We start from the raw sequence: 53,773 nt of genomic DNA, 5'->3' as shown, positions 1-53,773 counted from the left end.
CGCCCAGGCAGACGTCATCAAGATAGAAGACGGCGGATTGGCCTGGCGTGACGGCAGCCACCGGCTCGTCGAAACGCACCTCAATGCGGTCCTCGTCCAGCGCCGTGACGGTGCAAGGGATATCCTGCTGGCGGTAGCGGGTCTTCACCGTACAGCGCAGCGTGCCGTTGACCGGCTCGCGATCGACCCAGTGCAGCTGTTGGGCAATCAGCCCGACTGACATCAGGCGCGGGTGATCGTGGCCCTGGGCGACGATCAGGATATTGTTTTCGACATCTTTGTCGACCACATACCACGGATCTTCGCTGCCCTCTTTGGTGCCGCCGATACCTAAGCCTTTGCGCTGGCCCAATGTGTGGTACATCAGACCCTGGTGTTCCCCGATGGCTTCACCCTCAACGGTAACGATTTTGCCCGGCTGCGCAGGCAGATAGCGGCCGAGGAACTCGCGGAATTTGCGCTCGCCGATAAAGCAGATACCGGTCGAGTCTTTCTTCTTCGCGGTGGCAAGGCCCAGCTCTTCGGCGATTTTACGCACCTGAGGCTTCTCCAGTTCGCCGACCGGGAAGAGGCTCTGGGCGATCTGTTCATGGCCCAGCGTATAGAGGAAGTAACTTTGATCCTTATTGCCATCGAGACCGCGCAGCAGGCGGCTTTTGCCGTCGACATCGGCGCGGCGCACATAGTGGCCGGTGGCAATATAATCCGCGCCAAGATCTTCGGCAGCGAACTCAAGGAAGGCTTTAAATTTGATCTCTTTGTTGCAGAGAATATCGGGATTTGGCGTGCGCCCGGCTTTGTACTCCGCCAGAAAGTGCTCAAAGACGTTATCCCAGTACTCAGCGGCAAAATTGACGGTGTGAAGCTCAATGCCGAGCTTGTCGCAGACGGCCTGCGCGTCGGCCAGATCCGCCGCCGCGGTGCAGTATTCCTCGCCGTCATCCTCTTCCCAGTTCTTCATGAACAGGCCTTCCACCTTGTAACCTTGCTGCTGCAACAAGTAGGCGGAAACGGAAGAGTCGACACCGCCGGACATGCCGACGATCACTTTTTTTGGGCTATCAGACATAGAATACTCACAACGAAGAACTTCAGGGCGGCGTATTCTAGCACGCACTGCTCGCTCAGGCATCCCCTGTAAACGGCCAGTTAAATTCAGCGATGGTTTTAAGCGGCAGACGCTGACCGCTCTGGTAGCTGCGAATACTCTCGGCAACCAGCGGCGAGCGCAGGTTTGAGGCGGTAAGGATCTCCTCAGCCGTGACCCAAAGACAGCGGTCAATATCGCTGTCGTGCGGCTCAGTGGCGCACATTTCGTTAAGCTCAATGGCAAACAGGAAGCGCAAAAAGGGGGTGCTGTCGGGCGCGATCCACTGGTGCATACGGATAAAGTGCTGCGGCGCGGCATCGATGCCGGTCTCTTCCCACAGCTCGCGCTTCGCGGCCTGCACTAATGTTTCGTCCGCTTCAAGATGACCTGCAGGCTGGTTCCACAACACGTTGTCACGGATCGTCTCTTCGACAACGAGGAACTTTCCCTGCGCATGAACCACACAGGCTACGGTGACATGGGGTTTAAACATCGATTTCTCCCTGGCAGTTAAGCGTCACGCCATTCGCCGTTGGCGAGGTTTTCCAGCGTGTAGTTTCCCATAGCGTAGCGGATGAGGCGCAAAGTGGGAAAGCCGACGTGGGCCGTCATCCGTCGTACCTGGCGATTGCGTCCCTCATGAAGGGTGATTTTCAGCCAGCTGGCCGGGATCGATTTACGCTCGCGAATCGGCGGATTACGCGGCCAGAGCCAGGCGGGCTCCTCGACGCGCTCAACCTCAGCGGGCAGGGTAGGGCCATCGTTAAGCGTCACGCCAGCGCGCAGTAGCGCAAGGGCTTCCTCGGTGGGTTCGCCCTCGACCTGCACATAGTAGATTTTCCCGGTGCGTTTACCCGGCTGGGTTAAGCGGGCCTGCAGGGAACCGTCGTTGGTTAATACCAGCAAGCCTTCGCTGTCGCGATCGAGACGGCCTGCGGCATAAACGCCGGGAACGGGGATATAGTCTTTGAGCGTGCTGCGCCCGGCTTCATCGGTGAACTGGGGTAAAACATCGTAGGGTTTATTAAACAAAATGACGCGCGTTGGCGCGCTTTTTTCCGGCGAGCGGGCGGTTTGTCGTGAGCTGAATCGCTCAAGCTTGTGATTTCTATAAGAAGTTTTCTTCATGGTATTTTCACAGGTTATCAATTGCCGCATTATAACGGAATCATGATTGCCTTTCATGGCGTCGAACTATCGGTTAGTATTGACGGGCTCATTACAATTCATTAACAAAAAACGGTTTGCTCTGTGTGATTCACGTAACAGGTGAGCGGACGCAGTCTGAGCGCCCCGGCATGAAGTCAGCGAGCAAAACAACCAGAAGCGCTCGAAGGAGAGGTGAATGGAAAGCAAAGTAGTTGTTCCGGCGGAAGGTAGTAAGATCACCCTGCAAAATGGCAAGCTCAACGTTCCTGTTAACCCGATTATCCCGTTCATTGAAGGCGATGGTATCGGCGTTGACGTGACCCCGGCAATGCTGAAAGTGGTCGATGCCGCTGTGGAAAAAGCCTACAAAGGTGAGCGTAAAATTTCCTGGATGGAGATTTACACGGGCGAGAAATCGACCCAGGTTTATGGCCAGGATGTCTGGCTGCCGCCTGAAACACTGGATCTGATTCGTGATTACCGCGTAGCGATTAAAGGCCCTCTGACCACCCCGGTTGGCGGCGGTATCCGTTCTCTGAACGTTGCCCTGCGCCAGGAGCTGGATCTCTACGTCTGCCTGCGCCCGGTGCGCTACTACCAGGGCACCCCGAGCCCGGTGAAACAGCCTGAGCTGACCGATATGGTCATCTTCCGTGAAAACTCCGAAGACATCTACGCCGGCATCGAGTGGAAAGCTGACTCTGCCGACGCGGAAAAAGTGATCAAATTCCTGCGCGAAGAGATGGGTGTGAAGAAAATTCGCTTCCCGGAACATTGCGGTATCGGCATCAAGCCGTGCTCCGAAGAGGGCACCAAACGCCTGGTTCGCGCAGCGATCGAATACGCCATCACCAACGACCGTGACTCCGTGACGCTGGTGCACAAAGGCAACATTATGAAGTTCACCGAAGGCGCGTTCAAAGATTGGGGTTACCAGCTGGCTCAGCAAGAGTTCGGCGGTGAGCTGATCGACGGCGGCCCGTGGCAGAAAATCAAGAACCCGAAAACCGGCAAAGAGATCATCATTAAAGATGTGATCGCCGATGCGTTCCTGCAGCAGATCCTGCTGCGTCCGGCAGAGTATGACGTTATCGCCTGTATGAACCTGAACGGCGACTACATCTCCGACGCCCTGGCAGCGCAGGTTGGCGGTATCGGTATTGCGCCTGGCGCGAACATCGGCGACGAGTGCGCACTGTTCGAAGCTACCCACGGCACCGCACCGAAATACGCAGGCCAGGATAAAGTGAACCCGGGCTCTATTATTCTCTCTGCTGAGATGATGCTGCGTCATATGGAGTGGTTCGAAGCCGCAGACCTGATCGTTAAAGGTATGGAAGGCGCAATCGCTGCCAAAACCGTGACCTACGATTTTGAACGTCTGATGGATGGCGCTAAACTGCTGAAATGTTCAGAGTTTGGCGACGCGATTATCGCGAACATGTAATCCGCGCTGCGGGTTGCACAAGAACGGGAACCGGTTGGTTCCCGTTTTTTTATGGGCGTTTGCGTTCTTCCTCAAAACTTTCCTCAAAATCACGCCGGGTAACTTGATAGCCATCCTGCAACTGCACTGCCTGAAATGGCTAACTATCACGACAATAATGCAATGCTTATGGAACTCTTGTTCACCTGAAGGCGAAAGATGGGCACGGCACGTTGTATTTTGCCGGGGCAGATGAAGCGTGAAAGGCTGTCGCCGCGCTATACAACACGCCTTTCAGGCCTCTTAGTTTTCAGGTGAAGAGGAAGCAAGGCTATTGAATGGATACACCCCCTGTCAGAGTCAGAATGTCCGCTTTGCGCAAGAGATGAGGGTTGCCTACACCACCACAGTGTTAATTAAGCGGCGGCAGGTCGGTGAGGCGTTTTACGAAGCGCTTTCTTACTTCTTTATATCCGTTATTTTCATAAAATTTGTGCGCTTTAATTCGTTTTTCACTGCTTGATAGCTCAATCTGAGAACATTTCTTGCTAGCCGCGATGCGTTCAGAGGCGATGAGGAGTTGCTGACCCACCCCCTGCCCACGTGAAGACTCATCTATTACCAGCGCTGAAATTAATGCCCATAAGTTATTTTCATGAACCGGCGTAATGAAGTTTATGACAATAACGCCACAAACGTCTTTCTCTGACTCGGCAACTAACGTACAGAGCGTGTCATGCTGTTCACGGATACGTTGTTCTAAGCTCGCGCTCTCTGTCTTGTAGCCCAACTGCAGGAAGAGCCGTTTTAACGATGGAATGTCTTTGAGTTCAGCAGCCCTGATTGAAATCATTGTGATCGCTTCCTTATTTTGATTTCAATAAAGATATTCAGATTTGACTAATCAGTTCAACGAAATTTCTGAGATAAGCACGCATTCTGTGCGCTGGCGCGGACCATCGCGTGTGAACATCACCACCGGGGGTTTTTAAGTGATCCGATTACTGCCAGCGCACAAAAAAACGAAAGCAAGCATAGGTCAACAGCCCGATGTTCCGTCTAGTGACACGCATTATGTATGTCTGCTCCTGGCACAAAGCGGACCCTCAGCTAAGCAAGCTTCTCAGCTTTGTGCCAGAAGCGGGCACGCAAAGTTAACGCCCGAATTAATCTTCAGGCGCTGCAATAAAGATAAATCTGCATTGCCGCAAAATGATTCATCCCATCCGTGGGAAAATTGCGGCAGCCCGAGAGGATCTACTTTCTGTTGAGGGCAAAATTATTTTTGGCCCAGGATCTAAAAGATGTTGGTTGAAATTCTGCGACGCTATTTGCAAGTGTAATGGCAGCTTTGTGCGAACCCGGACCAAGGTAGGTATATTTTTCGTAGTAAGCCAGCGTATCGCCCAGCGCTTCAGCACCCGGAAAAAAAACGGCATAGACATCGCGTGGAACCTGTTTAAAGGTTACAGGATGTCCAGACTGATTTAGTGTTTCAACTATCTCACTGAAGCTGAGGAAATCGCCGACAAGCGGCAGGTAGGCGCCTTTACCCGCGTTAGCAGGATGTGCAAACGCGCCGGCCACAATCTTTCCCAGCTCGTTTATGTCGCCCATGTGAATGCAGCGAACGTCGGGGTTAATCGGTAGCACCCATCCATAACTCCCGTCCTGCTGTTTTTGCGGGCCAAAGGGTCCTGTGAAGTTCTGATAATAAGCCGGTGGCACGACATAGGTGTAATAAGTAAAGTCAGCCGCTTTTACCAGGCTGTCTATTCTGGCTTTATGGGTAAATTGCGGGAGCCTGAACTCACCCTCACTAACAGATTCAACATCAGGAAGCGTGGACCAGATAAAATGTTTCACCTCAGCCGATTTTGCGGCTTCGATCGCGAATGTCGCCTGCTTCTTCTCATCTGTGCCCTGTTGCCAGTAATCTGTGACCAGAAACACACCGTATACCCCCTTCAGTGCCTCATTGAGCGTTTCAGGCTTTTCAAGATCCGCATACAGGACTTCATCAGCCTCTCCGGTATAGCACTTCGGGTTACGGGACAAGGCCCGAACCTGGAACTGACCGGCAGTTTTTAGCGCTTGTACCACGCCTTTACCCTGGTGGCCGGTTGCGCCAAACACCGCAATAAGTCTCTTTTCCTCTGCCATTTCACACCCTCTGGATAACGTTCTGGATAAGTGACCAGGCAACTGCTTTTGCCCGCATGTCGTCAGGGAAAGCTTGCCGCTGAGCGAAATCCGTGACAATACTCTTTAAACTGTCATCACCTGACCGAAAATGATCCATATTGCGCTTGCAGAGACCTCCGAACTCATTGCGTTTACGAAAACTGTCGATGCGAAATCGCTTTCCCGGGCCGCAGCTGAACTGGGCATTCCCCGCGCAACCCTGAGTCGGAGGATTGCACAACTCGAAAAAAAACTGGAGGCACGTCTGCTCCACCGGACAACCCGGAGTCTGGTTCTGACGGATCTGGGCATCATCTTTTATAAAGAGGCCATCATCGCGCTTGAGGCGATAAGGCAGGCTGAGCAGAGCGTCTCCAGAAGTGGAGGGGGTTTGCGGGGAGACTTACGCGTATCGCTTCCTCCGGGTATGAAAAAAAACTTCCGGACGATGCTGTGTGAATTTATTGCTCAGCATCCTTTGCTGCGCGTCCATATTCACACCTCCAGCCATCATATCGATTTCCGCAGCGGAGGATATGATGTTGCACTGAGAGCCAGTAGTCACATGCAACCCGGGTTGATTGCCCGTACGCTTTTTCGCGACCCGGTTATTGCCGTTGCTTCGCCGGGCTATCTCTCAGGCAGGGGGCTTCCTCTCACCCAGCACGATCTTAAAGATCATCAATGCCTGGTGGGGTTCGCCCGTGGAGAGTTACCCGATATGTACTGGCCTTTAATTTCCGGAGACCGGGTAAAGGTCGAGGGTTCGTTTTTCTCTGACGATATTTCCCTGCTTTGCGAGGCCGCCATAAACAGTCGTGGCATTGCCCTTTTGCCTGAAGAGTTGATCCGGGAACACCTGCAGCAGGGCGCTCTTGTCCCGGTACTGAGAGATATCATCGGCACTGAAATGCAGATTGCAGTGGTATACCCGGATCGTCACTTTTTATTGCCTCAGGTGCGGGCTTTTATCGATGCAGTAGTCAGCTGGGTTGCTTCAGAGATGGCGGAGAAAAAGGGGCGTAGGCGTTAGTTACATGTTTAGGTTAAACAGTTTCTCTCCTGTGCAAAAGTAGCCATAAGCCTGACTGGCGAGCGCCCGCTTTCACTCAAAGCGGAAGGTTGAGTGCCTCGTTTTAAGAGCCTGTAGAGGAAGACAAAACAGTGGCGCAGCTCAGGCTGGGCAGGGGGAACACGGTATGACGATGCTGCACGAGGAAGCCATTCATATGAAGAATAAACTCAGACATCTTTATAAATGGTAAAAGCGCTGCCAGAGCAGCGCTTTTTTAATAACGAATTATTGTGTGCAAAAATCAGAAACTTTCCCAGTCTGTATTACTGGCTGCACTGCCGCCCGATGCGGGTTTTGTTTGCAGCTGCTGGGTTCTGCCGATTGGCCTGCTTGCCGTTTTTCCAACATACCCGGTGTTGTCGTTAAGGGTAAAAGTAGAGACCAGGCTCGACAAGGTTTCAGCTTGCTCCTGCAGGGATTTCGATGCCGAAGAGGCTTCTTCAACCAGTGAGGCGTTCTGCTGCGTCACTTCGTCCATTTGCCCGATGGCCTGGTGAACCTGCTCAATTCCTTTGCTCTGTTCAGTGGTAGCAGCAGCAATTTCGTTAACCAGATCCGCGACCTGCCGGACAGCATTGCTCACATTTTCTGTGTTACTTCCCACATTCGCCGCCTGGTTAAGACCCTGCTCAACCTGGGAAACAGAGAGTGAAATGAGATCTTTGATTTCGCGGGCAGCAGAGGATGAGCGCTGCGCCAGAGTGCGCACTTCAGACGCAACCACCGCAAAACCTCTGCCATGCTCGTCGGCACGTGCAGCCTCTACCGCCGCGTTAAGCGCCAGAATATTGGTCTGGAAGGCGATACCTTCAATAATGCCGGTAATATCGGAGATTTTTTCTGAGCTTCCGCGAATCTCTGACATCGTTTCCAGCATCTGGCTGACTGCGCCCGCGTTCAGGCTCGATAAATTGTTAGCGTTATTCGCCAGCTCGCTTGCCTGCACTGCGCCATCAGCATTCTGGCGAACGGTTTCACTCAGGGTGGCCATACTGGCAGAGGTCTGCTCCAGAGAGGCGGCCTGCTCTTCCGTACGGGAGGAGAGATCTTCATTTCCGGCTGCGATCTGAGCGGAACCTGTGCTGACCGATAGCGCAGCGTGGTTCACCGATAACAGCGTTGTTGAAACCTTTTCCAGCAGACCGTTAAAAGCGGATGCGGTCTGGCCTATTTCATCGTTTCTGTAGACAGTGGCAACTTGCGTCAGGTCGAGATTGTTACTGACCTCTGTCATCGTGCTCTTCATGCTATTAAGGCTACGTTTAATGCCCTTAATAATATTGATGGAAAACAGACCAAGCAGAAGAATCACTACCACTGCGGCGCTGGTCATCATCCACCACGTTTGTGAATAAATTTTCTTATTTTGTTCTCTCAGGCCATCGCCGATTTTTATATTTAATTCGATCTGGTTTGTGAAGTCCGTTTCCATTTTACGTGATGCGGCACCTACACCATCTTCACTTTTAAGAAGAGATAAGGATAACGCATTGTCGTGGTTTCTTGAGGCCGCTAAAAAGGCGGGTAGCGCCGCACGAACCGCTTCGATATTGCGGTATGCCTGTTCGGTCATCGCTTTATCTTCATCGTTGGAAATATCATTTGCCATATAGTAATCAGTCAACGATTTTAGCTTGTTCAGCAGGTTGTTTATTCTCTCTTCAGCCGCAGCCTGACCTGCACTGTCTAAAGCTGTCTGATGGCGATAAAACGCGATGCCCAACTGACTGGTTGTACTGATTGATTTGTTCAAATCCTTGATACTGGGTATGGCATTGGCCTGCACATACTCAAAGCGCGACTGGAAACCCGAAATCACGGTAAGTGAGACGGCAACTGTCGCGAAAAGTGATAAAGCCAGCATAGAAAATGCCAGCGACAAACGCTGTGTGATAGTCATATGAACCCTGGTGTTATAAGTAAGTGGAGCAAAAAAGGGTTATCGACGGCGCTCTGAGAGGCTTTAACAATATTTAATGAATATATTTTTTTGAAAAATTGGCTACTTCCTGAATTTATGCTAACCAGATCTTATCCATCAAAATTAATGTGGTTAAATTCTGGTGGCTTAAATAACTTAATTAATTACAGTAACGAATGTGATTGATGCATAAGAAAAATATCAAACAAAAAAATTAGAATCACAATCGATATAAATTTTGACCTGACACTTGGCATGGTTGTTCAGGAGGGCTAAAAATCTTGTTTAGCCCAGCGATCGAACGCGCTTAAGGTGAATAGATTGTCCGGCAACCAGTTCGTTTCATTCGCCCGCCGCTTCAATCGCTGCAGTCTCATCAACGTTAACGTCTGGCTGCCAGGCAAGTCGTGAACTTTACCCCAGAGCAGCAGGCTCATTACTGCCATCAAATCTGCTCTGCTTTTTTTTCAAAGAAGGCTCTTTTTGTCAGGCAAGTTTGAAAATCGCAGCAGAGCGGTTGAGATGAGCCGCCTGATCTTCAAGCGATGCGGCAGCAGCAGCGGCCTGTTGGACCAGTGCGGCGTTTTGCTGCGTCACTTCATCCATTTGGGTGATAGCGATGCTGACATGCTCAATACCGTTAACCTGCTCACCAGAGGCGGTGTAGATTTCGGCCATAATGGCTGAAACGTTGTTAATCGCCGTGACTATCCCGGTCATGGTTTTGCCCGCCTGGGCGACCAGGTCGGTGCCTTCCGATATGCGGCTGTTCGAGGCTTCAATCAGCGCTTTAATCTCTTTTGCCGCTGTCGCGCTGCGCTGTGCAAGCGCGCGCACTTCGCTTGCCACGACGGCGAATCCGCGGCCTTGCTCGCCGGCACGAGCCGCTTCCACCGCAGCATTAAGCGCCAGGATATTGGTCTGGAAAGCGATGCTTTCAATGGTGCTGATGATATCGCCGACGCTTTTCGAGCTGTCAAAAATAGCAGCCATGGTGGTGACGACTTTATCCACAACTTTTCCGCCCTGCTGTGCGACGTCGGAAGCATCCGACGCAAGGCTACTGGCGTTTTGCGCATTAGAGGCATTTTGCCTCACAGTCGCCGTTAGTTGCTCCATGCTGGCTGAGGTCTCCTCCAGCGAGGCGGCCTGCTGTTCCGTTCGTGAAGAGAGATCGGTATTGCCCATCGCCACCTCTTTAGAGGCGCTGTCGATAGAGGTTGCGGCGGTCTGAATATCAGAGACCACTTTTTTGAGCTGCTCCTGCATGGCGATGAGGGTGACGATCAAAATACCGGCTTCATCGTTTGAACGAGCGACCAGGCGGGTGGAGAGATCGCCTGCGGCAATCGCCTTAGCGGCGTTGACTGCTTCCCCGAGCGGAAGGGTGATGGAACGGGCAAGGGCATAGCCTAAAGCAGAAGCGATGAAAACACCTAACAGCGCGCCAATAAACAAGGCTAGCCGGGTCTGCGTTTCAACGGAGTCGACAGAGTTCTGGCGCTGGCTGAGCAGTTTTTTTTCATCATGGACAATGTCATCAATGGTTTTGCGCATTTGATCCATCTGCTGCTTGCCCGTGTTGGCTTCGAATGCGGCGGTGAAATCAACCTGGGTCATCGATCCGGCATTGAGCGCACGACGATGTTCCAGCAATGGAGTAACAAACTTATCTCCCCACGCTTTCTCCTGCTGAAGCAAATTATTCAGGCGATCCTGCTGAGCAGGGTTATCTGAAGTTAGCGCTTTCGTTTCCTGCAAAACTTTGACAAATTCCTCTTTGCCTGAACTCCACGGAGCCAGCATCTCCTCTTTGCCATTAATAGCATAGCCGCGTAAACCGGTTTCCATATTCACCAGGCTTTGGGTCAAGGCGCGACTTTTATCAATGACGCGCCAGCTATGTATGTTCCATGCGTTGGTACTGACGATGCTGGAAAAATTAGTGTAGAAAGTTGCGCACAGTAACAGTAATAAAACTAAAACGGCGCCAAAGGCAAAAAAGAACTTTTTCTTGATGGGTAAATTTCTGAACATTTGAACCTCGTTCTACAGAGAATGAGAGCAGCTCCATGAGCCCTTAAACAGATAACTTATCGGCATCGATTAATCTCTCTTTAACTAAAACTCGCCAGGATAAGAATAAGAAAGAATATATCCGCTATGATTCTTTCCTATGCGCCTGATTTTAAGGGGATAGCGCAGAGCAAACGTAAACGGTGAAGCAAGAATATATCGTTTGTGCTGGTGGTGCGGCGCAATCAGTGAAGTGCGCAGCTTAATAATCCAGAACAATCAAAAGATTAAACCCTCATCAGTCAGCACAAGTCATCTGTCTGGCAGCAGGGGAGCGGCGGGCGTGGGCAATGTCGTGGAGTGTGCACTAGTTTTTAAAAATAAAAGTAAGGGAAGGGTTATTTATGCGGAAAATAGTAGTGGTGCCATCTGCTGTAAATACGCTGCATGGTTTAGCGCTGAGATTATTAAGATATTTAAAGTCAGCGTAGCTATTACGTGCAGGCGATTTATTTGATCCAGATACCCCATATTCAGGCAGAAATACTGCCTCTTATATACACAAAATTTCCTCGTTTTAACTCTCATTAACATGCGATAAGAGGGGCAAATAACATTTTCTGACATAAAGAAGATTCAGGGAGCCATACGCATGCATTCTGGTTATTAGTGATAGATACTGGCTTTGTTAATAAATATTGGCTCGCTGACCACACTTCGAGCGTTGTCCATGCACGCGCTTCGCCTAAATTTGTAGCCAGCCTCAGGCGCCACTTAAAGGGCGTTTGCATCCCGGGCGATCATGGCTGAAAAGTTAATTGCCTTAACCTCAGCCTACTCCCGGCAGCGGATGCTGAGCATGCCGAAAATGGACAGAGGCCGTGTCAATCAGCCTGATGCTTCCCGGCTCTCCTCTTTCACAAGGATTTCATAGAGTTTTTTTAATACTTCATTCATTCCCCTGCTGACGATCCGGTCCTCGCGCATGACAGTGCCGAGTGTCCGCTGAAGCGGAGGTGCCAGGGGGTATACGCTAAGCCCTTCACACTCTTCAGGGGCGGCAACGGCGATGCGCGGAACGATGCTGTAACCCAGACCCGATCGCACCATCCTTTTGATCGCTTCGATACTGCCAAGCTCCATCACCGGGCTGGCAGGATGGCCTGCGTGCCGGAACCATTCATCAATCAGCGCACGCGTCCCGCTGCCTGACTCAAAGATAATCAGCGGCAGCGGCAGGAGGTCATCAGGAGCGCGCGCCTTCATGCTCCGCCCGGATACATCCTCCTCCATGATGACCACAAACTCATCCCTGTAGAGGGGATTGACGCTCACGCTTTTGCCCACGGCGGGCAGCGTGACCAGACCGATATCGATCCGGTTATCCTCCACGCCGCGAACAATCTCTGAGGTGTTGCCGGTGCGCACATTCACTTTCAGCAGCGGATGCGCCTGCCGCAGCTGCTGCAATAAGGGCGGCAAAAGATGAATACAGGCCGTTGCGCCTGTGCCGACGGTCACGGTGCCGGCGATCTCATCGGAATGCAGAGAGACCGATGCCACCGCGGTTGCTACCACTGCCTCTATTTTCAGGCAGTGCCCGGAAAGGGTCACGCCAGCGGCGGTGGGCTTGATCCCCCGACCGGTTCGCTCAATAAGCCGCACCTGTAATGTCTGCTCCAGCTGTCTTATCTGCAGGCTGACAGCGGGCTGCGACAGGCCAAGTTCCTCTGCCGCTTTGGAGAAGCTGCCCCGGCTGATGACCAGTCTGAAGGTAGCGAGATGATCGAGGTTGAGGTTTGTCATGCCAAAGTTTTCCTTATGCTGCTGATAAGCCCGGCAGCCTGTCTGAAATGTTCGCCAGGGGATAGTCTCGGTACAGACGCAATAAGGAGCCGTACCGATGGAAATAATTCAGGCAGAAGAACGACATATCCCGGCTATACAACAAATTTATGCATACCACGTATTGCATGGCTGCGCCACGTTTGAAACCCAACCACCCGATGAAGCAGAGATGGGGTTTCGTCTGAAGAGGTTGCAGGCTTCAGGGCTGCCCTGGTTTGTCGCCGTGGTCGATGGGAGTGTGCGCGGTTACTGCTATCTTTCGCATTATCGTACAAGGCATGCCTACCGGTTTACCCTCGAAGATTCGGTCTATATCGATACCGCCAGTCAGGGGCAGGGCATCGGCAAAAAACTGCTCTCGCGTGCGGTGGCGTGGGCGGAAACCAGCGGTTTTCGCCAGCTCGTTGCCGTGGTGGGTAACAGCGAAAATGCGGCCTCACTTGCCCTGCATCGCTCGGCGGGCTTCACGCTTACCGGCACACTCAACTCGGTGGGATTTAAGCACGGTCGCTGGCTCGATACCGTTATCCTGCAACGCTCGCTTGGGCAGGGTGAGAGCACGCTGCCGGAGGTGGCAACAGCTACCAATTTTGCAGATTAAACCTTACGTTCCGCTCGCTTACCCAAGCGGCTATTTACTCAGAAGAGGTGTTGCTGCTGCAATGTTAATTTATTGTGGGGAGCGCGTAATAGATGATACGTTAGCCAGATGTTAAAACCCGAATAAGAGACAACCGTGGCTCACCAGCAGGCACCTCACATTGAAACAGACCGACTGATTTTAAAACAGTTTACCCTCGCTGATTTTCCGGCACTCAAGGCCTGCTGGTCGACCGCTGAAATGGCAAAAATAAGCGGTGGCGAGATACCCACGGCAGAGATGGTCTGGGCTCGCTTATTACGTTACATCGGCCACTGGCAGGCCTTAGGGTATGGCTACTGGGCGGTATTTGAAAAAGCCACCAACCAGTATGCCGGTGCGTTTGGCTTTCAGGATGCGCACCGCGATACCACGCCGAAGCTGGAGTACCCCGAAGCAGGATGGACACTGATTCCGCCAATGCGTGGCAAAGGCTATGCCGCAGAAGCGCTGGCAGCAATTTTACAATGGGTCGATGAGACGTTCGCTTCGCCTGTCTGCTGCATCATTGCTGAGGAGAATAAACGCTCAAACTCTTTAGCCGGGCGTTTTGGCTTCGAGTTTCAACAATATGTGAGTTATCGGGGTAAGCCGGTGCGGCTGCTTATTCGCGGCTAAATTCTTAAAGCTTATTTATAAAACGTGATCGAAATAACATTTTTTCCTGAAAAAATATTTTGTCAGAATAAATGTAGTTCGACATGAAATAGTGGCGCAGGGTGAATTAAAGCATTTCAACGAAATGTCGATATTAGATCGAATAACCACCCAAACGAGCGCCACTAATATGACATGGAAAAATACCCAGGGCCGAATAGGCCTGCTGCTTATAAGCTTTTTCGTTATTTTATTGATCGTTACCTATATTGTTATCAAGCAATTCGTCTCCCCGCAGATTATTGAAACCGAAACCAAAAATATTCAGGCGACAGTTCAATTACAGAGTAACGCGATTAAAGAGCAGATGAACCGTGTTAAGGCTCAGCAACGCTCCATCACTGAGCTGGTTGTCGGTCTGCAAAGCGAGCAAATCGACCTCTTATTACCGCGCCTGGTTAACCAGTATGGGGATCGCAACGTATTCGGCGGCGGGATCTGGCCGCTGCCCGGTCAGCGCGATCCGGCCCGGGATAAATTCAGCACCTTCTATGCCCGCGACGGCGGGGGCAATCTGCAAGTTAACACCGTGTGGAACCAGCCGGAATCGGCAAAATACTGGGAGCAACCCTGGTATAAAGATGGCATGAATGCGCCGAAAGGTGAGTGTGCGTGGGCGAAAGCCTATCAGGATGCGGCCAGCCCGCAGCCGCGCACGAACTGTGCGATGGCGATCTGGAAAGAGGGCAAACTCTGGGGCGTGGCGACCATCGACGTAACGCTGGGCTTCTTTAATCAGCTGGCTCTCGACATGGGCAAAGCGGTGAACGGCAGCGTGCTGATTGTTGAGGCAGACGGCAAAATCGTCGGTAACGGCTCTTCCGTACAGGATAAACCTGCGCTGTCAAACGTCCGCGATCTCGGTATTCCGGCGGCGGCACCGTTAATGAGCCTGTTAGGCCAGGGTAAAACAACGGAAGTGCGCGGCAGTTATGAGGGTGAAGATGGCGCGCACTCCCTGTTCGTTCTGCCTGTCAGCGGCAGCCCGTGGTTTATGGCGGTTGATATTCCGAGCAGCCAGCTGGTGAGTATCTCTGACGCGATTCTGACCAAACTCACCATCGTACAGGCGATTATCGGACTTCTTATCGTCGTGATCATGATGATTATCGTGCGCAATATTTTCCATAACGTGACGCTGCTCAACCGCAATATTGAAGCGCTATCCAGCGGCGGCGCGGATTTAACGCAGCGCCTTGCGCAGAGCAAGAGCCCGGAATTTAACGCCATCATCAATAACTTCAATAAGTTTATTGCCTTCCTGAATGAGCTGATGCAGCAGGTCGGGAGCAGCACGCTGGCTATTTCATCGGCCTCGCGCCAGATTGCCAGCGGTAACCTTAACCTCTCTTCGCGCACCGAAGATCAATCGGCCTCGATCGTGGAAACGGCAGCGTCCATGGAAGAGCTGACCAGCACCGTGCGCCTTAACGCAGAGAACGCGTTGCAGGCTAACAAGCTGGCGGAAGAGGTGTCGGCGGCGGCAAAAGAGGGTGCCATTGTGGTTAACAAAGTGGTCTCCACGATGAATAACATCAATAACTCCTCCGCTAAAGTGGTGGACATCATCAGTGTGATTGATGGCATCGCCTTCCAGACCAATATCCTGGCGCTTAACGCCGCTGTAGAGGCGGCAAGGGCGGGAGAGCATGGCCGTGGGTTCGCGGTGGTAGCCAGTGAAGTGCGCTCCCTGGCGCAGCGCAGCGCCCGCTCGGCGCAGGAGATCAAAAAACTGATTGAAGAGTCGGTGAGCAGCATTGAGCAGGGCAGCGGACAGGTTCGTCAGGCGGGAACCACGATGGACGGCCTGATGGAAAAAGTGGAGAGCGTGGGCGTGCTGATCTCAGAGATTAGCTCATCCAGCGATGAACAGAGTCGCGGGATTGCCCAGATCAATATCGCCATCAACCAGCTCGATAGCGCCACGCAGCAGAATGCGGCACTGGTGGAAGAGGTGGCAGCGGCCGCGCAATCGATGGAAGAGCAGACCGTTCAGCTCGAAAACGTGGTTGGCAGCTTTAAGCTCTGATCGAAACGAAAGCCGACTCTACAGGGTCGGCTTTTTTCTCGCTTGCCTCTGTTACTTGTGCTCTCCAGCGATGCCCGCCTCTTTACCTTTGATCTAAAAGTCTTTTCTCGATCTCCCTCCGCATTAAGCAAAAAAAAGTCAAAGTCATCGCTTGACCGAGGTAGAACGATCGTTCTACCATCAACCCATGAACAAAAACATACCCAATACCCGAGAAAAAATTCTCGCCACCGCTGAAGAGCTTATCTATCAGAACGGTATTCATGCCACCGGGATGGCGCTACTGGTGAAGAGGTCAGGCGTGGCGCGAAAAAGTATCTATCACCATTTCACCAATAAGGATGAGGTGGCTGCCGCGGCGCTTAATGCGCGTGATGTACGCTGGATGGCGTGGTTCAGGCGCGAGTGCAACAAAGCACAGACGCCGCGCGAGCGCATCCTCAATATCTTTACCGTGCTGAAAAGCTGGTTTGAGTCGGAAGGCTATCGCGGTTGCGCATTTATCAACACGGCGGGCGAAGTGGGGGACCCGGACGATCCGGTTCGTCACATCGCCAGGCTGCACAAACAGAAACTGCTCGACTACCTGCTTGAGCTTACCGGGGCGTTAAACAGGGAGCAGGCATTACCGCTGGCGAGGCAGTTACTGATACTGATTGAAGGCGCCATCACCATGTCGCGCGTGATGGGTGACTACCGCGCCGCCGATGAGGCAAAAGAGGTCGCTCAGCTATTACTGAAACAGATCCCGTAGCCAGGATCTGTGCTCCAAAAGCCACACTCACGTATCCACCTATCCTGGAGGCACCACCATGTCCGATTCACCCATCCGCCCGCCACTGCCGCCGTTCACCCGCGAGTCAGCCCTTGAGAAAGTCAGGCTTGCGGAAGATGGCTGGAACACCCGCGATGCCGAAAAAGTGTCGCTTGCTTACTCGCTGGACACCAAATGGCGCAACCGTGCGGAGTTTGCCAATAACCGTGAAGAGGCGAGGGCCTTCCTCGAGCGTAAGTGGAAAAAAGAGCTGGAGTACCGTCTTATCAAGGAGCTGTGGGCATTTGATGGCGATCGCATCGCTGTTCGCTATGCCTATGAGTGGCGCGATGACGCCGGGAACTGGTTCCGCTCTTACGGCAATGAAAACTGGGAGTTTGGGGAAGACGGGCTAATGCACCATCGCTACGCCTGTATCAATGATATGCCGATCAAAGAGAGCGAGCGCAAGTTCCACTGGCCGCTGGGGCGTCGTCCGGATGATCATCCGGGATTATCCGCGCTGGGTCTGTAAATGGACGGGCATCCTTCACCGGATGCCCATCCATTATCTGCGGGAAGACGCCGCTCAGGCGCCAGGCCTGAGGGATCAGAAGGGTTTGGTAGGAAGGTACTTCCCATCCAGCGTGATCACGGCGCGATGGCCGCCGTCCGGATCGTCGACCTTTTTGATATCCAGCCTGAAGTTGATGGCGCTAATCACGCCATCGCCAAATTTCTCATGAACCAGAGCCTTCAGGGTCGGCCCGTAGACCGACATCATTTCGTAAAAACGGTAGAGGGTCGGATCGCCTGGTACGGCACCCCCAAAGCTTCCGCGAACCGGCACCGTCTGTAGTAACGCAATCTCATCAGCATTCAGATCGAGTTTCTCGCCAACGACGCGTGCGGCACTCTCCGGGAGAGGGTGTTGGCCAAGCAATGCGGCAACGACAAACGCTTCGGACAGCCCTGTGCCGTCCACAATCTCCGCATAGGAGAGGTTTTTGCGTGCCTTCGCCAAAATGATCGTTTCAGTAAGTAACTGGCGGGCACGCTGGGTAACTTGAGTCTGGATCATAATTTTATCTCCTGGTTGATAGGTGTTTCAGGCAACATGCCTGCGGTGTTGGGAAACGGCATGAACATCCGGGTTCTCCGCAAGGGAGACGAATGTCCGGCCATTGAAGGCCTCAATGCCTCCGCTGCCGATGTCATATACCCAGCCATGCAGCGTGACGCGACCCTCGTCAAGGGCGAGGCGCACAGAGGGGTGCGTCTGAATATTGGCCAACTGGGCAATCACATTTTCACGCACCATCGCCGCGACTTTTGCGGGCCGATCCGTATGCGGCCTGGACTCATTCACCACTTTTGCTGAATCAGCGTATCGCAGCCAGCTGGCGACGGCGGGCATATGGTCCAGACACTGACAGGTGGCAATTGCCGTCATCGCGCCGCAGTCGGAGTGACCGCAGATCACAATATCGGCGACCCGGAGGGCGGAAACGGCGTACTCCACGGAGGCGGTAACACCGCCCGGCTCGGGGCCATACGACGGCACAATGTTGCCGGCGTTGCGGATCACAAACAGATCGCCGGGTTCGCGCTGCGTCACCAGCTCCGGCACCAGCCGGCTGTCAGAACAGGAAATAAAGAGCGCCCTCGGGCTCTGCTGGGTGGCGAGATCCCGAAACAGCGTGACGCGATCGGGAAAAGCCTCCTTCTGGAATTTCAAAAAACCGTCGATGATCTCTTTCATCATGCTCTCTCACTGTCACTGGGTGTGAGCAGAGAGTAAGCCGCGCGTTGTATAAGGTAAAAGTCTCATTTATTATTAGGTCTATTAGATAATCTAATGGAGAGGATGATGCTCGCCCGGCATATTCACTATTTTCTTGCAGTCGCAGAACACCTCAGCTTTACGAAAGCGGCAGCGGAGCTGCACGTATCTCAGCCTGCACTTTCGCAGCAGGTCAGGTTGCTGGAGGAGAGCCTGGGCGCTCAGCTGTTTGATCGTTCGGGGCGCACCACGCGTCTGACGGACACCGGCAGGATCTATCTGCAATATGCCCGTCGTGCTTCCCAGGAGCTGCGTGAAGCCACCCGCGCTATTCATGACGTAAGCAATCTCAGCCGCGGATCGCTCCGCGTGGCGGTGACGCCAACCTTTACCACCTATCTTCTGGGGCCGCTGGTTGAAGCCTTTCACGCTCGCTATCCAAAAATTACTCTCAGCGTGCAGGAGATCTCCCAGGAGCATATCGAGGAGCTGCTTCTGGCCGGGGAGCTGGACGTGGGCATCGCTTTTGCGCAGGTGAGCAGTGTCGATATCGAATCGGTCCCGTTGCTGGATGAGACGCTTGCGCTGGTCGTCAGCCCCAGACACCCACTGTCGAAAGAGACAAAAGTGGAGTTGCAGAGGCTTGGCGAGGAGCCCCTTGTTTTACTCAGTACGGAGTTCGCGACCCGCGAGCAGATCGATCATTACTTTCGCAAGCATCACATCACCCCGCAGGTGCTGATGGAGGCCAACGCCCTTGGTGCGGTGATTGAGATTGTCCGCTGGACGCCGCTATCAACCTTATTGCCTGCGAAGACGGCATTTGCCCAGGATGATCTGGTTGCCATTGCGCTTGAACCTGAGCGTCTGCAGCGTACGGCTGTTTTAATGCGGCGAAGGGAGGGTTATCAAAGCTTCTCTGCGCGCGCCTTTACTGAAGTGGCAACAGAGGTTGCCGCCAGGCTAACCGGCTGAACCCAGCCCGTTTAGCGCAAGCCCGGCGGATCGAATCTCTCTACCTGTGAGGCAGTCAAGCGCAAACCGCCGGGGGAATACGCATCAGAAGCGATAGGTCACTTTCAGGCTCCCGGTGGGGGAGGCTTTGCGTTGCACGATGGGGCTGTTACGTGCATCTCCCGTCAGCTGCGTATAGCCCGCATCGGCGATGACGCTCCAGCGGTCGCTGATGTTGTGCGTCCAGTTAAGATTCAGTGAATAAGCATAGATTCCCGAACCTGCGTTATAGGGTTTAAACCCCGATGCGGCCGACTGCGTGGCGCTCACCCCGTAGTATGTCTGCATATAGTCATCTGTCCCCCAACTGCTGGTCAGCGCCATCGTCACGCTATTTTTCGGCGAGTGATAAAACGGGCTGACGATACCGAAATGCAGCGCCGCGCCATTGTCGCGCCGGGAAAGGGGCACGTCTGCCTGCAGTTGCGCACTCAGCCAGTTGGTCAACTTATACCCGAGACCCACAACGCCAAGCGCCGAGCCTTTTACATTGCCCATCCCGCGTAAGTGGTCGCTGCCGTCGCTCATGGCATCGCTGTCCACATCATGATCCTTACGACCAGTGCGGTAGCTCAGCGCCGCGCTGTAGTCGAGATCGCCAAGGCTGTTGCCATAACCGAGCCCGCGCGTAGAGCTGGCGAAGAAGCCATTACGCATTGAGTAATCGAGCAAAAGCGCCGTTGAGACGCGATTTTCACCGGAGCCTGAATAGCGCGGTGCGACATCCACGCCGCCTCCTACGGTTAAGGTGGTACCCTGTGGCGGTTCTGCCGCCAGTGTTGGGGTCGCGAGCAACGCCAGCAGCGCGCCGGGCACGATTTTTTTCAGCGGGCTTGCCGGAAATGAGGGGCGGAGCTTACGACGCAGTTCGGTGTTTCTCATTAAATAAGTCCTTATGGAGTCATCTGATTACGAGTCACCCCTAGTGTGAACACCGACCCTAAAGTTCTCATGAGCCGAAAATGAAGAAAGCCTGAAGCGCGTAACGGTGACGCAAAGCTGATAAATTTCCAGCTCGCCGCTTTTTCTTCAGATGTTCTTCATTCACGCCTGGTAACGTAACGATTGTGAAAATTTTACTTATCGAAGATGACCTCGATCTCGGCAACGGCGTACGTATTGCGCTGGCCGATCAGGGGTTAGAGGTCATATGGGTTCGCCGCAAAGCGGATGCGCTGCATCAGCTCGATCTCTGCGTGCCTGAGCTGGTGTTGCTCGATCTCGGGCTGCCCGACGGCGATGGCATGAGCCTGATGGCCTGTTTGCGCCAGCGGCTCAACAGGATCCCGGTCATCATTCTGACCGCGCGAGGTACGCTGCAGGATCGCCTGGGCGGGCTGGACGCCGGAGCCGACGACTATCTTGTCAAACCCTTTGTGCTCGCCGAACTGTTGGCGCGGGTGAGAGCCCTTGCGCGCCGCAGTTACGGTTTTGAAAACGAGGTGATCGACATTCGTGGGTTGTCACTTCATGTGCCGACGCGGCGCGTGACGGTGAGCGCGCGGACGATTGAGTTGACGGCAAGCGAATATGCGCTGCTTGAGACGTTACTGCTGCGTCCCGATCGCGTGGTGACGCGCCGCTTTCTGGAAGAGCGGGTCTTCGGCGCAAAAGAGAATATGAGCAACACCCTCGATGTGCATATGGGCAATCTGCGGCGCAAAATTGGCGAAGGTTATGTGCGTACGGTGCGCGGCGTGGGGTATGTCATTGATACCGTGCCGATCGAGAAGAGGGAAGGGTGATGGGACATTTCTGGCGTAGCCTGAAAGCGCCGACGCTGGTACGGCGGATCATCATTGCCCAGATGCTGCTGCTTACGCTGCTGTGGTGCCTTTTTCTCACCTTCATTTTGTGGGAGGACTTGCGTAGCCCGCCGATCCTTACAGGCAGTGAGACCTACGAAACCGTGCTAAGCGTGGTTGAACGTATGGACGATCGCCCGCAGGCGAGAAACGCCGTGCTGGAATCCTTCAGCCGGGCACTGCGGGAGGGGTATGGCGGCGGTGACGATCCGGCGCTCGCCATCAGCCTTATCGTGCGTAAGGATCATGCGATCATCTTCGCCTCGGAAGGCGCGCCAACAGGGGTGACAAACAGCCGCGTTGGCAAGCTGCAGAAGAGCGAGAGCGCAGGGCGCAGCTGGACGAGCCGTACCCTGACATCGGCGGACGGCGACACGGAGGTGACGCTCGTCACGCCTGCCGGCAGCTGGAACTTTTTTATCTACCTCAACTCGCGTGGCTATTACATCTTGCCGCTGCTGGTCTGCATCCCGTTTCTGTTATTTCCCGCCTGGCTGTCGATCCGTATCGCCATGCGCCCCTGGAACCGGGTGGTCAACGAGATTGCTTCGCGTACGCCGGAGGATCTCTCTCCCTTAAACGCCGTGCCGAAGCAGCGAGAGCTTCGGCAGATGGTGGATGCAATCAATGACTTTCTGGCGCGATTGCGGGAAAGCACGGAGAGGGAGCGGGTGTTTATTGCCGATGCCGCGCACGAGTTGCGCACCCCGCTGGCAGCGATGCGCATCAATGTTGAGGCGTTGCAGGGCTACGTCAGCAGCGAGCGCCAGCAGGCGTTGCTGGCAGGGATTATTCGTAGCAACAGCCGTGCAGCCCGTCTCGTCAATCAGTTGCTGTTGCTGATGCACAGCGAAGCGCGCATCGACACGGTGATGGCCTCTGTGCCGCTGACTTCGCTCATTCAGGATCGCATGGCGGCGCTGTCACCGCTGGCGGCTGAGCGGCGCATTGAACTGGAGTTTTACGCGGATGATGAGTTCTGGATCGAGGGTGTCAGGGAGCGCCTGATGTCGCTTATCGACAACCTCATTGAAAATGCTATCAAATATAGCCCTGAGGGCGGGCGGGTTGAGGTTGCGGTGCGAATCTCTGAGGGAACCACGCAGCTTCGCGTTGCCGATGCCGGGCCCGGCATCCCCGTTGCACTGCGCGAGCGCGTGTTCGACCGGTTTTTCCGCGACCCTCATCAGATGCAGAGCGGCAGTGGGCTGGGGCTCTCTATTGTCAGGGCGGTGGCTCAGCAACACAACAGCCGCGTCGGTTTGAGCACCTCTGCGGAGGGGGGATTAGTGGTCACCGTTGATTTCCCCACCCATAGCGCTGCCTGAAAAAAGGATCAACTTTGCGACGCGTATCGGCTTCTTGAGCAGCTTCACCCGCCGGGAGAAAAGGGACGCTGTAGAGGACAGTTCACCCGCGTGTTGTGTCATAAGTGATTGTCATCAAGTTGGGTTTTTGGTGTAGATATCAGGCCGGCTGATGGACCATGTGTAATTTTGCTGATTCACCGGCTGATAGCCAAACTTTTCATAAAGCCAGGGCGCGGTGGTTGTGAACAACACGATCGTACGAAGCTTTTCAACTACCGGGTGACAATGAACGCACTCCATAAGCCATCTTCCCAACCCTTCGCCCTGGTGCTCCTCCAGGACATAGACATCACACAGGTAAGCGAAAGTCGCGTGATCCGTTACCAGGCGCGCAAAGCCTATCTGGGTTTCATGGTGATAAACGCCAAAGTTAAGGCTGTTTGCCACTGAAACGGTGACGGTTTGCAGATCGATACCTTTTGCCCATTTGGATCGCGTCAAATAGCGGTGCACAGCCTGGATGTCGAGTTTTTCTTTGTCTGTGCTAATCAGAAAATCATTCCTGCGCCATTCATCTATCGCCGAAGTACTCACGCTCACACCTGCCAAAATGATGTCGGGAAACTGCACCATAGCACGCTTTGCACGAAATTCACCCCACTGGATCTGGCTGGCTTTTGTGAAGATGAAATGGCACGAACGGAAAGATGTCACTTTGCCGCCTCATGTATATCTCCCTTCTCAGAGACGGTTTAAAAAGAGGAGATGACGATGCTGAAAGGTAAAAGAGCGGTTATTACCGGCGGGGGCGGAGGGTTTGGCCAGGCGCTCTGCGTGTGGCTGGCGCGCGAGGGTGTGGAGGTCGATTTTTCCGCGCGGCGGGCCGAGGACATTGAGAAAACCTGCGGCATCATCACAGCGGAGGGCGGCATCGCCAGAGGATATTTGTGTGATTTAGCCCAGCCCGAAACCCTCTCGCACTTTTCTGCCACGCTTTTAGCCTCAGGCAAGCCGGTCGATATTTTGATTCTCAACGCTGCGCAGTGGTTGTCAGGCACCTTAGAGGAGCAGCCTGCGACAGAAATTATCACTACCATCAACTCTGGCGTGACAGGGTCGATTCTGCTGACGCAGGCACTGCTGCCAGGGCTCCGGCGTTCAGAGAGCGCAGATATCGTCGCCATCATCTCCTCATGCGCCATCCCGCATTTTACAGACTCTATTGCCCATCCGGCGTTTTTCGCCAGTAAACATGGGCTGAGCGGGTTTATCACTAAACTGTCACAGCAGCTCAGTGAAGAAAATATTCGGGTTAGCGGCCTCTATCCGCCGGATTTTGACGTGACAGGATTAGATGCGCTTGCCGGGAGCCAGCCGGGAATGGGGCAGGGGCTGCTGAACGGGCGTTCGGTCTGGGAGACGGTTCGTTTTGTGCTGACGCAACCGCGGAGTTGCCATATTAGCCATATTTACTTCCAGGGCCCAACCCGCGAAGCGCTGCCCTTTGTTGTGCTTTAGCGCCAACTTTGCCACGATGAGCCTCCACACATCTGATGTTGTAACGCGCTGAGCGGCAATGACGACCTGTTCTGCTAAGAGGATCCAGTATGGCCACTTTTCATCAACTTACCGCCACCAGCCTTGGTGGGCAGCCTCTTTCGATGGCCGACTACGAGGGGAAGGTGGTACTGGTCGTCAATACCGCCAGCCATTGCGGCTTCACGCCACAATACGCTGGCCTGGAGAGTCTCTACCAGAAATACGCCGACCAGGGGCTGGTGGTGCTCGGTTTTCCCTGCAACCAGTTTGGTAAACAGGAGCCCGGCAGCGCGGACGATATCGCGCAAACCTGCCACGTTAACTACGGCGTCAGCTTTCCGATGTTTGAGAAAACCGAGGTCAACGGTGCCGCCGCTCATCCGCTGTTTCGTTACCTGAAAAAGGCGTTGCCTGGCGTGCTGGGGGAGCGAATCAAGTGGAACTTCACCAAGTTCCTGATCGGCCGCGACGGCAAACCAATCAAGCGTTTCGCGCCGTTTACCACGCCGCAAAAGATGGAAGCCGCCATTATCGCTGCGCTAAAAAGCTAAATTCAGCCTCTGGCCGAACGAGCGAGTTAATCGAAGAGGCTGGGTTCGCAAAATCTTAAAAGGTCCGTCATGAAACCGATAAGTCTGCAAAATATGTATCGCAGTGCAAACGAGAGCACCGCCGCGATATGGGCGAAAAATGCAGGAATCGGGGAAATAAAACAGGGAAGCTACTACGATCCGGTAAAACTCGCTCTTGCAGCAGGCATACAACCCTCTGTGCCCTGTAAAGTTTCACGTCTTATTAGTGAATTACAACACCTCACAAAAGAGGATCCGCTGGCCGACATTCTGCCCGTACAGGGTTTCCATTTTACGTTTTTACCGCTGACTCTGCCGCTCTATGCGCTAAACGAGCCCTTACCGGAAAAAGTGGATGAACTGACGACAATCTGGCAGGCGTTCGATGCAAAAAGAATTGTTATCAGGGATCTTCAGTTAGTTGCCTTGCCCAGCCAGGTGTTGATTGCAGGAATCCCGGAAAGCCCTGCAATAGATTTGCGTCACGCATTCTGCGAAAAGGTCCTGAATTCACGCTGGAAAAGTGAGTTGCTGATGCGTCATACCGGCAGCCCTTTACCGGCACCCTTCTGGCACAGCACGCTTCTTCGCTACCACGCTGCTTTTTTACCCGCGACCCTGCGTCATTTTATTTTTGAACGTCAGTCCATTAACTTTGGCGATGTTGCTGGAGAGTTGACACTCGCAAAAATCAACTACAACTGGACTGCATGTTATCCAGTGATGAATTAACTGAGGCGAGGCGATGCCCTGTTAATTAACGGTTCAGCTATTCCCCTGCCTGAAGTTGCTTAAATCTCTTCATGCCGGATGAATTCGCCTTCACTCTCCGCTTCGTGCCTGAAGCGGAGAGTGAAGGCAAATCATATCAGCCATTAACGGCACGCTTCGGAAACGGCATAGCTATCCTCAAACATGCGAAAGCGGGTAATCAGACCGTTTTCAATCACCATATCGAGGACAAATTCTGTTTCGATCAGCTTTTCGGTTTTCTTAACGCGGGATGCAAGCTCACCTATTGCTACCAGCCGCTTATCTTTGACGAGGATATCGTTGATTTCAAACCGTTCTGGCGTGAGATGGCTGCGGATTTGTGCATAAAATTCGGCCACACCTCTTCTGCCCACTTTGCGACCAATCCACGGAACCAGCCGGGTATTTCCCGCCACCAGCCAGTCAACGTCTTCACTCACCAGCGCCGCGATCTCATTCACATCTTCTGCGGTGGCGATACGGTGAAAAAAGGTTTCTGCTACTGCCTGTGGTGTTTGATTGGTCATGGCATGTTACTCCCGATAAGCGTCGTTAAGAGTTATCAGACTAGAAGGACGTATTAAAAATCGCCTTAGCCAACGGTGCGGTTTGAGAGATAACTGACATTATTCAGTGCATCTGCCTGAACGAAAGATGCCAACTTATACGCATAAAAAAGTTAATAATGTGCTGCGGAATGGAAAGAAATTAACGAAAAGAGATGCGATATTGTATGTATATACATTTATTTACAAATGGATAATATTTATCGGGCTGAGAGTAGAGCGTTAGGCCATTTTTTAAGATTCCCCCTATTTTTCTTAATAAGGGCAGGTTTACCATCTGAGCGTTTATTACCCATTAGATCAAGAAGATATGTCTAAAATACTCTTTAATGGTTCTACACACCAAATAACGTTAGTAGATGGTAGCGGCAACAGTGTTAGTTCCTGGCCTGCCTATAATAATGTTGATAGCCATGCGACGCTCACACATATCCAAAACGGAACCTACCCGTTTCAGGATAGAGTTCATCCGCACCGTCACCATTCCGCAACGGCCGATACGACTGATGGCCCTTATGGTATGTACGGTATTTTTCGCTTCTCTGTTCCTCGTCATCCGGGAATTGGTCTGCACTCCGGTCGCGCGCATGCTCGCCATGCTCCGGGGCCTCAGCATGCAACAATGGGGTGCATAAGAACGACTGATGAAGCAATCGCAGCAGTTATAAAAATGGCCAGTGTTTCACCCTTGACCACTATTGAGGTGATTGGAAATACGGGGCGTGCAGCCCATGCTGCGACAAAAAGAAATCACAAACATTCGCTTCACCACCGCCATTACGGATAAATATTCCCTATGAAAAAATTAATATTACTGATGCTTGGCGGGCTGCTGACAGCCAATGTCGCACTGGCCAAAACATGTACCCCTGCGGATGCTGAATCTGCCGATATGGCTGTCGACTCTTTAAATTCATGGAGCGCGGTTAACCAGAATCGCCTTAAGTTTGGTCATTGCGATGAGGGTGATATTGCAGAAGGCGTTTCAGAGGCGGTTGCGCGGCTTTTGGCCGATCGCTGGGATACATTGTCGGATTTAGCCATTGAGATCCGTAAAAACCCTCCACTGAAGAAATATGTTCTGCGACACATCGACTCCACCCTTGATACCAAAGATCTCGATAAAATCGGCAATCAGGCCGCTCACTCTTGTCCGGCTAAGCAGGAAAAACTGTGTGGCGAAATTAAAGTCGCCGCAGGAAAAGCAGCCGAGGAGTAATTCCCGCGATAAGTGAACGTCCGCTAAGCGGACGTTTTCCCGAAACGCACCGGGTTAAATATCCTCCCTCACGGCTCGCCTTCCCAGTAATCGACGCCTTTGCCCCTGAAATCGACCACCCTGAAACCATCATCTTTCTGATTCGTTGATTTCACTAAATATTTATCCGAATCCGGGTATTCGCACACTTCGGGCAACTCCATGGTGCTGACAGACATGTACATCAGCGGCAGGGAGGAGGTGTTGATAATCTGATGCGGCCACGCTTTCCCGGGCGGAATAGTGATAACGTCTCCCTCTTCGATGGCAATCATCCGTTCGGCGATCCGCAGCGTGCCGTTCCCCTTCAGAATGATAAACATCTCCTCCTGAACATGATGGAAATGGAAGGGGGTCGATCTTTTCCCCGGAGGAAGCGTATCCACAGAAGCACCAAGCTTTTGGGCCAGCGTGCCGGAGGTGAGCGAACCTCCCTCTGAGGCATAGAGTGGCTCTCGCTCAAAACGTACGTCATTTACTTTATTGAAGTTTTTTATGGTGAATGTATCGCTCATAACGTCACTCCATAGTTATCTGAGTTCAGGCTCAGTTTTTTAATGACAATGCCACCTTACCCGATCCGTTAGCATTTTCGCCTTGTCCACTTACCTTCTGCGAACAGCACGTTGAGGGTTGCAGCCGCCGTCGCCGGTCTGGGCGATGCCGCCACAAGGGATCGCGATCTGCTTTGCGCAACATCGCCATATGCCTGGCGCATTGCGGCTCTTGGTCGACACCGTAAAGGCGTTGTAGTAACAGACTTGACGTTTACACTTTACCGCCCGCCGTCACCCGCTGGCGGTGGCAATCCGCCGGCTCCACTTTTTTCCCCTCTGCGGAGCAGACACGTAACGGCTGCAAAGGCTGACCGCTGGTGTTATCCACCAGCACAGAGTGAACCTCTCCCTCGTTAAAGAGATAGCGCTCACCCCATTGCCGCATCGCCACCACAATGGGAAACACCGCGCGGCCTTTGTCGGTGAGGACATATTCACTGTAGGCGCTGCCATCGGAAGCCGGGCAGATCTCAAAGATGCCGTGCTCAACTAGCAGTTTGAGGCGAGCGGCGAGGATGTTTTTTGCCAGCCCCAGATTTTTTTGAAACTCACTGAACCTGCGCACATCGTCAAACGCTTCACGGATAATCATCAAACACCAGCGCTCGCCAATCGACTCGAGGGTTCGGGCCACGGGGCATTCACTGGTTCTGAGGGATTCCTGTTTCGCCATTTCTGCACTCCCGGCATCTCTTTTCAGGAAGATGAGTATAAGTTCCGCGCAAACTGGTTGCAAAAGAAAACCTCGAATGCTATCTCTGTCGCTCTTGTGGTTTTAAAAAGCAACCAGAATGGGCAGGCACGATGAGGAATAAATTGAGTGTAGAGGCGGGTATCACGCAGGATGCAGGATCTGGCGATGCCTTGGTGCTAAAACCCGGCATTGTCTTTCTGTTTTCGCTGGTAAGCGCGCTGTCGGTGGCAAATGTTTACGCGTCACAGCCTTTACTGGAATCCATCGCGCTGACGCTCAATATTCCCCAAGGGGTAATTGGCAGCGTAGTAACAGCCACCCAGGCGGGCTATGCGCTCGGGTTGATTTTTCTTGTGCCGCTCGGGGATGGGATCAACCGAAAAACCCTCACTATCACGCTGCTGTCGCTCTCGACTACGGCACTGCTGGCGGCGGGATTAGCGCCCAATTTTGTCACTCTGCTGTGTGCGCTGTTCTTTACTGGCCTGCTGGCGGTGGTGGTACAGCTGGTGGTGGCCTGGGCCGCCATCCTGGCGGCACCGGAGCAACGCGGAAGAATTGTCGGCACGGTGACCAGCGGCATTGTGTTGGGTATTTTGCTCTCCCGCGTTGTCGCTGGCAGCCTGGCGGATATTGCTGGCTGGCGGGCGGTTTACCTGACCTCCGCCTGCCTGCTAGTGGTGATGGCCTGTGTGGTGGCGAAAGCGGCGCCCGCGCCATCCGTTGAGAAGCGCACCGCGCCTTATCTCTCTCTGCTGCGCTCGGTTTTCAGGCTCTTTATCACCGAGCCGCAGTTGCGAAGAAGCGGTGCGTTCGCGCTGCTTATCTTCGCTGCGTTCAGCATGTTGTGGAGCGCAATGGTGTTGCCGCTCACTGCGCTGTCGTTATCCCATACTGAGATTGGCTTGTTTGGCCTGGCAGGCGTGGCCGGTGCGCTGGCGGCAGCGAAGGCGGGTGCCTGGGCTGACAGAGGCTGGGGACGCAGCGCCTGCGGGGCCGCGCTGCTCGTGCTGACCTTCTCATGGTTGCCCATCGCTGGCACCGAATCTTCTCTTCTGTGGCTGGTTGTTGGCATTATTATGCTGGACTTCGCCGTGCAGACGGTGCACGTAATCAACCAGAGCACACTCATCGCTGCCAGGCCAGAGGCCGCAAGCCGGCTGGTGGGCGCGTATATGTGTTTTTACTCGGCGGGCAGTGCAACGGGCGCAATTATTGCCACCCAGCTCTACGCTCACTTTGGCTGGAGCACGGTCTGCATAGCCGGGGCAGGCGTCAGCGCCTGCGCGTTTCTGCTCTGGTGCATAAAGAGATAGTTTCATCCGCGCGCGTGAAAAATCGCCGCAAGTTTCAACACAGCGGACTCAATTTCCCGCTCGTTGTAGGCGGCAAAGCCCATCAGAAAACCCGTTGAGGCAGGTTGGCCTGCATATAACGCGGTCAGCCCGAGCATATCGACATTCGCGCGGCGGGCGGCGAGGGCGATCTCAGCTTCTGCGATCCCCGCTTTGAGGTGGCAGGGCATCTGCATGCCACCCGCTGGCGTCATCCAGGTGACGAAATCAGCGAGGTGCTGCTCGATCAGGCTGGCCAGTTTGTCACGCCGCGCAACATAGACGCCGCGCATCATCCGCACATAGGCACCAAAGTGCCCGCCCTCGATAAATTTAGCCAGCGTCAGCTGGGGAATGGAGGCGGTATGACCATCCATTAACGTGCGCGCCACCGTCAGCGGTTCTACCAGCTCATCGGGAACGATCAGATAGGCGAGGCGCAGCCCCGGAAACAGTGACTTCGTGAAGGTGCCGATATAGATCGTCCGATCAGATCCATCCAGCCCCTGTACGCAGGCCATCGGTTTGCCTTCATAGTGAAATTCACTGTCGTAATCATCCTCAATGATCCACGCCTGGTGCCGGTTTGCCCAGTCGATCACCGCCAGCCGCCGATCGAGTGAGAGCGTGGCGCCGGTAGGGTACTGATGAGAAGGGGTGAGATAGATCGCCTTTGCCGGTTCGCTCAGGGCGTTAAGCTGCTCAATCGACAGGCCGTTATCATCCAGCGCAACCGGCAGGGTGTTCAGCCCGGCCGCTTTGAAGGCTTTATGCGCTCCCTGATAGGCGGGATCTTCAATCACTACGCCATCATTGTTGTCCATCAGCACGTTTGCACAGAGTGTGAGTGCCTGCTGGGAGCTGGTGACAATGATGATGCGCTCTGCCGTGGCGTGTGCGCCGCGTTCCAGATTAACGTACTCAGCAATCGCCCGCCGTAACCGCTCCATACCCTGGGGCGGGCTTTGTTCGAGGGCCTGGTGGCGATACTCTTTCAGCACCTGACGCTGCAGGCGCTCCCAGGTAGGGATCGGGAATAAACGTGTTTCAGGAATACCCGGTGCCAGTGGGCTAGGGCGGGAAAATTCGCGCACCCCTCCGCTTTGATAGATGACCTCTCCCCGGGCGCTGAGCGCGGGTTTGCGTACTCCAGCGCTTGAACGGCGCTGCCTGGCCTGCGATTTCAGCAGCCGGGTACGGAGCGAGACGAAGCTCCCTTTTCCGGTGTGCCGTTCAATAAACCCTTCTGCATGCAGGCGGCTGTAGGCGGCTTCAATGGTATCCCGCGAGACCGTAAGCGATGCTGCCAGCGCGCGGGAGGCGGGAAGCGCTTTCCCCTCAGACAAGATCCCGTCGAGGATAAGTGTGCGTATCGCCCGCTGGATCCTCTCATGCAGCGGCAATGATCCGTTGGCAGGATCGATCATCCACGCTTTCACCGTTTCCAGTTGTGCATGCTTAAACATTGGCTCTCCCCGCCATGACGTATCTTAACCGCCAGTCTAAAGCAACAGGGGCGAATACCGAATCTAAATTGGTCTGCTCTGTGCGCCAAAATTGGTGGGGCTAAACGTGCCATTGCCTGCTTATAATCTTTTCGCAAGCGTAATGAACTATTTCCATGCAATGGGTGGGAAATTACCGCCGGGATCTATTTCGGTGCAGCTTATTTACGCCTGGCGGGCACGTAACAGATATAAAAAAGAGAGGTCATGACTATGAGTAATACTATTTTTACTATTGAAGCGGTCATCGAGAGTGATTATGAGGGCTGGTTGCCGCTGTGGGAGAAATATCAGGATTTTTACAAAGTGGATATTCCCGATGCGGTGACTCAACGCACGTGGCAACGATTTTTCAGCCCGGTTGAGCCAGTATTTTGCGTGGTGGCGAAATATAACGGCAAGGTGGTGGGATTTGCTCATTATCTCTTTCACCGCTCAACCTGGGCGGAGAGCGATTATTGCTATCTTGAAGATCTCTATGTTTGCGAATCCGTTCGCGGCCAGCAGGCGGGCAAGCAGCTGATTGAATATGTGCAGCGCGAGAGCAGAAAGCGTCACGCCAGCCATCTCTACTGGCATACCCACGAAACCAATTATCGTGGGCAGCGTTTATATGACTGGGTAGCGAAGAAAAGCGGCATGATCGAATATCGCATGCAGGTGAGATAGCGATATTTTTTGCACGATTGATACCCTTTGAAAATAAAAAGCAGGACTTCGCAGCAAGCGACGCGTCGCGGCCGTTTTAACCTGAACAGGATGGATAAAATAGTGAAGAAGGTACTTTTGTGTGGCCTGATACTGGCCTCTGCGTCATGCGCTGATTTCCAGAAAAGTATGAGTGATCAAATGAATGCGGTGCATGCAGCGCTCACGCCAGAAGAGGCAAACGTCCGGCAGAGCGCCCCGGCGAGAAAGGTGGGCACCCTCACCAATGAGCAGTGCAAAACCAGCATCGGCAAGAGCCGCAGCTATTTCGAACAGCTTATTGGCTTCAGGCTGAATGAGTCCAACTCCTCCAGCTATACCTCTTTTTCGCAGACCTACAATTTGAAAATATCCGACAGGAAAGACCGTCTTGGCGGTAACTATGCCATCTGCGTCATTGCCATCGATCCGCAAACGGATAAAGTCACAACATTCTCTATGCCGGTTTAATACCGTGCCTCACTCTGTTTTACGGAGAAAAATAGGGGAGCCAGAGGGTTCCCCTATTTTTGCCATAATCCAGCGTGGTGAAAGAGGAGTAATGTTGCTTACTAAGGCTATTCTCATATTGTTGAATTATCACGGCTGGAAACGATAATAAATTTAACTTTAGTCGAACATATTTTATAAATTACACGGCTGCTATGTTGGTAAAATGCTAACGGTATGTTGAAGGGCTATGGCGAAAAATGTAGGATAGCGGCTCCATTTATGTACAAGGAAAATAACTTATACCTGAGCACAGTGAGGGTGTTCACCTTTGGCTTATTTGCCGTCGCGAACGTTGTTCGCTTTTTAAGAAAGGGTATAAAAAATGAGTACAGAAGATGAGCTGGTAAGGATCCGCGAAGAATTAAGCAGTATCAGGCGCCGTGTTATTGGTGGTGGTGGAAGCGACTACTGGTTTGTCTATGCGGTGCTGATCCTCCACGGGCTGGTAGCGGGTGGCGTAACGGGTTACTTTTTAACCTCCCAGGAGGGCTGGAAAACGCTTCCTGCCTATGGGCTGGTCTTTATTGTCTCTGCGCTGCTATTTTTAGTTGGCTTTAAAAGACCGGTTCTGCACCTGATCTATGTTGCGCATGCTTGTTTCTATTGGGGCGTGATTGCCTGGGGTAGCGCTCATCAATTAGGCCCTGTTGTGAGCTGGGGATGCGGGATCGCTGCGTTTATATTATCCTTTATAACCCTCTGTTATCCTTTAGAAGTCTTTCCAAGGTTAAAACAGAAGAAATAAACGCACCCTTTGAGGTCGTTAATTTCAGCGCGTAGTACGCTGACAAGCGCGCAAATAAAACGGGAACCCTAAGGTTCCCGTTTTGCGTACAATGCCAGCCGCCTGAATCGGAGGCGAAGCGCAACTTACTGTGTCGACGTGGTCGTCGTCGTTGTGGTGCCGGTATTCGAACCATTATTGCCGCCGGCCGCCATTAGTGCGATGCCGGTTACGGCTGTTGCAACGGTCACGCCGGCAATGGCGGACGATCCCACAGCAAATTCCGAGGCGCTTGCTCCGGCCGCTTCACCGCTGTTTAGCTCCAGGGCGGAGCCCGGCGCAGCTACAGCGTTACCCGCCGTTATCATCAAAACCAGGGCAGCAATTGTCATTTTCATCTTTCTTTTCTCCATTTAGTGTTACTTCCATCAGGGCAATGACACCCACCTATACACTATTTTTATTGTTGCCAAAGCGGGATTTATAACTGTATCTTTTTGTTAAATATGGATTTTTATCCATATCCTGGCTATCAAGTGACTGATTTACCGGCGCCTCGTTTTTAATCTCAGTGAGTATTTTCAGACGATCCGCATTCATGCCTGCGTGCTGCTGGCGCTTTTAGCGGCGCGGCCTACGCTTAAAAGGTGCGACGTCGCGGCCGGAAAGAGGGCGCATGCTATAGCTGTCGTGAATGGAAAAAATGACAAAGGAGCAAGAATGAACATTGCCTGTCTTGGATGGGGATCGCTCATCTGGAAAGCGGACGGTTTGCCGCTGGCCAGCCGCTGGCATGCCGATGGTCCACGTTTACCCATTGAATTTTCCCGCGTCGGTGATGGGGGCGAGCTGGCAACGGCGATCTGCATCAATGCGCCGGCGGTTCCGGTTCACTGGGCGTTTCTCAATACCGGCGATCTTGAGCTTGCGACCGCGGCCCTGCGCAAGCGCGAGCAGATCCCGGATTCACGGGAGGATGGCGTTGGCTCGCTGGTACTGGCGGGCAATATGGAGGGTACTCTCGCCACATGGGCGGCGGCGAAACAGCTTGATGCGGTGATCTGGACCGCATTACCACCGCGTTTTAACGGCATTGAAGGGCGCATACCCTGCGTCGATGATGCGCTCGCTTACCTGCGCTCGTTAACCGGAGAAACGCTCAGCCACGCGCAGGACTACCTCTGCCAGGTTCCCGCCGTGTTCGATACTCCCTATCGCAGAGCGATTCGCCAGGCGCTCGGCTGGGCCTGCTAACTGATCCAGTCGCCTAACTAATCACATTTTTGTAACACTTTCATCGCACCCTGGTAGCGCTTCGCCAGGGTAGACTCTGCCTGCTCATTCAATGTGGAAAAAAGAGAACCTTAAGATGCCATTACGTTCGATTCAGGCGTTGTGTTTGCTCAGCTTCTTTATGGCGGATGTGCGGGATGGTCTTGGCCCCTTTCTGGGGATCTTCCTGATTCACTATCACTGGAGTGCGGAAGCAATCGGTTATGCGATGACCGCAGGAGGTATCGCCGGGCTACTGGCGACGCTGCCCTCCGGCATTGTGGTGGATGCCTCGGCGCGCAAACGGGCGATTATCGCCGTGGCGGCGCTGCTGATCATGGCGGGCACGCTGCTGCTGTGGTTCTTCCCCGGCTCGTTAATGGTCTATGCAAGCCAGGTGGCAACGGGCATTTCGGCGGCATTTATCGGCCCGGCAATGGCAGGCCTGACGCTGGGGCTGGTGGGGCAGCAACGCTTTGCCCATCAGCTGGGGCGCAATGAAGCTTACAACCACGGCGGCAATATGCTTTCGGCGCTGCTGGCCGGTGTTGCCAGCTGGTACTGGGGCATCGGCGCGGTCTTCCTGCTGATGCTGGTAATGGCCTTTGGCGCGCTGATGGCGGTGCTGGCGATCCGCGAAAAGGATATCGATCACCGCGTTGCGCGCGGGCTCAATCCCGAAGAGACTCGCGGCGAGATCCCCTCGCTCTTTACGCTGCTGAAAATTCCGGCGCTCACGATCACCGGGCTGACCCTGATGCTGTTCCATCTGTCGAATGCGGCGCAGCTGCCGATGCTGAGTATGCAGGTGGCCTCAGGCCATAACGCCGGGCTGTTTAACCCCGGCGCCTATGCCGCAATGACGGTAGTGATCGCCCAGGGGGTGATGATCCCGGTCGCGCTGATGGTCTCGCGCTACGCCCAGCAATACGGCTATGAAAAACTGATTTTGATCGCGCTGATTATCCTGCCGGTTCGCGCAATGACCGCCGCGCTATGGCCCTCACCGTGGGCGGCGATCCCGGTGCAGATTTTCGATGGGATGAGTGCCGGGATTCTCGGCGTGGCGGTGCCCGGCTTTATCGCCTCGCTGTTGAACGGCACGGGGCACGTCAATGCCGGGCAGGCGCTGGTGATGCTGATGCAGGGCTTTGGTGCCGCCATCAGCCCCTCTCTTGCCGGAACGGTGGCGACGCACTATTCGTGGCGCACGGCTTTTATCACGCTGGCGAGCATTGCGCTCACGGCGCTGATTATCTGGCTCGGCTTCGCCAAAAAAGGGGCGACGCAACGCTTACGCGCGTGACGTTTCGTGCGGCTGATGCGTCTTTAGCGGTTCCCGGCGCATCAGATCCCGGCAGACGTAAAAGAGCCCAATCATAAAGGGGAACTCATACAGCTCTTCAATCAGATCCTGATAGGCGCGCTTGTGCAGGAAGAAGTGGGCGATGGCGCGGTGGTGCTCCACGCTGTCGGAGATCAGGAAGGTGACCACAACCAGTGCGAAACTCCAGATAAGCAGGGTTTCATGACGCAGGCGGTTAGCGATCTGCTGGCGAAGCGCATAAGAAAAGAGGGGAAACAGCACCAGTGCGCCAATCAGTAACACCGAAATGGCACGGAAGAGCAGGCGCGGCTCGTGTGGAAAATAGTCGCGGCCCCAGCTGACGCTGCGCCCGAGCAACACCAGCCACCACATCGCCGCCCAGATCCAGAAGTGTTTGCGCTCTGGCATCAGCGGAGTAGTCAGCGCGAAGCGTAAAGTAAAAACAAAAGCAAAAAGTAGCCAAAGTGCCTGGACATTTTCAATCACCGTTACCGAAAGCCCGTGATAAAGCGGCAGAGAAAAGTCGGCGAAAAAAGGAATGATGCAGGAGAAAACCGCCAGAATCACGGTGGTGGGAGTCAGGCGTTTGTCGAATTTCATAATATTGCCACATTGATAATAATTAGCGGGCTAACATAGCGGATGAGGGTTTGTGCTGCTTTGCGATTAGTGGCGTATTGACTTATCAGGGTGGGAAACGCACCGGCAAAGAAGCCGGATGCGTTATTTTCAGGCGGCCTGAACGGTATTGATAATCTTATGGATACGTTGCTTGAAGCGCTTAATCGATCTGTCTATTTTCCGGCGATGAAGAAAGCGGAACCAGGATGAGAGCGGTACAAACTCGGCTTCGCCAATATTATCGATAACGACCAACTCATACGCTTGCGGCGCGGTTTTGCGCACCAGCACATTGTACTCTTTCAGCGTCATGGTCGAGATGCCGTACTCAACGAGATCGCTTTGCAGTTCGGCGAGTTTCTCCTCCAGCAGCGGCAGAGAAAGACGCTTGTTCTTCAGGTAGAACTCCAGGCTTTTGGAGATGTTGCCATCGTAATCGGTGACCAGTTCGAACACATGGCCGGTGCCAAAATTGGTCTGGATTTTACCGTAGTAGTTGGGAATGGCCTGGCATGCCTGAATTGAACCTGATTTTTTGCGGTAGTAACGCGTTTCGCGCTTCACCTCTTTTAACCCGCCATCGTCGGGGTTATAGAGGGTTTTGACACATTTTTGACTATCAAATGGGTGCTGGTAACACCGGCGGTGGCGGCCGCTACCTATGTTCTCTTTTAGTATCAGCATGGTTAACTCTCCTTGCCGACTACTATGAGAATGCGCGGTTAAATATTCCCTAAACGGAGGAAATGCTTTGATACATTTAGCGCGGAGGCAGGCAATAAGCGCACCACATGTTAAATTTGGTCGCCCGGCGGGGGTAAAGAGCGACCCTCATACGACGCGCTGTACGTATCACGCCATTGGCGTTTACTCCTGAACCATCCACATATCTGCCTCTTCAAACATCTCTTCCAGCATGCGGTTCAGCTTTTCGCGATCGCTTTTGCTCGCATCGCTGTTCAGGCCGTTAGCCTGCATCGGTTTCACCCGCACATCGGCGTCCGGAAAGATGCGGTGTACGCGCTTTGTCAGTTCAGTGAGGATAATCTCGCGCGCGCCGGGTAAACCTTCAACGTTACGCTTGTCGTAAACCAGTTCAACAAACACAGGGTCGTCCTATTTAATCTGAATTTTCGTGCAGCATTTATACTGGATAAAAAATCAGTATTCAAGGCTAAAGCGTGTAAGCGAGGTGCAATCTGCGTACAAACGCATAAACAGAACCTGTCGGGCAGAGCAGGAGGGGGATTGTTGTAACCAGGGAACAAATAAAGGATGGCAGTTTCGACATCAAAACTGCCAGCGAAGAGAGTACAAATTGTTAAAGCGTATATCCGTCACTTGCGCACTTTATAACCCGGCGGCCAAAAGTGTACAAACGCAAATTTTTCGCTGGAGGGATTTATAAAATTGATGATCAGTGTATTAATCATCAGCCTTTGTAATCCCCCTGACGAAAGTGTGCTTATGCCGGGTCGCGCTGGAGTTTGAAGATGCGAACCATCTCCACCAGCTGTTCTGCCTGCTGTTGCATGGCCTGCGCGGCAGCGGAGGACTCCTGCGACAGCGTTGCATTCTGCTGTGTTGCGGCATCCATATGTGTGATGGCCACATGCACCTGATCGATACCGACGCTCTGCTCACTGCTGGCCAGCGAAATGGTGTCGACAAGATGGCTTACGCGCTCAACGCTCTGCATGATTTCATCCATCGCGCTGCCGGCGTTTTTCACCAGTTTGTTGCCTTCATCGATGCGATTCACCGAGCGCTGGATCAGCTCGCTTATCTCCTTCGCCGCCGTGGCAGAGCGCTGGGCGAGGGCACGCACTTCCGATGCCACCACGGCAAAACCGCGGCCCTGCGTGCCGGCACGCGCTGCTTCTACCGCGGCATTCAGCGCCAGGATATTGGTCTGAAACGCAATGCTGTCAATCACGCCGATAATGCTGCTGATCTCGGTCGAGAGGTGATTAATCTCACTCATGGTAGTGACCACGCGCTCCACGACTTCGCCGCCGTGATTAGCCACGCGCGTGGCTTCGCGGGTGATATCACTGGCGAGACGTGAATTGTCGGCGTTGTTTTTCACCACCGAGGTCAGCTCCTCCATGGAGGCGGCGGTCTGCTCAATCGCGCTGGCCTGCGCTTCATTGCGTGCGGAGAGTTCGCGGCTACCGCTGGCAATCTGTTGCGAGGCGCCGGCAATCGTTTCTGTCCCGGAGCGAACCCCGGAGACGACGCGCGTCAGATTACTGTTCATCTCCTGCAAGGCGCGCATCAGTTCGGCGGTCTCATCGCGCCCGGAAATTACGAAGGAAGATTGCAGATCGCCTGCGGCGACGGTGCGGGCAATGGAGACGGCCTGTGCCAGTGGGCGCGTAATACTGCGAATTAACCACCAGGTAATCAGCATGCCGACAATCAGCGTAAAAGCCATCACCAGCGTCAGCATCAGACGCGTCTGGACAAACAGGGAGTGATTATACGCCTCGGTTTGCTGGCGGATGTGCGCCGCTTGTTGCAGCGTGCTCGCCACCACCGAATCGATCATTCTGGTCGGCTCCCGATCGATGCCGGTTACCCTATGGTCAACGCGCTGTGCACTGCTGGCATCCGCAATGTCATAGTGCTGTAAGGCATCCAGATACTCTCTTTCCAGCTTTGCATGCAAGGCGATAGTTTTGACCACCTCGGTGTTCGCGACCCCAATCTGCGGAAGCAGCACGCTCAGTTTTTTTAACAGCGTTTCTGTTTTCTGACTCTGTTCAACAAAGGCATTTTTATATTTAACGAAAGTTTCCTGATTTTGCGTCCCGCGCAGCAGCGTGTTTTTCCACTCCTGCACCTGAATTTTGAACTGCACTTGCGCATTACGCGCCGTGTCGATGCTCTGCGCAACTTCGCCTTCTGTCGCCATAATCTGTTTATTTTGCGCAAGCGCGTCGGCGTTAATAGCGAGGCCGCGAATGCCCATAAACAGCGTTGCCAGTAACAATAACGTCGCCAACAAACCCAGACGCTGCCCGATAGTAAGATGGTTGATTCTCATGCTGTGTCACTTCCCCTGGTGATGAGGCGCAAATGGCGCGCACGCCAGCACTATCGACGTATTTAAGCAGGGCTTTAATGTCGGGGTGAGCAGAAACCGAACGCTTTTAACGTAATTAATTGATTTAAAGATGGATGACAGTTTTGTGACGTTTTCGTGACGCTGTATAACTGCCCAACTTACCGTGGGCGCACGGGGGAAACGTTAACCGCCCAAAGGGTGCCCGGGCTCGCCATGGATCTTCGCCAGCATGCTCCAGGGGGGGCTGTCGAGTAGCCAGGCGGGAATGTCCGCTGCCAGAAGCGGGCGGGCAAAAAGGTAACCTTGCGCTTCATCGCAGCCAAACTCTTCGAGCATGCGCGCGGTTTCCCGATCTTCCACCCCCTCCGCCAGCACCCTGTAATTCAACTCCTTGAGCATCATAATCACATTGCGCGCGATGATGCGGCTGTCGTTATCGGTGGCGATTTGGCTCACCAGCGAGCGGTCGAGCTTGATCATGTCAATGGGGATGCGCCGCAGGTAGCTGATATTGCTGTAGCCCGCGCCGAAATCATCAAGCAGGATGGTGAAACCGAGCGCGTCGAGGCGGTTAAGCTCCTGCAGGGCGGCATCGCTCTCCAGCACTTTTTCCGTTTCCAGACACTCAATGTGAATATCGGCAGGGATAAGCCCGGCGTCGATAATGTGCTGCGCCAGTGCATCAGCAAAGCCGCTGCGCGAAAAATCACTCACCGTGACGTTAATGGAGACGGGAAGATCGATGCCGAGCGCCTTCCACGCTTTGACCTGGGCAATAACCGTTTTAATCACCCAGCGGGTGATATCTGCCATCAGGGTCGTTTTTTCCGCCAGCGTAACGATCAGCGCAGGCGAAACCGGGCCAAACTCGGGATGCGTCCAGCGCAGCAGCGCCTCTACCCCCTCTGTCTTTCCCGAGCGCAGAGAGACTTTAGGTTGATAGGCCATATGGAGCTCATTCGATTTGATCGCCTGGCTCAGATCGTAAAGCAGGCGGAAATCGGTATTACGCTGTTCATCAAGGACCGGGTTGAAGTGCAGTACCGGGATATTTTCACGGATCGCCTCATGCAGGGCGCTGATCGCCTGACGCACCACCTCCTGCACATTGTCTGTTTGCGGCGCAAAGGGGGCAAAACCCGCGTGAATGGAGAGATTGATATCGATATTTTGACCAATCGTCGCCTGGAAGCCTTGCATTCGCCGGACCCGCTTAGCCAGCCTGAGCGCCGCGTTACGCTCGGTCAGCACCGCAAAGCGCCCCGTGGCGAAGGCGTAAAGTGTGGTGGCCTTGTTAAGCCGCAGGCGCGTCTGCAACAGCGGGGCAAAACTGCGCAGCAGCCTCTCCAGCGACTCAACGCCGAGGTAGCGGCTTAACTCATAAGCACGTGGAATATCAATGCAGTCGAAAATAATCAGCGCATAGTCGCCGGACGCGTTTTGCTTCAGCCGTGTCATCTCCTTGATTAAACAGGGGCGGTTCGGCAAGCCTGTCAGCGCATCGACAAGGCCGATGTTATAGCAGGATTCAAGATAGAGCGTGGCGAGCGCCGCGATGCGCTCAAGGTTAGCTGTTTGCCGGGCACTGGGGAGACAGGTTTCGGGATGGGTGACGCACAGCGTGCCGAGGACCGTTCCCTCCTTGGCGATCATGGGCACCGAGGCGTAAAAGCGGATATCGCCGCTCTTGACCAGCGGCTGATGAGAAAAGCGTTCGTCGAGGCGGGTATCGGGACAAATTATCGTCTGCCGCTCAGCCAGCGCATACTGGCACATGGTGCGATCGATGGCGATTTTATCGTGCTCAATTGGCACCCTCTCGACAAACTTGATGTACTGAAATTGATCGTCAAAGGTCGTAATAAAACTGCCCGATACGCCCACCAGCTCACGGGCGAGACGTGCAAATTCCGCCAGCGCCGCATCGCGGGTCGTGTCTGCCTTACTCAATAATTCGAGCGCCGCCAACTGCCTGCTCTCACTCTTTTTAAGACCCGTAAACATGGTGCGCTCCTGCTCAACAAGTTAAAACAGGGTGTCCTGATCTGAGAAGTCCGTCAGCGTGACCGGCGTCGGGTTACCCTTTGTCGCATCCGGTCACTATTGCCACCAGCCAAGCTGGGTGCCGACCACGGCGATAATCGCGACGAACAACATGATGATGGTGCTCTTTTTCATGGCGTCTCCTCGGTCAGCGGTATGCGCCGACCCTGTAAAGTGTATATGAAAGCGAGGCCATTAAGATTTACCTCATGTCAATAACGGAAGATAACGCGATTAGTTAAGTTGCCGGAATGGTTTTTTGCTTTTGCTCTTCTTCACCCGGTACATCACCTCATCGGCTGCGCGCAGGGCGCTGTCCGCATCGTCCTGTTCAGGGTTAATCTCAATCACGCCGACGCTGGCGCCGGGGTAGTCAAGATGAATATCACCAAGCTGATACTCTCCGGCAATCTGCTTGTCGAGGCGGGTTTTCAGCGCGCTGAGCAGCATGCCCTGTGGCTGATGGAGCGAGCCGCCGGGGCAGGCGAGTAAAAACTCATCGCCGCCGAGACGGCCAACAATATCATCTTTCCCCCCCTCCTTCGTTAGCCGCCTGCCCACTTCAATCAGGAAGCGATCGCCGGTCTCATGGCCAAACTGGTCGTTGATCCCTTTAAAATTATCAAGATCGATAAAGGCGATAATGACGTGAAGCTTCAGATGGCGGGCCAGCGAGAAGAGCGTCTGCAGCGACTCGAACAGCGATCGGCGATTCGGCAGGCCGGTCAACACATCGGTATAGGAGTGGGCGATCAGCGCAGCGTTGGCTTCGCGCAGCTGGTCAACCAGATGCTCTTTTTCAATGTATTGCGCGATCAGACCGGCAAACAGGCGCAGCACCTGCTCGCCGCGTACGCTGAGCATCTTTTTCTGATTGCTGGCCGCACAGAGCGTGCCATAGAGCGAGCCGTCAGCCAGCTGAACCGGCTGGCTGAGATAGGTGGTGATGCCCAGCGCCTGGGCTGCTTCACAATCACGCCAGCGGGTTGCCACATCGTTGGCAAACAGGCAGTTATCATCCAGCGCGCGTTTGCACAGGCTGTCGCCAAAGGGGAGGGAGAAACCTTCCGGGATCTTCAGTTGCTTACTGTTGCGGGAGTAGACAATGTGCTGCTGGCGGGGGTCGTCGCTGATTTTGGTCAGGTAGGTCGATTCCATATCGGTCACCATCTCCAGCATTTCCAGAAACTGGCGGACTAAAACTTCCAGGGAGTGCTCTTTCGACAAGGTTTCCGATACCCTGGCGAGAATGAAATCAGGCATGAATAGTGGGCTCCGGTGCGTGGGTACCGTGTTGACCCGGCACGTTATTGCTGACGATTGCGACGGCGCGCCATTAAAACATGATCGAAAAGGATTTGATATATCGTGCAATGGACAAAAAAAAGCCCCGCTGATGAGGCGGGGCAAAAACTCATTGATTACGGAATGATGTTCTCTGGTCATGGGTGAGAACGACGCAAACTATAACGGTGAAAAGTGCTGTAAGAATGGAGAAATCATGGAGATATACCGCCTGCGCGGTTATTCTGAAGAGCGTTGTTGGCCACCGTAAGGAGAAGAAAATGCGTTATGGGTTACTCGTTTTACCGTTGCTGGTCTCTGCCTGCACCTCATCGCCTGCTAAAAAACCGGATCATCCGCAGGTTGGCATGGCCAACCCGGCGGCAGTCTACTGCCAACAGCGCGGCGGTGAGCGCGTGCCGGTGCAGAGCCCGCAGGGCGTGCGCACCGAGTGCAAACTGCCGGGCGGTGAAGTGATCGATGAGTGGGCGCTGTGGCGTCGCGATCATCCGACACCAGGATCGTGACAGCGGCAGAAAAGCCAGGTAAACTTCTCTTTCAGAATTATCTCATATTAAGCTTTAACGAGACCACGCGAGAGAAGTATGTTTCAGTTACGACCGGGTAGCCAGGCATTAGTCATCGGCGCCCAGACCGCCAGCGGGCGGAGCAATATCGGTAAATCCGTTGAGTTATTTGGGCTTTGTCAGCCGGGCGAACGCTTTCTCAACCCGGTGAATGGCGTGGTCACCGAGATGCCGCGCACCGCAGCGCGCGCGCTCTGGCTGGTGACGGGCGATGTGACCGCATTTGATGGTCAGCACGGTTTCGCCTTTGTGCGCGCCGGGCATCTGATGCCTCTGCAGCCGGACAGCGCGCCGCAGGACGAACGCACACAGGTGGTGAGCTAACGCAGCGCGCGCAGCCACTCCGCCAGCACGACGGCGTGGTTCTGCTCCGTATCTTTTGCCGCATATAACAGCGTGACGGTGCCGCTTTTCCCCCGCGCCGCCAGCTGTTCTCCTGCCTCTTTTTGCGCCTCAAGCTCTTCCCGGTAGCGCTTCTTAAAGGCGGCAAAGTCGATCGCCTCGCCGTGAAACGCTTTGCGCAGCTCCGTTGACGGGGCCAGCGCTTTGCACCACGCGTCGCAGGCCAGATCGACCTTCTTTATGCCGCGCGGCCAGAGCCTGTCGACCAGCACCCGGTAGCCATCCTCTTTACGGGCGGCGTCGTAGACACGTTTGCACTGGATCATCGCGTTCTCTCCCTTTTCGTCTGGTCAATGCCTGTTTCATACCCGGGCATCATCCTGCCCACTGATTTTAAAGTGTTGTGATTAATGTTAAAGACGTCTAGTGTGATGCGCCTTATGTTAGCCATTATCTACCACGGCATAGGGGCACCTCTCCATGAACCACATTCCGCCTAAAAAGACACTGCGTATTGCGCTGATCGGCGACTATAACCATGACATCGTTGCGCACCAGGCGATCCCGCTTGCTATCGACGATGCTGCGGCTGTCCTTGAGATCACCGCCGATTATGACTGGCTGGCGACCCGCGAGATCGATAATCCTGAAGATCTGGTCGGCTACGACGCCATCTGGGTCGTGCCGGGCAGCCCGTATGAAAATGCAGAAGGGGCGTTTATCGCCATCAAATATGCGCGTGAAAACGCCATTCCGTTTCTCGGCACCTGCGGCGGCTTCCAGCATGCGGTGATTGAGTACGCCCGCAATGTGCTGGGCTGGGAAGATGCCGCGCATGCTGAAAGCGAAACCACAGGGCGGATGGTGATCTCCCCGCTGGCCTGCGCGCTGGTGGATCAAACCGGTGCCATTGAGTTAAGACCCAATACGCTGATTGCCCGCGCCTATGGCCGCAATGAGATTGAGGAGGCCTACCGCTGCAGCTTCGGCATCTCTGCCGAGTTTGCCAGCGAGCTGGAGCGTGGCGATCTGCGGGTCACCGGCTGGGATGAAGAGGGCGAGGTGCGGGCGGTAGAGTTAATTACCCATCCGTTCTTTGTCGCCACGCTGTTCCAGCACGAACGTGGCGCGCTGGAGGGGCGCCCGGTGCCGCTGGTTCATGCCATGCTGCGCGCCGCAGGCGAATAAGTCCGTGGATTGTGCCGGATGGCGCGTAAACGCTTATCCGGCCTACCACACCCCGGTACCGCTGTTGTAGGCCGGATAAGGCGCAAGCCGCCATCCGGCACTTATCCGCCATCCTGCCTCTATCCGGCAACGATCTCCCGGTCGCGTCCGGCAAACGCGCCGCACAGCGCCATCACTACTGACAGCATCGCGCAGGCGATCAGCGGCAGATGCCAGTCACCGCTGGCGTCATGTACTTTCCCCATCAGCGGCGGCCCGCAGGCGGCGAGCAGATAGCCCACCGATTGCGCCATCCCCGACAGCGCGGCGGCCTGATGCGCTGAACTCGCCCGCAGGCCAATAAAGGTGAGACCCAGGATCATCGTCGCCCCGGAGCCAAATCCATATACCACCGTCCAGATCGCCGCGTGACCCGGCTGCAGCCACAGCCCCAGCGCGCCCGCAGCGCAGAGCAGCGCAACCAGCGCCGCGATGGCGCGCTGATCGCGAAGGCGGTGCAGTACCAGCGGAACAAGTAACCCGGGCGCAGCCGTAGCCAGTTGTAGCACGCCGTGCAGCGAGCCCGCCTGCGTCTCGCTGAACCCCTGGCTTATCAGAATTGACGGCAGCCAGCCGATCACAATGTAGTAAATCAGCGAGTTGATCCCGAGATAGAGCGTCACCTGCCAGGCCAGTGCCGAACGCCAGATACCGCGGCTGTGAAGCGCACCCGTGGCACTGAGTGCCGCCGGTGCGTCGTGGCGCAGGCGTGGTAGCCAGAGCAGCAGCGCCAGCAGCGGGAAGATCATCAGCGTGAGCAGCGCGCCGTGCCAGCCCGCGCCGCTCTGCGCAATCGGCACCATCGCCGCGGAACCGAGCGCCGCCGCCGCGCCCATCGTGAGCGAATACGCTCCGGTCAGCCTGGCGACATGCTGCGCAAAATCCCGCTTCAGCATACCGGGCAGCAGCACATTGCCAAGTGCAATCCCGCAGCCAATCACCGCCGTACCGATAAACAGCAGCAGGGAGGAGGGCAGCGAGCGCAGGGCGATGCCTGCGCAAATCAGCAGCAGCGCCGTAAACAGGCTGCGCTCCATACCCATACGGCGCGCCACGCCCGCCGCCAGCGGCGAAATCAGCGCGAAGGCCAGCAGCGGCAGGGTGGTGAGCATGCCGGTTTGCGCCGTGGTTAAGCCATATTCGGCGCGAATGGCATCCAGCAGCGGCGCAGCACCGGTGAAGGTGACGCGAAGCGTGGTGGCTATCATCAGGATGCCAGCGATCAGCAGCAGGCGCTGTTTGCCGGCAGAGGAGGGAGTGGTCATGGTGTTCTCATCCATAAAAAGAGGGCACTACGATAGCGTTTTTCACCGCTGTTTGAATCAAGCTAAAATGACACTTTATCGCTAAATGCGGACAACTTTATGCATGACTTAGCCTTAGCGGGCTTCGATCCCGACAGCCAGCAGGAAGCCGCCGTGGCGTTCCACATTCGTATGGCGGCGCACGAGCAGCGCATTCCCGCTCATCATCATCGCAAAGGGCAGCTGATCCTTGCCTTAAAAGGGGCGATCACCTGTGAAGTGGAGAATGCCCGCTGGATGGTGCCGCCGCACCACGCCATGTGGCTACCGGGTTTTGTGCCGCACAGCAATCATGCCACCGCTAACGCGCAGCTCTGCTTTCTGTTTATTGAAAGCTGGGCGGTGGTGATGCCGCAGCACTGCTGCACCCTCAAGATCTCGCCGCTGGTGCGCGAGCTGATCCTCCAGCTTGCCACCCGTTCAGCGGCCGAAAGACGGGAGCCGCAGACGCAGCGCCTGATCCAGGTGCTGTTTGATGAGTTACCCCATCAGCCGCAGATGCAGCTCCAGCTTCCCGTCTCAATGCATCCAAAGATCCGCCAGATGGTGGAGATGATGGAGCTGGCACCGGCCGACCGGCAGACACTGGCGCTGTGGGCGCAGCGCTTCGCCATGAGCGAGCGCAACCTCGCGCGCCTCGTGGTGAAAGAGACGGGGCTAAGCTTTCGCCGCTGGCGCCATCAGTTACAGCTGATCCTCGCCCTGCGCCTGTTGATTGAGGGCCACAGCGTGCAGCAGATCGCCCAGACGCTGGGGTATGACTCAACCACGGCCTTTATCACCATGTTTAAAAAGGGGCTGGGGGAGACGCCGGGGCGTTATCTGGCAACGCTCGGCGAGCGGTAATATTTTTCCCTGCGAAAACCCCTTCACTGGTGTGGGTTTAAAGCGTTTATTTCGTCAGGCAGGAGAGGATAAGTCATTAATATCGCGACGCTGTTTTTAATAACTTTTTCAGATATTCAATGCACTTTTTGATATTTGTGTGATGAAAAACCTTATGTGACTTTAACGCGGCAATAAACACACTAACCGGGCATAAGGATTAGCATGGCAACCTCATCACAAACTAAAAAAATGGCTGGGCTCAGCGCGCTGGCGCTGCTGTCGGCGCTCTCCTTCTCCGCGCAGGCAGACAAGCTGGCGGATATCAAAGCCGCAGGCGTCGTCAAAGTCGCTACCTTTGATGCCAACCCGCCCTTTGGCGCGATCGATCCTGAAAGCCACGATATTGTTGGCTACGACGTAGATTTTGCGAAAGCGCTGGCGAAAAGCCTCGGCGTGAAGCTGCAACTGGTTGCCACCAACCCGGCGAACCGCATCCCGCTGCTGCAATCTGGCAAGGTCGACTTGATTGTCGCGGATATCACTATCACGCCGGAACGCGCGCAGGTGATCGATTTTTCCACCCCCTATTTTGTTACCGGCCAGCAGTTTCTCGTCCCGGCCTCTTCACCGGACAAGCTTGATGCCTATAGCAAAGCGCGCATTGGCGCAGTGAAAGGCACCACCGGCGAGCAGGCGCTGCATCAGCGCTTCCCGCAATCCCGCGTACTGGCCTATGACGACATTCCGCTGGCGCTGACCGCGCTGCGTAACGGCAATGTGCAGGCGATCACTCAGGACAGCACCATACTGGCGGGGCTGCTGGCGGGGGCGCCGGATAAAGCGAAGTTTAAGATCCTGCCCGATCTGCTGTCGAAAGAGGAGATTGGCGTCGGCGTCAGCAAAGGGGAGAGCGCTTTGCTGAACAAAGTTAACGAAGAGCTGGTAAACCTTGAGAAGCGCGGTGAAGCGGCGAAGATTTACGACACCTGGTTTGGCCCGCAAACCAAAACGCCGGCTCCGCGCAGCTTTACCATAGAAGCGAAATAACGATGCTGGCAGGTCTCTTCTCTTCCCCTGCGGTCGATGTCGCAGGGGCGTTGCCCGTGCAAAAAGGCACGGTGGTGTTTCGCCAGGCGAGTAAACGTTTTGGTGACAACGTGGTGCTGAAAGCGATTGATTTACAGGTCGCGGCGGGTGAAGTGGTCGCGGTGTGCGGCCCTTCCGGCTCCGGGAAATCGACGCTGATCCGCCTGATAAATCAGCTGGAGAGTCTCAGCAGCGGCGAGATTTTTGTCGATGGTCAACCCACCCGCCAGCTAAATGGCCGCAAATTGCGCGAGTTGCGCCGTCATGTCGGCTTTGTTTTCCAGCAGTTCAATCTCTACGCCCACCTCACGGCGCTTGAGAATATCACCCTCGCGCTGCGTCACATTCATGGCAAAAGCGCCGCCGAGGCAGAGCAAATCGCGCTCGCGCTGCTGGCGCGCGTCGGCTTACAGGAGAAGGCGCAGCACTACCCGGCGCAGCTCTCCGGCGGTCAGCAGCAGCGGGTGGCGATTGCGCGCACGCTGGCGGCCGATCCGCACATTATCCTGTTTGATGAGCCGACCTCGGCGCTCGATCCGGAGATGATTGGCGAGGTGCTGCAGGTAATGAAGTCGCTGGCGCACAGCGGCATTACCCTGATTGTGGTGACGCACGAGATGCAGTTTGCCCGCGAAATCGCCGACCGGGTGATTTTTATCGACGGCGGCGAAATTCTCGAGCAGGCCGCGCCCGCCGACTTCTTTACCGCGCCGCAGCATCCGCGCGCGCAGCGTTTTCTGCAAAAGGTGCTCAACCCGCTGCATGCCGATAACAAGGAGTTGTAATGGCACTGCATCTTGACTGGGCGGGGGTGCTCAGCGGCCAGCCCGCAGAGTGGATCCTCTCCGGTTTTCTCACCACCGTATGGGTCACGCTGGTGGGCATGATCCTCGCGACCCTGCTTACCGTGCTGCTGCTGGCGCTGCGTCTGGCGGGCGGTCGCGCGGGCCGGGGGGCGGTGGCGGCGTGGGTTTCGCTGTTTCGTAATACGCCGCTGCTGGTGCAGCTGCTGTTCTGGTACTTCGCCGCGTGGAACGTTTTACCGCTGGCGGCCCGCCAGTACGTTAACGACGAGCACCCCTTTAGCATTCTGCCGGGGGATGTCTGGTGGTTTACGCCGGAGTTTCTCTCGTCGGCCTGGGCACTCGGGCTCTTTACCGCTGCCTTTCTGGTGGAGGAGATCCAGGCCGGGCTGCTCGCCGTACCGCGCGGGCAGGTGGAGGCGGCGCAGTCACAGGGCTTCAGCCCGCTGGCGCTCTTTCGCTGGGTGCTGTTGCCGCAGGGGGTGCAGAATGCCTGGCAGCCGGTGGTGGGGCAGTATCTCAATTTGATGAAACTCTCCTCGCTGGCGACCGGTATAGGTCTCGGCGAGCTCACTTATCAGACCCGGCAGATTGAGAGCTTTAACGCCCACGCACTGGAAGCCTTTGCCGTAGGCAGCGCGCTCTATCTGCTGCTCGGTCTGCTGATGAGTGTGCTGTTTAATCTACCGCGCCACTGGCGGTTCCTGCGCCATGCCACGGAGGTGTCGCGTGATCGCTAATATCACCGTCATTACCGATAACCTCGACTACCTGCTGTGGGGCAGAGCCGCGCAGGGCGAGCCGGGCGGCGTGCTGCTGTCGCTGTTGATGACTCTTGGCGCGGCGGTGCTGGCGTTTCCCGGCGGCATTCTGCTCGCCTGTTGCGCCTGGCGTTTTCGCGGCTGGCCGCGCAAAGTGCTGTTTCTGTGGGCGGAGCTGATTCGCGGCATCCCGCTGATCTTCGTTATCTTCTGGCTCTGGTTTTTACTGCCGTGGATAACGGGGGCGGATCTGCCCGGCGCGGTAACGGTCACGCTGGCGCTGGCGTGGTTTACCTCGGCTTCGGTGATGTACTCGACGCTGGCGGCGCTCGGCTCACTCCCGCGCGGTCAGTATGAGGCGGCGCTGAGCAGCGGGTTTGCCAGTGCGCAGATCCTGCGCCGCGTGCTGCTGCCGCAGGCGTTACGCAACGCGCTGCCGTCGTTTATCGGTTTGCTGATTGCGCTGCTGAAGGACACCTCGCTGGCCTTTATTGTTAACGTCCCTGAGCTGACTACCGTCGCCGGGCAGGTGAACAACCGCGTACAGGTCTATCCGGCAGCGCTGTTTATCTTTACCGGGCTGGTCTACTACCTGCTGTGCAGCGCGCTGGAGTATAGCGTCAAGCGCTGGCAGCGGCGGCTTTCACTGCCTACCAATTAGCAGCGACACCAGGCCGGCGGCAATCAGTGGCCCGACCGGCACGCCCCGGAACAGGGCCACGCCCAACACCGTTCCCACCAGCAGCCCTGCTACCAGCGAGGGCTGCGAACTCATCAGCGTGACGCCGCGCCCGCCCAGCCATGAGACAAACACCCCGACGGCAATTGCCACCAGCGATTTCCAGTTGGCAAAGGAGTGCAGCAGCGTCGAAGGCGGCAGCGATCCGCTGGCAATCGGTGCCATTACGCCAATGGTCAGGATGATAATGCCGACCGTCAGCCCCTGTTTTTCGATCCACGGAAAGAGGGTGTTGAGCGGCGTGACGCGCACAATGATCAGCACGAGGATCGAGACCGCAACGGTGGTGTTATGGCTGACGAAACCGAGTGCGGCGAGGGCGAGCAGAATAAACAGCGTGGTATCAAACATGCAAAGCGTCCTTACTCTGCGCTTTCGCGACGAAAATCGACCTGCGCCGGTCGGGCGATGCGCAGATAGTCGTGCGTATTCATGATGACTGATTTTTCCAGCAGCCCGGCGTTAAAGGCGATCTCATCGAAGCGCTGGAACAGCACCGGGTCGGCGACCAGTTCAAGGTCAGGATGAAAAGAGAAGGGGGGAATGGCGCCAAAGACGCAGGCAGTGAGGGCATCGACTTCCGCCGGGCTCGCCAGCGAGGCTTTCAGGCCGCCAAAGTGCTGCGCTAAGCGGCTGAGATCGGCCTGCAGGTCGGCGGCAAGGATCGCCAGCACATGTTTTTTCACGCCGTTGCCTTTGATTTTACACACCAGTGCTTTCGCCCCCTGGCCGAGCGCGGTACCGCGAATTTCACTCACCGCTTCACACTTGCCAACGGCATCATGCTCAACCACGCGAAAGCGGGCCTGTTGCTCAGTAAGAAGATGGAGTAGGTGCGCGTGGATATCGCGGCTGGCAATCTCAGACATGGTCGCTCCCTAAAATGTAAAGATGTTTACATTACCTCACATCGCGGGGGCTGAAAATAAAAATGCCGCCCGGGGGGGCGGCCAAGAAATACAAGCACTACAAACAATTCTTTGTGTGTACGGGAAAGTGATTTATTACCCTCTTGGGCGTTACTTGCTCACATTGCCAGGCGCAACACAGGCGCCAGTGGCGTATCAAACTTCATGGTGGGTAATGTGCCATATCTCTGCGGCGGCAAGAGGATAAATAAAACCGCTTTTTACGCCTATTTCTGGCTATAACCGGCAAATTTCGCTTATGTGACGGCATCTTAGACACAGGGACGGTAAAAATGGCGATCTCAGGTGGGTTAACTAGACTTAGAGGTTCACTTTATCCACATGGGGAGTGTGACTATGACTAATGAATATCAGTCCTGCATTGATGCCTGCTATCAGTGCGCCGAAGCCTGCGATCGCTGTGCGGTCTCCTGTTTGCAGGAGCCGCATCTTGAGATGATGCGAGCGTGCATTAAAACGGATATGGAGTGTGCAGCGCTCTGCCGTGTTACCGCGCAGCTGTTAAGCCTTGAGAGCGAGCATGCGAAGCAGGTGTGCCGTATTTGCGCGGACGTCTGCCGCGCCTGTGCCGAAGAGTGCTCGAAGCATCAGCACGATCACTGCCAACAGTGTGCTGCGCAGTGCCGCCGCTGTGCGGAAGTCTGTATGCAGATGACCGCTTAAAAGCCCCTCACGGGCAACATGGAACGGGAGGGTGGCGTCAGGAACACGCCACGCCCTATGCCCCGTGGCGCTTAAGCCTTTCGTTCACCTTGAACAGATTGTGGTAGAACTCGCCCTCTTTTTTAATTCTCGCAAGATCTTCGCTGACCATCTGCCTGAAAGAGTCCCCCTGGTGATTGCGCAGATCCGGGTTAGCCCCCTTATCCAGCAGAAGGGCTATCTTGTCGAACTCGGCACCAAAAAACGCCTCGGCCAGCAGCGTGTTGCCCAGCGAGTCACGGCTATTGATATCCGCACCCCGTGCGAGCAGCAGCGCCAGCGTGGCGTTGTTTTTTGCCCGGATGGTCGAGAAGATAAGCGGCTCATCGTAGCGCTTATCGCGGGCGTTGGCATCCAGGCCGCCGTCAAGCATCGCTTTTAGCCAGATATCTTTATCACCCATCGCCACCATTTCGGCGGGGCTCCAGGAGTCATCCTTTTGCGGCTGTAGCGGGTCGGCTCCCAGGCGCACCAAATCCGTGACGATCTGCAACCGCTCAGGCGGGTTGCCATTATAAAAAGACTCATTGAGAGCAAAAAAGAGGATCGTCAAATCTTCATTTCCCGGCGTGCTAAGGTCCGTCTTTTTCGCCAGGCGCAGGATGGTATAGCGATCTCCAGCCTGAATAGCCTTTGCCAGCAGCAGTTGAGCGCCGGCGAAGTGCTTTTCAGGTTCGATTTTTTTCAGGCTTTTACAGCCGGGCAGCAGGGTACACAGCAGAGTAAGCAGGAGCGTGGAGATAATTTTTTTCATGTCGTTTCCCTCGGCGAACAGCGTTTACATCCTTTATGAGTGCTTTTTGGGCTGTAACAGCGCGACGGCCTGGGCATAAACCGCCTTTGTGGCTCCTGTTGATTCACGTTCGCAGGCAATAAGGTGCGCCAGAATATTACCCTTGCTTAGGGTGCGCCCGGCGCGAAGCAGTGCTTGTGTTGCGTTGCCTATCGCTGCATGGACGGCGTCTTTGTCGTCTGAGTGGGGAAATGTCACGCTCTGTTCCTCGGGATGCTAATCCAGTTGATGACTTGTCCGCGCACCGGGGCTGGTGGTGCGTAGCCACTGGTCGCCTCGCCTGAGGCACCAAAAAAAGGTCAGGGCAGAGCTTTTAAAAGCTTTTCACGAAGCGCGCTAACCCGGGTTGCAAGATCGGATAGCTCTTCAAAGGGCGTCTCCATCACCGAGATCATATCGGCGGGCACACCGGCGGCCGCGATTTTTAGCTGCTCTCCCTTTTCGGTCAGGGTGATAAGTACCCGCCGCTCGTCGCCTTGCGTATCGCGGTTTCTGGACACAAGACCGGAGGCTTCAAGCCTTTTTAACAGCTGGCTCAGGGTCCCGGAGTCCAGCTGGACGCGGGCGCCCACTTCCGACACCGTCACGTTATCTTTTTCCCACAGCGCCAGCAGCACCAGATACTGTGGGTAGGTCAGGCCGAGCGGTTTCA

Annotated in this window: 61 protein-coding genes (2 of these 61 only partly in view); 31 read left to right on the top strand and 30 right to left on the bottom strand. The window is 54.9% G+C overall.

All coding sequences use genetic code 11. The annotated features are described in order from the left end of the window. The 3 genes in view from mnmA to rluE are tightly spaced (at most 55 nt apart) and all read right to left on the bottom strand, a layout consistent with a single transcriptional unit that may run on beyond the window. Positions 1–1,069: the 5' portion of a tRNA 2-thiouridine(34) synthase MnmA gene (mnmA, locus tag PU683_RS15690; RefSeq protein WP_277173081.1), read on the bottom strand. 38 nt of this gene lie to the left of the window's left edge; only the first 1,069 of its 1,107 coding nucleotides appear in the window; it begins with the start codon at positions 1,067–1,069; its stop codon lies off the left edge, out of view. Between the two features lie 55 nt (positions 1,070–1,124). Continuing rightward, positions 1,125–1,583 carry an NUDIX hydrolase gene (locus tag PU683_RS15685; RefSeq protein ID WP_277173079.1) on the bottom strand — a complete coding sequence of 153 codons (459 nt, stop codon included), beginning with the start codon at positions 1,581–1,583 and terminating at the stop codon, positions 1,125–1,127. Positions 1,584–1,600: 17 nt separating this feature from the next. After that, complete coding sequence (gene rluE, locus PU683_RS15680) at positions 1,601–2,248, bottom strand: 23S rRNA pseudouridine(2457) synthase RluE (RefSeq protein ID WP_277173078.1); 648 nt, start codon at positions 2,246–2,248, stop codon at positions 1,601–1,603. Positions 2,249–2,435: 187 nt separating this feature from the next. On the opposite strand from rluE, the gene icd reads away from it, so the two are divergent. Further along, the gene (gene icd, locus PU683_RS15675; RefSeq protein WP_023481567.1) at positions 2,436–3,686 is read left to right on the top strand and encodes an NADP-dependent isocitrate dehydrogenase; all 1,251 of its coding nucleotides are present in this window, start codon (positions 2,436–2,438) and stop codon (positions 3,684–3,686) included. A 198-nt stretch (positions 3,687–3,884) separates the two neighbouring features. Next, positions 3,885–3,983, top strand: coding sequence for a DUF4113 domain-containing protein (locus tag PU683_RS15670; RefSeq protein ID WP_346771062.1), 99 nt, complete (start codon positions 3,885–3,887; stop codon positions 3,981–3,983). 94 nt (positions 3,984–4,077) lie between these two features. On the opposite strand, the gene PU683_RS15665 is transcribed toward PU683_RS15670, so the two are convergent. After that, a complete protein-coding gene (locus tag PU683_RS15665; RefSeq protein ID WP_277173075.1) occupies positions 4,078–4,518 on the bottom strand; it encodes a GNAT family N-acetyltransferase in 441 nt (146 codons plus the stop codon). Positions 4,519–4,922: 404 nt separating this feature from the next. After that, positions 4,923–5,828 carry an NmrA/HSCARG family protein gene (locus tag PU683_RS15660; protein ID WP_277173073.1) on the bottom strand — a complete coding sequence of 302 codons (906 nt, stop codon included), beginning with the start codon at positions 5,826–5,828 and terminating at the stop codon, positions 4,923–4,925. Positions 5,829–5,958: 130 nt separating this feature from the next. Here PU683_RS15660 and PU683_RS15655 point away from each other — a divergent pair, with 130 nt between their 5' ends. Continuing rightward, complete coding sequence (locus tag PU683_RS15655; protein ID WP_277173071.1) at positions 5,959–6,882, top strand: LysR family transcriptional regulator; 924 nt, start codon at positions 5,959–5,961, stop codon at positions 6,880–6,882. Between the two features lie 283 nt (positions 6,883–7,165). On the opposite strand, the gene PU683_RS15650 is transcribed toward PU683_RS15655, so the two are convergent. The 3 genes from PU683_RS15650 to PU683_RS15640 all read right to left on the bottom strand — a co-directional run bounded on the left by PU683_RS15650 (position 7,166) and on the right by PU683_RS15640 (position 12,667). Then, positions 7,166–8,824, bottom strand: coding sequence for a methyl-accepting chemotaxis protein (locus PU683_RS15650; protein ID WP_277173069.1), 1,659 nt, complete (start codon positions 8,822–8,824; stop codon positions 7,166–7,168). A gap of 507 nt (positions 8,825–9,331) precedes the next feature. Further along, positions 9,332–10,882 carry a methyl-accepting chemotaxis protein gene (locus PU683_RS15645; protein WP_277173067.1) on the bottom strand — a complete coding sequence of 517 codons (1,551 nt, stop codon included), beginning with the start codon at positions 10,880–10,882 and terminating at the stop codon, positions 9,332–9,334. Positions 10,883–11,749: 867 nt separating this feature from the next. Beyond that, positions 11,750–12,667: a LysR family transcriptional regulator gene (locus PU683_RS15640; RefSeq protein WP_277173065.1), complete on the bottom strand. Its 918-nt coding sequence runs from the start codon at positions 12,665–12,667 to the stop codon at positions 11,750–11,752. Positions 12,668–12,764: 97 nt separating this feature from the next. On the opposite strand from PU683_RS15640, the gene PU683_RS15635 reads away from it, so the two are divergent. From PU683_RS15635 to PU683_RS15615, 5 genes are all read left to right on the top strand, one after another. After that, positions 12,765–13,310, top strand: coding sequence for a GNAT family N-acetyltransferase (locus PU683_RS15635; RefSeq protein ID WP_277173063.1), 546 nt, complete (start codon positions 12,765–12,767; stop codon positions 13,308–13,310). 135 nt (positions 13,311–13,445) lie between these two features. Then, complete coding sequence (locus tag PU683_RS15630; RefSeq protein WP_277173061.1) at positions 13,446–13,967, top strand: GNAT family N-acetyltransferase; 522 nt, start codon at positions 13,446–13,448, stop codon at positions 13,965–13,967. A gap of 169 nt (positions 13,968–14,136) precedes the next feature. Then, the gene (locus PU683_RS15625) at positions 14,137–16,035 is read left to right on the top strand and encodes a methyl-accepting chemotaxis protein (protein WP_277173059.1); all 1,899 of its coding nucleotides are present in this window, start codon (positions 14,137–14,139) and stop codon (positions 16,033–16,035) included. Positions 16,036–16,222: 187 nt separating this feature from the next. Next, positions 16,223–16,789, top strand: coding sequence for a TetR/AcrR family transcriptional regulator (locus PU683_RS15620; RefSeq protein WP_277173057.1), 567 nt, complete (start codon positions 16,223–16,225; stop codon positions 16,787–16,789). A 58-nt stretch (positions 16,790–16,847) separates the two neighbouring features. Further along, complete coding sequence (locus PU683_RS15615) at positions 16,848–17,324, top strand: nuclear transport factor 2 family protein (RefSeq protein WP_277173055.1); 477 nt, start codon at positions 16,848–16,850, stop codon at positions 17,322–17,324. A gap of 75 nt (positions 17,325–17,399) precedes the next feature. Here PU683_RS15615 and cynS read toward each other — a convergent pair whose 3' ends face one another. Continuing rightward, positions 17,400–17,870, bottom strand: coding sequence for a cyanase (gene cynS / locus PU683_RS15610; RefSeq protein WP_277173053.1), 471 nt, complete (start codon positions 17,868–17,870; stop codon positions 17,400–17,402). A gap of 27 nt (positions 17,871–17,897) precedes the next feature. After that, positions 17,898–18,551 (bottom strand): carbonic anhydrase, encoded by a 654-nt coding sequence (locus PU683_RS15605; RefSeq protein WP_277174307.1) that lies wholly within the window; start codon positions 18,549–18,551, stop codon positions 17,898–17,900. 108 nt (positions 18,552–18,659) lie between these two features. Here PU683_RS15605 and cynR point away from each other — a divergent pair, with 108 nt between their 5' ends. Continuing rightward, positions 18,660–19,547: a transcriptional regulator CynR gene (cynR, locus tag PU683_RS15600; RefSeq protein ID WP_277174306.1), complete on the top strand. Its 888-nt coding sequence runs from the start codon at positions 18,660–18,662 to the stop codon at positions 19,545–19,547. An 84-nt stretch (positions 19,548–19,631) separates the two neighbouring features. Here cynR and PU683_RS15595 read toward each other — a convergent pair whose 3' ends face one another. Next, positions 19,632–20,468, bottom strand: coding sequence for a MipA/OmpV family protein (locus PU683_RS15595; protein ID WP_277173051.1), 837 nt, complete (start codon positions 20,466–20,468; stop codon positions 19,632–19,634). Positions 20,469–20,653: 185 nt separating this feature from the next. Between PU683_RS15595 and PU683_RS15590 the strand changes: the two genes are divergently transcribed. Continuing rightward, on the top strand, positions 20,654–21,331 hold the full coding sequence (locus PU683_RS15590) for a response regulator (RefSeq protein WP_277173049.1): 678 nt from the start codon (positions 20,654–20,656) through the stop codon (positions 21,329–21,331). After that, positions 21,331–22,719, top strand: a complete 1,389-nt coding sequence (locus PU683_RS15585; protein ID WP_277173047.1) for a sensor histidine kinase — start codon at positions 21,331–21,333, stop codon at positions 22,717–22,719. The genes PU683_RS15590 and PU683_RS15585 overlap by 1 nt, the downstream gene beginning before the upstream one ends. A 114-nt stretch (positions 22,720–22,833) precedes the next feature. Here PU683_RS15585 and PU683_RS15580 read toward each other — a convergent pair whose 3' ends face one another. Further along, positions 22,834–23,334 (bottom strand): GNAT family N-acetyltransferase, encoded by a 501-nt coding sequence (locus PU683_RS15580; RefSeq protein WP_277174305.1) that lies wholly within the window; start codon positions 23,332–23,334, stop codon positions 22,834–22,836. Positions 23,335–23,472: 138 nt separating this feature from the next. Here PU683_RS15580 and PU683_RS15575 point away from each other — a divergent pair, with 138 nt between their 5' ends. The 3 genes from PU683_RS15575 (at position 23,473) to PU683_RS15565 (ending at position 25,544) form a co-directional block, all read left to right on the top strand. After that, a complete protein-coding gene (locus tag PU683_RS15575) occupies positions 23,473–24,219 on the top strand; it encodes an SDR family oxidoreductase (RefSeq protein ID WP_277173045.1) in 747 nt (248 codons plus the stop codon). A gap of 89 nt (positions 24,220–24,308) precedes the next feature. Further along, the gene (locus PU683_RS15570) at positions 24,309–24,791 is read left to right on the top strand and encodes a glutathione peroxidase (RefSeq protein ID WP_277173043.1); all 483 of its coding nucleotides are present in this window, start codon (positions 24,309–24,311) and stop codon (positions 24,789–24,791) included. 69 nt (positions 24,792–24,860) lie between these two features. Beyond that, positions 24,861–25,544 (top strand): hypothetical protein, encoded by a 684-nt coding sequence (locus PU683_RS15565; RefSeq protein WP_277173041.1) that lies wholly within the window; start codon positions 24,861–24,863, stop codon positions 25,542–25,544. 143 nt (positions 25,545–25,687) lie between these two features. Here PU683_RS15565 and PU683_RS15560 read toward each other — a convergent pair whose 3' ends face one another. Continuing rightward, positions 25,688–26,092: a nuclear transport factor 2 family protein gene (locus PU683_RS15560; RefSeq protein WP_277173039.1), complete on the bottom strand. Its 405-nt coding sequence runs from the start codon at positions 26,090–26,092 to the stop codon at positions 25,688–25,690. 349 nt (positions 26,093–26,441) lie between these two features. Between PU683_RS15560 and PU683_RS15555 the strand changes: the two genes are divergently transcribed. Continuing rightward, positions 26,442–26,918 carry a L,D-transpeptidase family protein gene (locus PU683_RS15555; RefSeq protein WP_277173037.1) on the top strand — a complete coding sequence of 159 codons (477 nt, stop codon included), beginning with the start codon at positions 26,442–26,444 and terminating at the stop codon, positions 26,916–26,918. A 9-nt stretch (positions 26,919–26,927) separates the two neighbouring features. Continuing rightward, the gene (locus PU683_RS15550; RefSeq protein ID WP_277173035.1) at positions 26,928–27,350 is read left to right on the top strand and encodes a hypothetical protein; all 423 of its coding nucleotides are present in this window, start codon (positions 26,928–26,930) and stop codon (positions 27,348–27,350) included. A 68-nt stretch (positions 27,351–27,418) separates the two neighbouring features. On the opposite strand, the gene PU683_RS15545 is transcribed toward PU683_RS15550, so the two are convergent. Together PU683_RS15545 and PU683_RS15540 are read right to left on the bottom strand one after the other, a co-directional pair. Next, a complete protein-coding gene (locus PU683_RS15545; RefSeq protein WP_277173033.1) occupies positions 27,419–27,904 on the bottom strand; it encodes a cupin domain-containing protein in 486 nt (161 codons plus the stop codon). A 253-nt stretch (positions 27,905–28,157) separates the two neighbouring features. Then, entirely contained in the window at positions 28,158–28,619 is a 462-nt protein-coding gene (locus PU683_RS15540) for a winged helix-turn-helix transcriptional regulator (RefSeq protein WP_277173031.1), read from the bottom strand. Between the two features lie 194 nt (positions 28,620–28,813). Between PU683_RS15540 and PU683_RS15535 the strand changes: the two genes are divergently transcribed. Then, positions 28,814–29,956 (top strand): MFS transporter, encoded by a 1,143-nt coding sequence (locus PU683_RS15535; RefSeq protein ID WP_277174304.1) that lies wholly within the window; start codon positions 28,814–28,816, stop codon positions 29,954–29,956. Between the two features lie 2 nt (positions 29,957–29,958). On the opposite strand, the gene pdxR is transcribed toward PU683_RS15535, so the two are convergent. Beyond that, positions 29,959–31,440, bottom strand: coding sequence for a MocR-like pyridoxine biosynthesis transcription factor PdxR (pdxR, locus tag PU683_RS15530; RefSeq protein ID WP_277173028.1), 1,482 nt, complete (start codon positions 31,438–31,440; stop codon positions 29,959–29,961). 252 nt (positions 31,441–31,692) lie between these two features. Here pdxR and PU683_RS15525 point away from each other — a divergent pair, with 252 nt between their 5' ends. From PU683_RS15525 to PU683_RS15515, 3 genes are all read left to right on the top strand, one after another. Continuing rightward, a complete protein-coding gene (locus tag PU683_RS15525) occupies positions 31,693–32,148 on the top strand; it encodes a GNAT family N-acetyltransferase (RefSeq protein ID WP_431190943.1) in 456 nt (151 codons plus the stop codon). A 168-nt stretch (positions 32,149–32,316) separates the two neighbouring features. Continuing rightward, positions 32,317–32,637, top strand: a complete 321-nt coding sequence (locus PU683_RS15520; protein WP_277173025.1) for a hypothetical protein — start codon at positions 32,317–32,319, stop codon at positions 32,635–32,637. Positions 32,638–33,001: 364 nt separating this feature from the next. Then, on the top strand, positions 33,002–33,424 hold the full coding sequence (locus tag PU683_RS15515) for a hypothetical protein (RefSeq protein ID WP_277173023.1): 423 nt from the start codon (positions 33,002–33,004) through the stop codon (positions 33,422–33,424). A gap of 125 nt (positions 33,425–33,549) precedes the next feature. Here PU683_RS15515 and yjbE read toward each other — a convergent pair whose 3' ends face one another. Beyond that, positions 33,550–33,801, bottom strand: coding sequence for an exopolysaccharide production protein YjbE (yjbE, locus tag PU683_RS15510; RefSeq protein ID WP_277173020.1), 252 nt, complete (start codon positions 33,799–33,801; stop codon positions 33,550–33,552). Between the two features lie 322 nt (positions 33,802–34,123). On the opposite strand from yjbE, the gene PU683_RS15505 reads away from it, so the two are divergent. Together PU683_RS15505 and PU683_RS15500 are read left to right on the top strand one after the other, a co-directional pair. Continuing rightward, the gene (locus PU683_RS15505; RefSeq protein ID WP_277173018.1) at positions 34,124–34,657 is read left to right on the top strand and encodes a hypothetical protein; all 534 of its coding nucleotides are present in this window, start codon (positions 34,124–34,126) and stop codon (positions 34,655–34,657) included. A gap of 115 nt (positions 34,658–34,772) precedes the next feature. Beyond that, a complete protein-coding gene (locus PU683_RS15500) occupies positions 34,773–35,981 on the top strand; it encodes an MFS transporter (RefSeq protein WP_277173017.1) in 1,209 nt (402 codons plus the stop codon). Here the strand turns inward: PU683_RS15500 and PU683_RS15495 are convergent. The 7 genes from PU683_RS15495 to PU683_RS15470 all read right to left on the bottom strand — a co-directional run bounded on the left by PU683_RS15495 (position 35,970) and on the right by PU683_RS15470 (position 42,999). Then, positions 35,970–36,602, bottom strand: coding sequence for a hypothetical protein (locus tag PU683_RS15495; protein WP_277173015.1), 633 nt, complete (start codon positions 36,600–36,602; stop codon positions 35,970–35,972). The genes PU683_RS15500 and PU683_RS15495 overlap by 12 nt on opposite strands. Before the next feature lie 129 nt (positions 36,603–36,731). Continuing rightward, the gene (locus PU683_RS15490; RefSeq protein ID WP_277173013.1) at positions 36,732–37,307 is read right to left on the bottom strand and encodes a YrbL family protein; all 576 of its coding nucleotides are present in this window, start codon (positions 37,305–37,307) and stop codon (positions 36,732–36,734) included. Between the two features lie 183 nt (positions 37,308–37,490). Beyond that, positions 37,491–37,730 (bottom strand): DinI family protein, encoded by a 240-nt coding sequence (locus PU683_RS15485; RefSeq protein ID WP_023481865.1) that lies wholly within the window; start codon positions 37,728–37,730, stop codon positions 37,491–37,493. 358 nt (positions 37,731–38,088) lie between these two features. After that, complete coding sequence (locus PU683_RS15480) at positions 38,089–39,672, bottom strand: methyl-accepting chemotaxis protein (RefSeq protein WP_277173011.1); 1,584 nt, start codon at positions 39,670–39,672, stop codon at positions 38,089–38,091. A gap of 204 nt (positions 39,673–39,876) precedes the next feature. Next, positions 39,877–41,697 carry a putative bifunctional diguanylate cyclase/phosphodiesterase gene (locus PU683_RS15475; RefSeq protein WP_277173009.1) on the bottom strand — a complete coding sequence of 607 codons (1,821 nt, stop codon included), beginning with the start codon at positions 41,695–41,697 and terminating at the stop codon, positions 39,877–39,879. A 96-nt stretch (positions 41,698–41,793) separates the two neighbouring features. Beyond that, on the bottom strand, positions 41,794–41,871 hold the full coding sequence (yoaJ, locus tag PU683_RS22465) for a protein YoaJ (RefSeq protein ID WP_431190962.1): 78 nt from the start codon (positions 41,869–41,871) through the stop codon (positions 41,794–41,796). 99 nt (positions 41,872–41,970) lie between these two features. Next, the gene (locus tag PU683_RS15470) at positions 41,971–42,999 is read right to left on the bottom strand and encodes a sensor domain-containing diguanylate cyclase (protein ID WP_277173007.1); all 1,029 of its coding nucleotides are present in this window, start codon (positions 42,997–42,999) and stop codon (positions 41,971–41,973) included. Positions 43,000–43,301: 302 nt separating this feature from the next. Between PU683_RS15470 and PU683_RS15465 the strand changes: the two genes are divergently transcribed. Together PU683_RS15465 and PU683_RS15460 are read left to right on the top strand one after the other, a co-directional pair. Then, positions 43,302–43,547 (top strand): putative hemolysin, encoded by a 246-nt coding sequence (locus PU683_RS15465; RefSeq protein ID WP_023481685.1) that lies wholly within the window; start codon positions 43,302–43,304, stop codon positions 43,545–43,547. 78 nt (positions 43,548–43,625) lie between these two features. Then, a complete protein-coding gene (locus PU683_RS15460) occupies positions 43,626–43,931 on the top strand; it encodes a hypothetical protein (RefSeq protein WP_277173004.1) in 306 nt (101 codons plus the stop codon). Here the strand turns inward: PU683_RS15460 and PU683_RS15455 are convergent. After that, entirely contained in the window at positions 43,928–44,275 is a 348-nt protein-coding gene (locus PU683_RS15455) for a DUF488 domain-containing protein (RefSeq protein WP_277173002.1), read from the bottom strand. The genes PU683_RS15460 and PU683_RS15455 overlap by 4 nt on opposite strands. Positions 44,276–44,429: 154 nt before the next feature. Here PU683_RS15455 and PU683_RS15450 point away from each other — a divergent pair, with 154 nt between their 5' ends. After that, positions 44,430–45,137 (top strand): CTP synthase C-terminal region-related (seleno)protein, encoded by a 708-nt coding sequence (locus PU683_RS15450; protein ID WP_277173000.1) that lies wholly within the window; start codon positions 44,430–44,432, stop codon positions 45,135–45,137. 119 nt (positions 45,138–45,256) lie between these two features. On the opposite strand, the gene PU683_RS15445 is transcribed toward PU683_RS15450, so the two are convergent. Further along, positions 45,257–46,441 (bottom strand): CynX/NimT family MFS transporter, encoded by a 1,185-nt coding sequence (locus tag PU683_RS15445; protein ID WP_277172998.1) that lies wholly within the window; start codon positions 46,439–46,441, stop codon positions 45,257–45,259. Positions 46,442–46,540: 99 nt separating this feature from the next. Here PU683_RS15445 and PU683_RS15440 point away from each other — a divergent pair, with 99 nt between their 5' ends. From PU683_RS15440 to PU683_RS15420, 5 genes are all read left to right on the top strand, one after another. Further along, on the top strand, positions 46,541–47,326 hold the full coding sequence (locus PU683_RS15440) for an AraC family transcriptional regulator (RefSeq protein WP_277172996.1): 786 nt from the start codon (positions 46,541–46,543) through the stop codon (positions 47,324–47,326). Between the two features lie 231 nt (positions 47,327–47,557). Continuing rightward, the gene (locus PU683_RS15435; RefSeq protein WP_431190961.1) at positions 47,558–48,355 is read left to right on the top strand and encodes an ABC transporter substrate-binding protein; all 798 of its coding nucleotides are present in this window, start codon (positions 47,558–47,560) and stop codon (positions 48,353–48,355) included. Positions 48,356–48,357: 2 nt separating this feature from the next. Continuing rightward, positions 48,358–49,179, top strand: a complete 822-nt coding sequence (locus PU683_RS15430) for an amino acid ABC transporter ATP-binding protein (protein WP_277172992.1) — start codon at positions 48,358–48,360, stop codon at positions 49,177–49,179. Next, positions 49,179–49,937 (top strand): ABC transporter permease subunit, encoded by a 759-nt coding sequence (locus PU683_RS15425; RefSeq protein ID WP_277172989.1) that lies wholly within the window; start codon positions 49,179–49,181, stop codon positions 49,935–49,937. Before PU683_RS15430 ends, PU683_RS15425 begins: the two co-directional genes overlap by 1 nt. Next, positions 49,927–50,619 carry an amino acid ABC transporter permease gene (locus tag PU683_RS15420; RefSeq protein WP_277172987.1) on the top strand — a complete coding sequence of 231 codons (693 nt, stop codon included), beginning with the start codon at positions 49,927–49,929 and terminating at the stop codon, positions 50,617–50,619. The genes PU683_RS15425 and PU683_RS15420 overlap by 11 nt, the downstream gene beginning before the upstream one ends. On the opposite strand, the gene PU683_RS15415 is transcribed toward PU683_RS15420, so the two are convergent. Together PU683_RS15415 and PU683_RS15410 are read right to left on the bottom strand one after the other, a co-directional pair. After that, the gene (locus tag PU683_RS15415) at positions 50,602–51,048 is read right to left on the bottom strand and encodes a DUF441 domain-containing protein (protein ID WP_187802222.1); all 447 of its coding nucleotides are present in this window, start codon (positions 51,046–51,048) and stop codon (positions 50,602–50,604) included. The genes PU683_RS15420 and PU683_RS15415 overlap by 18 nt on opposite strands. Before the next feature lie 11 nt (positions 51,049–51,059). Beyond that, positions 51,060–51,566, bottom strand: coding sequence for a YbaK/prolyl-tRNA synthetase associated domain-containing protein (locus tag PU683_RS15410; protein WP_277172985.1), 507 nt, complete (start codon positions 51,564–51,566; stop codon positions 51,060–51,062). Positions 51,567–51,962: 396 nt separating this feature from the next. On the opposite strand from PU683_RS15410, the gene PU683_RS15405 reads away from it, so the two are divergent. After that, the gene (locus PU683_RS15405) at positions 51,963–52,289 is read left to right on the top strand and encodes a four-helix bundle copper-binding protein (protein ID WP_277172984.1); all 327 of its coding nucleotides are present in this window, start codon (positions 51,963–51,965) and stop codon (positions 52,287–52,289) included. A gap of 55 nt (positions 52,290–52,344) precedes the next feature. On the opposite strand, the gene PU683_RS15400 is transcribed toward PU683_RS15405, so the two are convergent. Then, positions 52,345–53,082, bottom strand: a complete 738-nt coding sequence (locus PU683_RS15400) for an ankyrin repeat domain-containing protein (protein ID WP_277172982.1) — start codon at positions 53,080–53,082, stop codon at positions 52,345–52,347. A gap of 338 nt (positions 53,083–53,420) precedes the next feature. Further along, positions 53,421–53,773, bottom strand: partial view of a MarR family winged helix-turn-helix transcriptional regulator gene (locus PU683_RS15395; protein ID WP_277172980.1) — the 3' portion only. 142 nt of this gene lie beyond the right edge of the window; the window shows 353 of its 495 coding nt (coding positions 143–495); its start codon lies off the right edge, out of view; it ends in the stop codon at positions 53,421–53,423.

Origin of the sequence: Candidatus Kosakonia sp. 282A-S69, assembly GCF_029433855.1 — a bacterium.
In the GTDB taxonomy this organism is placed as follows: domain Bacteria; phylum Pseudomonadota; class Gammaproteobacteria; order Enterobacterales; family Enterobacteriaceae; genus Kosakonia; species Kosakonia cowanii_A.
The sequence above is the reverse complement of the archived record's forward strand: the minus strand, read 5'-3'. Positions and strand labels throughout refer to the sequence as shown.

What these genes read in the sequence shown, in the direction of transcription:
- PU683_RS15685 (WP_277173079.1), bottom strand. Translation starts at nt 1,583, where the DNA reads ATGTTTAAACCCCATGTCACCGTAGCCTGTGTGGTTCATGCGCAGGGA.
- rluE (WP_277173078.1), bottom strand. Translation starts at nt 2,248, where the DNA reads ATGCGGCAATTGATAACCTGTGAAAATACCATGAAGAAAACTTCTTAT.
- icd (WP_023481567.1), top strand. Translation starts at nt 2,436, where the DNA reads ATGGAAAGCAAAGTAGTTGTTCCGGCGGAAGGTAGTAAGATCACCCTG.
- PU683_RS15670 (WP_346771062.1), top strand. Translation starts at nt 3,885, where the DNA reads ATGGGCACGGCACGTTGTATTTTGCCGGGGCAGATGAAGCGTGAAAGG.
- PU683_RS15665 (WP_277173075.1), bottom strand. Translation starts at nt 4,518, where the DNA reads ATGATTTCAATCAGGGCTGCTGAACTCAAAGACATTCCATCGTTAAAA.
- PU683_RS15660 (WP_277173073.1), bottom strand. Translation starts at nt 5,828, where the DNA reads ATGGCAGAGGAAAAGAGACTTATTGCGGTGTTTGGCGCAACCGGCCAC.
- PU683_RS15655 (WP_277173071.1), top strand. Translation starts at nt 5,959, where the DNA reads ATGATCCATATTGCGCTTGCAGAGACCTCCGAACTCATTGCGTTTACG.
- PU683_RS15650 (WP_277173069.1), bottom strand. Translation starts at nt 8,824, where the DNA reads ATGACTATCACACAGCGTTTGTCGCTGGCATTTTCTATGCTGGCTTTA.
- PU683_RS15645 (WP_277173067.1), bottom strand. Translation starts at nt 10,882, where the DNA reads ATGTTCAGAAATTTACCCATCAAGAAAAAGTTCTTTTTTGCCTTTGGC.
- PU683_RS15640 (WP_277173065.1), bottom strand. Translation starts at nt 12,667, where the DNA reads ATGACAAACCTCAACCTCGATCATCTCGCTACCTTCAGACTGGTCATC.
- PU683_RS15635 (WP_277173063.1), top strand. Translation starts at nt 12,765, where the DNA reads ATGGAAATAATTCAGGCAGAAGAACGACATATCCCGGCTATACAACAA.
- PU683_RS15625 (WP_277173059.1), top strand. Translation starts at nt 14,137, where the DNA reads ATGACATGGAAAAATACCCAGGGCCGAATAGGCCTGCTGCTTATAAGC.
- PU683_RS15620 (WP_277173057.1), top strand. Translation starts at nt 16,223, where the DNA reads ATGAACAAAAACATACCCAATACCCGAGAAAAAATTCTCGCCACCGCT.
- PU683_RS15615 (WP_277173055.1), top strand. Translation starts at nt 16,848, where the DNA reads ATGTCCGATTCACCCATCCGCCCGCCACTGCCGCCGTTCACCCGCGAG.
- cynS (WP_277173053.1), bottom strand. Translation starts at nt 17,870, where the DNA reads ATGATCCAGACTCAAGTTACCCAGCGTGCCCGCCAGTTACTTACTGAA.
- PU683_RS15605 (WP_277174307.1), bottom strand. Translation starts at nt 18,551, where the DNA reads ATGAAAGAGATCATCGACGGTTTTTTGAAATTCCAGAAGGAGGCTTTT.
- cynR (WP_277174306.1), top strand. Translation starts at nt 18,660, where the DNA reads ATGCTCGCCCGGCATATTCACTATTTTCTTGCAGTCGCAGAACACCTC.
- PU683_RS15595 (WP_277173051.1), bottom strand. Translation starts at nt 20,468, where the DNA reads ATGAGAAACACCGAACTGCGTCGTAAGCTCCGCCCCTCATTTCCGGCA.
- PU683_RS15585 (WP_277173047.1), top strand. Translation starts at nt 21,331, where the DNA reads ATGGGACATTTCTGGCGTAGCCTGAAAGCGCCGACGCTGGTACGGCGG.
- PU683_RS15580 (WP_277174305.1), bottom strand. Translation starts at nt 23,334, where the DNA reads ATGGTGCAGTTTCCCGACATCATTTTGGCAGGTGTGAGCGTGAGTACT.
- PU683_RS15575 (WP_277173045.1), top strand. Translation starts at nt 23,473, where the DNA reads ATGCTGAAAGGTAAAAGAGCGGTTATTACCGGCGGGGGCGGAGGGTTT.
- PU683_RS15570 (WP_277173043.1), top strand. Translation starts at nt 24,309, where the DNA reads ATGGCCACTTTTCATCAACTTACCGCCACCAGCCTTGGTGGGCAGCCT.
- PU683_RS15565 (WP_277173041.1), top strand. Translation starts at nt 24,861, where the DNA reads ATGAAACCGATAAGTCTGCAAAATATGTATCGCAGTGCAAACGAGAGC.
- PU683_RS15560 (WP_277173039.1), bottom strand. Translation starts at nt 26,092, where the DNA reads ATGACCAATCAAACACCACAGGCAGTAGCAGAAACCTTTTTTCACCGT.
- PU683_RS15555 (WP_277173037.1), top strand. Translation starts at nt 26,442, where the DNA reads ATGTCTAAAATACTCTTTAATGGTTCTACACACCAAATAACGTTAGTA.
- PU683_RS15550 (WP_277173035.1), top strand. Translation starts at nt 26,928, where the DNA reads ATGAAAAAATTAATATTACTGATGCTTGGCGGGCTGCTGACAGCCAAT.
- PU683_RS15545 (WP_277173033.1), bottom strand. Translation starts at nt 27,904, where the DNA reads ATGAGCGATACATTCACCATAAAAAACTTCAATAAAGTAAATGACGTA.
- PU683_RS15540 (WP_277173031.1), bottom strand. Translation starts at nt 28,619, where the DNA reads ATGGCGAAACAGGAATCCCTCAGAACCAGTGAATGCCCCGTGGCCCGA.
- pdxR (WP_277173028.1), bottom strand. Translation starts at nt 31,440, where the DNA reads ATGTTTAAGCATGCACAACTGGAAACGGTGAAAGCGTGGATGATCGAT.
- PU683_RS15525 (WP_431190943.1), top strand. Translation starts at nt 31,693, where the DNA reads ATGAGTAATACTATTTTTACTATTGAAGCGGTCATCGAGAGTGATTAT.
- PU683_RS15520 (WP_277173025.1), top strand. Translation starts at nt 32,317, where the DNA reads ATGAGTGATCAAATGAATGCGGTGCATGCAGCGCTCACGCCAGAAGAG.
- PU683_RS15515 (WP_277173023.1), top strand. Translation starts at nt 33,002, where the DNA reads ATGAGTACAGAAGATGAGCTGGTAAGGATCCGCGAAGAATTAAGCAGT.
- yjbE (WP_277173020.1), bottom strand. Translation starts at nt 33,801, where the DNA reads ATGAAAATGACAATTGCTGCCCTGGTTTTGATGATAACGGCGGGTAAC.
- PU683_RS15505 (WP_277173018.1), top strand. Translation starts at nt 34,124, where the DNA reads ATGAACATTGCCTGTCTTGGATGGGGATCGCTCATCTGGAAAGCGGAC.
- PU683_RS15500 (WP_277173017.1), top strand. Translation starts at nt 34,773, where the DNA reads ATGCCATTACGTTCGATTCAGGCGTTGTGTTTGCTCAGCTTCTTTATG.
- PU683_RS15495 (WP_277173015.1), bottom strand. Translation starts at nt 36,602, where the DNA reads ATGAAATTCGACAAACGCCTGACTCCCACCACCGTGATTCTGGCGGTT.
- PU683_RS15490 (WP_277173013.1), bottom strand. Translation starts at nt 37,307, where the DNA reads ATGCTGATACTAAAAGAGAACATAGGTAGCGGCCGCCACCGCCGGTGT.
- PU683_RS15480 (WP_277173011.1), bottom strand. Translation starts at nt 39,672, where the DNA reads ATGAGAATCAACCATCTTACTATCGGGCAGCGTCTGGGTTTGTTGGCG.
- PU683_RS15475 (WP_277173009.1), bottom strand. Translation starts at nt 41,697, where the DNA reads ATGTTTACGGGTCTTAAAAAGAGTGAGAGCAGGCAGTTGGCGGCGCTC.
- yoaJ (WP_431190962.1), bottom strand. Translation starts at nt 41,871, where the DNA reads ATGAAAAAGAGCACCATCATCATGTTGTTCGTCGCGATTATCGCCGTG.
- PU683_RS15470 (WP_277173007.1), bottom strand. Translation starts at nt 42,999, where the DNA reads ATGCCTGATTTCATTCTCGCCAGGGTATCGGAAACCTTGTCGAAAGAG.
- PU683_RS15465 (WP_023481685.1), top strand. Translation starts at nt 43,302, where the DNA reads ATGCGTTATGGGTTACTCGTTTTACCGTTGCTGGTCTCTGCCTGCACC.
- PU683_RS15460 (WP_277173004.1), top strand. Translation starts at nt 43,626, where the DNA reads ATGTTTCAGTTACGACCGGGTAGCCAGGCATTAGTCATCGGCGCCCAG.
- PU683_RS15455 (WP_277173002.1), bottom strand. Translation starts at nt 44,275, where the DNA reads ATGATCCAGTGCAAACGTGTCTACGACGCCGCCCGTAAAGAGGATGGC.
- PU683_RS15450 (WP_277173000.1), top strand. Translation starts at nt 44,430, where the DNA reads ATGAACCACATTCCGCCTAAAAAGACACTGCGTATTGCGCTGATCGGC.
- PU683_RS15445 (WP_277172998.1), bottom strand. Translation starts at nt 46,441, where the DNA reads ATGACCACTCCCTCCTCTGCCGGCAAACAGCGCCTGCTGCTGATCGCT.
- PU683_RS15440 (WP_277172996.1), top strand. Translation starts at nt 46,541, where the DNA reads ATGCATGACTTAGCCTTAGCGGGCTTCGATCCCGACAGCCAGCAGGAA.
- PU683_RS15435 (WP_431190961.1), top strand. Translation starts at nt 47,558, where the DNA reads ATGGCTGGGCTCAGCGCGCTGGCGCTGCTGTCGGCGCTCTCCTTCTCC.
- PU683_RS15430 (WP_277172992.1), top strand. Translation starts at nt 48,358, where the DNA reads ATGCTGGCAGGTCTCTTCTCTTCCCCTGCGGTCGATGTCGCAGGGGCG.
- PU683_RS15425 (WP_277172989.1), top strand. Translation starts at nt 49,179, where the DNA reads ATGGCACTGCATCTTGACTGGGCGGGGGTGCTCAGCGGCCAGCCCGCA.
- PU683_RS15415 (WP_187802222.1), bottom strand. Translation starts at nt 51,048, where the DNA reads ATGTTTGATACCACGCTGTTTATTCTGCTCGCCCTCGCCGCACTCGGT.
- PU683_RS15410 (WP_277172985.1), bottom strand. Translation starts at nt 51,566, where the DNA reads ATGTCTGAGATTGCCAGCCGCGATATCCACGCGCACCTACTCCATCTT.
- PU683_RS15405 (WP_277172984.1), top strand. Translation starts at nt 51,963, where the DNA reads ATGACTAATGAATATCAGTCCTGCATTGATGCCTGCTATCAGTGCGCC.
- PU683_RS15400 (WP_277172982.1), bottom strand. Translation starts at nt 53,082, where the DNA reads ATGAAAAAAATTATCTCCACGCTCCTGCTTACTCTGCTGTGTACCCTG.